Annotated in this window: 56 protein-coding genes, 2 tRNA genes, 1 pseudogene and 1 riboswitch (1 of these 60 running past the window's edge); of the genes and pseudogenes, 17 read left to right on the top strand and 42 right to left on the bottom strand. The window is 65.9% G+C overall.

Annotated features, from left to right (window positions below; genetic code table 11):
* Positions 1-939: the start of a M9 family metallopeptidase gene (locus tag VL52_RS10885; RefSeq protein ID WP_046157056.1), read on the bottom strand. Its footprint begins 1311 nt before the window's first position; only the first 939 of its 2250 coding nucleotides appear in the window; the start codon lies at positions 937-939; its stop codon lies beyond the left edge, outside the window.
* 661 nt (positions 940-1600) lie between these two features.
* Positions 1601-1825 (bottom strand): hypothetical protein, encoded by a 225-nt coding sequence (locus VL52_RS25005; protein ID WP_160298936.1) that lies wholly within the window; start codon positions 1823-1825, stop codon positions 1601-1603.
* On the opposite strand from VL52_RS25005, the gene VL52_RS10880 reads away from it, so the two are divergent.
* A complete protein-coding gene (locus VL52_RS10880; RefSeq protein ID WP_052717275.1) occupies positions 1824-2447 on the top strand; it encodes a hypothetical protein in 624 nt (207 codons plus the stop codon). The two genes, VL52_RS25005 and VL52_RS10880, sit on opposite strands and share 2 nt — an antisense overlap.
* 21 nt (positions 2448-2468) lie before the next feature.
* Positions 2469-3863 carry an alkaline phosphatase family protein gene (locus VL52_RS10875; RefSeq protein ID WP_052717276.1) on the top strand — a complete coding sequence of 465 codons (1395 nt, stop codon included), beginning with the start codon at positions 2469-2471 and terminating at the stop codon, positions 3861-3863.
* 7 nt (positions 3864-3870) lie between these two features.
* On the opposite strand, the gene VL52_RS10870 is transcribed toward VL52_RS10875, so the two are convergent.
* Complete coding sequence (locus VL52_RS10870) at positions 3871-5592, bottom strand: diguanylate cyclase (RefSeq protein ID WP_046157055.1); 1722 nt, start codon at positions 5590-5592, stop codon at positions 3871-3873.
* Positions 5593-5705: 113 nt separating this feature from the next.
* Positions 5706-6353, bottom strand: a complete 648-nt coding sequence (locus tag VL52_RS10865; RefSeq protein WP_046157054.1) for a helix-turn-helix transcriptional regulator — start codon at positions 6351-6353, stop codon at positions 5706-5708.
* A 288-nt stretch (positions 6354-6641) separates the two neighbouring features.
* Here VL52_RS10865 and VL52_RS10860 point away from each other — a divergent pair, with 288 nt between their 5' ends.
* Together VL52_RS10860 and VL52_RS10855 are read left to right on the top strand one after the other, a co-directional pair.
* Positions 6642-7607 carry a threonine/serine dehydratase gene (locus VL52_RS10860; protein ID WP_046157053.1) on the top strand — a complete coding sequence of 322 codons (966 nt, stop codon included), beginning with the start codon at positions 6642-6644 and terminating at the stop codon, positions 7605-7607.
* Positions 7594-8529 carry an ornithine cyclodeaminase family protein gene (locus tag VL52_RS10855; protein WP_046157052.1) on the top strand — a complete coding sequence of 312 codons (936 nt, stop codon included), beginning with the start codon at positions 7594-7596 and terminating at the stop codon, positions 8527-8529. The genes VL52_RS10860 and VL52_RS10855 overlap by 14 nt, the downstream gene beginning before the upstream one ends.
* Positions 8530-8590: 61 nt before the next feature.
* Here the strand turns inward: VL52_RS10855 and VL52_RS10850 are convergent, their stop codons facing one another.
* Positions 8591-9616 carry a magnesium transporter gene (locus VL52_RS10850; protein ID WP_046157051.1) on the bottom strand — a complete coding sequence of 342 codons (1026 nt, stop codon included), beginning with the start codon at positions 9614-9616 and terminating at the stop codon, positions 8591-8593.
* A 77-nt stretch (positions 9617-9693) separates the two neighbouring features.
* A riboswitch (M-box (ykoK) riboswitch) is annotated at positions 9694-9858 on the bottom strand.
* A gap of 322 nt (positions 9859-10180) precedes the next feature.
* Between VL52_RS10850 and VL52_RS10845 the strand changes: the two genes are divergently transcribed.
* A complete protein-coding gene (locus VL52_RS10845) occupies positions 10181-10960 on the top strand; it encodes an HAD-IIA family hydrolase (protein ID WP_021476393.1) in 780 nt (259 codons plus the stop codon).
* A gap of 122 nt (positions 10961-11082) precedes the next feature.
* On the opposite strand, the gene VL52_RS10840 is transcribed toward VL52_RS10845, so the two are convergent.
* The 3 genes from VL52_RS10840 to VL52_RS10830 all read right to left on the bottom strand — a co-directional run bounded on the left by VL52_RS10840 (position 11083) and on the right by VL52_RS10830 (position 14194).
* Entirely contained in the window at positions 11083-12489 is a 1407-nt protein-coding gene (locus VL52_RS10840; protein ID WP_052729257.1) for an MFS transporter, read from the bottom strand.
* A gap of 81 nt (positions 12490-12570) precedes the next feature.
* Positions 12571-13170, bottom strand: coding sequence for a hypothetical protein (locus VL52_RS10835; protein ID WP_046157050.1), 600 nt, complete (start codon positions 13168-13170; stop codon positions 12571-12573).
* A 97-nt stretch (positions 13171-13267) separates the two neighbouring features.
* Positions 13268-14194, bottom strand: coding sequence for a LysR family transcriptional regulator (locus VL52_RS10830; RefSeq protein ID WP_046157049.1), 927 nt, complete (start codon positions 14192-14194; stop codon positions 13268-13270).
* Positions 14195-14396: 202 nt separating this feature from the next.
* Between VL52_RS10830 and VL52_RS10825 the strand changes: the two genes are divergently transcribed.
* Positions 14397-15332, top strand: a complete 936-nt coding sequence (locus VL52_RS10825) for an alpha/beta hydrolase (protein ID WP_046157048.1) — start codon at positions 14397-14399, stop codon at positions 15330-15332.
* 9 nt (positions 15333-15341) lie between these two features.
* Here the strand turns inward: VL52_RS10825 and VL52_RS10820 are convergent, their stop codons facing one another.
* The 17 genes and pseudogenes from VL52_RS10820 to VL52_RS10745 all read right to left on the bottom strand — a co-directional run bounded on the left by VL52_RS10820 (position 15342) and on the right by VL52_RS10745 (position 28849).
* Positions 15342-15797, bottom strand: coding sequence for an aminoacyl-tRNA deacylase (locus VL52_RS10820; protein ID WP_046157047.1), 456 nt, complete (start codon positions 15795-15797; stop codon positions 15342-15344).
* Positions 15798-15811: 14 nt separating this feature from the next.
* Positions 15812-16435, bottom strand: a complete 624-nt coding sequence (locus VL52_RS10815) for a LysE family translocator (RefSeq protein WP_046157046.1) — start codon at positions 16433-16435, stop codon at positions 15812-15814.
* A gap of 82 nt (positions 16436-16517) precedes the next feature.
* Positions 16518-17450 carry a LysR family transcriptional regulator gene (locus VL52_RS10810; protein WP_046157045.1) on the bottom strand — a complete coding sequence of 311 codons (933 nt, stop codon included), beginning with the start codon at positions 17448-17450 and terminating at the stop codon, positions 16518-16520.
* A gap of 253 nt (positions 17451-17703) precedes the next feature.
* A complete protein-coding gene (locus VL52_RS10805; protein WP_052729256.1) occupies positions 17704-18195 on the bottom strand; it encodes a BON domain-containing protein in 492 nt (163 codons plus the stop codon).
* Between the two features lie 235 nt (positions 18196-18430).
* On the bottom strand, positions 18431-20047 hold the full coding sequence (gene groL, locus VL52_RS10800) for a chaperonin GroEL (RefSeq protein WP_046157044.1): 1617 nt from the start codon (positions 20045-20047) through the stop codon (positions 18431-18433).
* Positions 20048-20076: 29 nt separating this feature from the next.
* The gene (locus VL52_RS10795) at positions 20077-20394 is read right to left on the bottom strand and encodes a co-chaperone GroES (protein ID WP_046157043.1); all 318 of its coding nucleotides are present in this window, start codon (positions 20392-20394) and stop codon (positions 20077-20079) included.
* Between the two features lie 168 nt (positions 20395-20562).
* Positions 20563-21189, bottom strand: coding sequence for a hypothetical protein (locus VL52_RS10790; protein WP_046157042.1), 627 nt, complete (start codon positions 21187-21189; stop codon positions 20563-20565).
* Positions 21190-21401: 212 nt separating this feature from the next.
* Complete coding sequence (locus VL52_RS10785) at positions 21402-21629, bottom strand: TIGR02450 family Trp-rich protein (protein WP_046157041.1); 228 nt, start codon at positions 21627-21629, stop codon at positions 21402-21404.
* On the bottom strand, positions 21616-22152 hold the full coding sequence (locus VL52_RS10780; RefSeq protein ID WP_046157040.1) for a lipocalin family protein: 537 nt from the start codon (positions 22150-22152) through the stop codon (positions 21616-21618). Before VL52_RS10780 ends, VL52_RS10785 begins: the two co-directional genes overlap by 14 nt.
* Positions 22153-22160: 8 nt before the next feature.
* Positions 22161-23690: pseudogene (locus VL52_RS10775) on the bottom strand (cryptochrome/photolyase family protein).
* Positions 23687-23848 (bottom strand): DUF2256 domain-containing protein, encoded by a 162-nt coding sequence (locus tag VL52_RS23960; RefSeq protein ID WP_080770358.1) that lies wholly within the window; start codon positions 23846-23848, stop codon positions 23687-23689. The pseudogene VL52_RS10775 and the gene VL52_RS23960 overlap by 4 nt, the downstream one beginning before the upstream one ends.
* Positions 23848-24282, bottom strand: a complete 435-nt coding sequence (locus tag VL52_RS10770; RefSeq protein WP_046157039.1) for a nuclear transport factor 2 family protein — start codon at positions 24280-24282, stop codon at positions 23848-23850. Before VL52_RS10770 ends, VL52_RS23960 begins: the two co-directional genes overlap by 1 nt.
* Entirely contained in the window at positions 24279-25058 is a 780-nt protein-coding gene (locus VL52_RS10765) for an SDR family NAD(P)-dependent oxidoreductase (RefSeq protein ID WP_046157038.1), read from the bottom strand. Before VL52_RS10765 ends, VL52_RS10770 begins: the two co-directional genes overlap by 4 nt.
* A complete protein-coding gene (locus VL52_RS10760) occupies positions 25055-25588 on the bottom strand; it encodes a DUF3833 domain-containing protein (RefSeq protein ID WP_046157037.1) in 534 nt (177 codons plus the stop codon). Before VL52_RS10760 ends, VL52_RS10765 begins: the two co-directional genes overlap by 4 nt.
* Complete coding sequence (locus VL52_RS10755) at positions 25588-26793, bottom strand: SAM-dependent methyltransferase (protein WP_046157036.1); 1206 nt, start codon at positions 26791-26793, stop codon at positions 25588-25590. The genes VL52_RS10760 and VL52_RS10755 overlap by 1 nt, the downstream gene beginning before the upstream one ends.
* The gene (locus VL52_RS10750; RefSeq protein ID WP_046157035.1) at positions 26790-27566 is read right to left on the bottom strand and encodes a DUF1365 domain-containing protein; all 777 of its coding nucleotides are present in this window, start codon (positions 27564-27566) and stop codon (positions 26790-26792) included. The genes VL52_RS10755 and VL52_RS10750 overlap by 4 nt, the downstream gene beginning before the upstream one ends.
* Positions 27563-28849, bottom strand: a complete 1287-nt coding sequence (locus VL52_RS10745; RefSeq protein ID WP_046157034.1) for an NAD(P)/FAD-dependent oxidoreductase — start codon at positions 28847-28849, stop codon at positions 27563-27565. The genes VL52_RS10750 and VL52_RS10745 overlap by 4 nt, the downstream gene beginning before the upstream one ends.
* Positions 28850-28964: 115 nt before the next feature.
* Between VL52_RS10745 and VL52_RS10740 the strand changes: the two genes are divergently transcribed.
* Positions 28965-29600 carry a TetR/AcrR family transcriptional regulator gene (locus tag VL52_RS10740; protein ID WP_046157033.1) on the top strand — a complete coding sequence of 212 codons (636 nt, stop codon included), beginning with the start codon at positions 28965-28967 and terminating at the stop codon, positions 29598-29600.
* 9 nt (positions 29601-29609) lie between these two features.
* Here VL52_RS10740 and VL52_RS10735 read toward each other — a convergent pair whose 3' ends face one another.
* Entirely contained in the window at positions 29610-30512 is a 903-nt protein-coding gene (locus tag VL52_RS10735) for a LysR family transcriptional regulator (protein ID WP_046157032.1), read from the bottom strand.
* Between the two features lie 95 nt (positions 30513-30607).
* Here VL52_RS10735 and VL52_RS10730 point away from each other — a divergent pair, with 95 nt between their 5' ends.
* Positions 30608-32107 carry an NADH-quinone oxidoreductase subunit L gene (locus VL52_RS10730; protein WP_052729255.1) on the top strand — a complete coding sequence of 500 codons (1500 nt, stop codon included), beginning with the start codon at positions 30608-30610 and terminating at the stop codon, positions 32105-32107.
* Complete coding sequence (locus VL52_RS10725; protein WP_046157031.1) at positions 32100-34397, top strand: YbcC family protein; 2298 nt, start codon at positions 32100-32102, stop codon at positions 34395-34397. Before VL52_RS10730 ends, VL52_RS10725 begins: the two co-directional genes overlap by 8 nt.
* Positions 34398-34940: 543 nt before the next feature.
* On the opposite strand, the gene msrB is transcribed toward VL52_RS10725, so the two are convergent.
* From msrB to VL52_RS10705, 4 genes are all read right to left on the bottom strand, one after another.
* Positions 34941-35330: a peptide-methionine (R)-S-oxide reductase MsrB gene (gene msrB / locus VL52_RS10720; protein WP_046157030.1), complete on the bottom strand. Its 390-nt coding sequence runs from the start codon at positions 35328-35330 to the stop codon at positions 34941-34943.
* A 161-nt stretch (positions 35331-35491) separates the two neighbouring features.
* A complete protein-coding gene (locus tag VL52_RS10715; protein ID WP_046157029.1) occupies positions 35492-36133 on the bottom strand; it encodes a histidine phosphatase family protein in 642 nt (213 codons plus the stop codon).
* Between the two features lie 20 nt (positions 36134-36153).
* Complete coding sequence (locus VL52_RS10710; RefSeq protein ID WP_046157075.1) at positions 36154-37503, bottom strand: deoxyguanosinetriphosphate triphosphohydrolase; 1350 nt, start codon at positions 37501-37503, stop codon at positions 36154-36156.
* A 109-nt stretch (positions 37504-37612) separates the two neighbouring features.
* Complete coding sequence (locus VL52_RS10705) at positions 37613-37834, bottom strand: YMGG-like glycine zipper-containing protein (protein ID WP_021475247.1); 222 nt, start codon at positions 37832-37834, stop codon at positions 37613-37615.
* Between the two features lie 247 nt (positions 37835-38081).
* Between VL52_RS10705 and VL52_RS10700 the strand changes: the two genes are divergently transcribed.
* Positions 38082-38651: a lysophospholipid acyltransferase family protein gene (locus VL52_RS10700; protein ID WP_046157028.1), complete on the top strand. Its 570-nt coding sequence runs from the start codon at positions 38082-38084 to the stop codon at positions 38649-38651.
* Positions 38652-38711: 60 nt separating this feature from the next.
* On the opposite strand, the gene VL52_RS10695 is transcribed toward VL52_RS10700, so the two are convergent.
* Together VL52_RS10695 and VL52_RS10690 are read right to left on the bottom strand one after the other, a co-directional pair.
* Positions 38712-39269, bottom strand: coding sequence for a DUF1415 domain-containing protein (locus tag VL52_RS10695; RefSeq protein WP_046157027.1), 558 nt, complete (start codon positions 39267-39269; stop codon positions 38712-38714).
* 104 nt (positions 39270-39373) lie between these two features.
* Complete coding sequence (locus tag VL52_RS10690; RefSeq protein ID WP_021475250.1) at positions 39374-39577, bottom strand: cold-shock protein; 204 nt, start codon at positions 39575-39577, stop codon at positions 39374-39376.
* A 302-nt stretch (positions 39578-39879) separates the two neighbouring features.
* Here VL52_RS10690 and VL52_RS10685 point away from each other — a divergent pair, with 302 nt between their 5' ends.
* Positions 39880-40986, top strand: a complete 1107-nt coding sequence (locus VL52_RS10685; RefSeq protein WP_046157026.1) for an HD domain-containing phosphohydrolase — start codon at positions 39880-39882, stop codon at positions 40984-40986.
* A 9-nt stretch (positions 40987-40995) separates the two neighbouring features.
* On the opposite strand, the gene VL52_RS10680 is transcribed toward VL52_RS10685, so the two are convergent.
* Positions 40996-41841, bottom strand: coding sequence for a dienelactone hydrolase family protein (locus VL52_RS10680; protein WP_046157025.1), 846 nt, complete (start codon positions 41839-41841; stop codon positions 40996-40998).
* A gap of 190 nt (positions 41842-42031) precedes the next feature.
* Between VL52_RS10680 and VL52_RS10675 the strand changes: the two genes are divergently transcribed.
* Positions 42032-43192 carry an HD-GYP domain-containing protein gene (locus VL52_RS10675; protein WP_046157024.1) on the top strand — a complete coding sequence of 387 codons (1161 nt, stop codon included), beginning with the start codon at positions 42032-42034 and terminating at the stop codon, positions 43190-43192.
* Between the two features lie 6 nt (positions 43193-43198).
* Here VL52_RS10675 and VL52_RS10670 read toward each other — a convergent pair whose 3' ends face one another.
* Genes VL52_RS10670 through yjgA form a run of 5 tightly spaced genes read right to left on the bottom strand, consistent with a single transcriptional unit; the run spans position 43199 to position 46318 of the window.
* Positions 43199-43771 (bottom strand): hypothetical protein, encoded by a 573-nt coding sequence (locus VL52_RS10670; RefSeq protein ID WP_046157023.1) that lies wholly within the window; start codon positions 43769-43771, stop codon positions 43199-43201.
* 60 nt (positions 43772-43831) lie between these two features.
* Positions 43832-44224 carry a hypothetical protein gene (locus VL52_RS10665; RefSeq protein ID WP_046157022.1) on the bottom strand — a complete coding sequence of 131 codons (393 nt, stop codon included), beginning with the start codon at positions 44222-44224 and terminating at the stop codon, positions 43832-43834.
* 20 nt (positions 44225-44244) lie between these two features.
* The gene (locus VL52_RS10660; protein WP_046157021.1) at positions 44245-45195 is read right to left on the bottom strand and encodes a YheT family hydrolase; all 951 of its coding nucleotides are present in this window, start codon (positions 45193-45195) and stop codon (positions 44245-44247) included.
* On the bottom strand, positions 45192-45770 hold the full coding sequence (gene mog, locus VL52_RS10655; protein WP_186009504.1) for a molybdopterin adenylyltransferase: 579 nt from the start codon (positions 45768-45770) through the stop codon (positions 45192-45194). The genes VL52_RS10660 and mog overlap by 4 nt, the downstream gene beginning before the upstream one ends.
* On the bottom strand, positions 45770-46318 hold the full coding sequence (gene yjgA, locus VL52_RS10650; RefSeq protein WP_046157019.1) for a ribosome biogenesis factor YjgA: 549 nt from the start codon (positions 46316-46318) through the stop codon (positions 45770-45772). The genes mog and yjgA overlap by 1 nt, the downstream gene beginning before the upstream one ends.
* A gap of 82 nt (positions 46319-46400) precedes the next feature.
* Between yjgA and pmbA the strand changes: the two genes are divergently transcribed.
* From pmbA to VL52_RS10625, 5 genes are all read left to right on the top strand, one after another.
* Positions 46401-47744, top strand: coding sequence for a metalloprotease PmbA (gene pmbA / locus VL52_RS10645; protein WP_046157074.1), 1344 nt, complete (start codon positions 46401-46403; stop codon positions 47742-47744).
* Positions 47741-48388 carry a DNA oxidative demethylase AlkB gene (gene alkB / locus VL52_RS10640; RefSeq protein WP_046157018.1) on the top strand — a complete coding sequence of 216 codons (648 nt, stop codon included), beginning with the start codon at positions 47741-47743 and terminating at the stop codon, positions 48386-48388. Before pmbA ends, alkB begins: the two co-directional genes overlap by 4 nt.
* A 3-nt stretch (positions 48389-48391) precedes the next feature.
* Entirely contained in the window at positions 48392-49285 is an 894-nt protein-coding gene (locus VL52_RS10635) for a DNA-3-methyladenine glycosylase 2 (protein WP_046157017.1), read from the top strand.
* Positions 49286-49461: 176 nt separating this feature from the next.
* Positions 49462-50601 carry a patatin-like phospholipase family protein gene (locus tag VL52_RS10630; RefSeq protein ID WP_046157016.1) on the top strand — a complete coding sequence of 380 codons (1140 nt, stop codon included), beginning with the start codon at positions 49462-49464 and terminating at the stop codon, positions 50599-50601.
* Between the two features lie 89 nt (positions 50602-50690).
* Positions 50691-51188: a disulfide bond formation protein B gene (locus VL52_RS10625; RefSeq protein WP_046157015.1), complete on the top strand. Its 498-nt coding sequence runs from the start codon at positions 50691-50693 to the stop codon at positions 51186-51188.
* Positions 51189-51203: 15 nt separating this feature from the next.
* Here the strand turns inward: VL52_RS10625 and VL52_RS10620 are convergent, their stop codons facing one another.
* The 4 genes from VL52_RS10620 to VL52_RS10605 form a co-directional block, all read right to left on the bottom strand.
* The gene (locus VL52_RS10620; RefSeq protein ID WP_046157014.1) at positions 51204-52877 is read right to left on the bottom strand and encodes a CHASE2 domain-containing protein; all 1674 of its coding nucleotides are present in this window, start codon (positions 52875-52877) and stop codon (positions 51204-51206) included.
* Positions 52878-52886: 9 nt separating this feature from the next.
* Positions 52887-54419: a FecR family protein gene (locus VL52_RS10615; RefSeq protein ID WP_046157013.1), complete on the bottom strand. Its 1533-nt coding sequence runs from the start codon at positions 54417-54419 to the stop codon at positions 52887-52889.
* 162 nt (positions 54420-54581) lie between these two features.
* Positions 54582-54658: transfer RNA gene (locus tag VL52_RS10610), tRNA-Asp, on the bottom strand.
* Between the two features lie 6 nt (positions 54659-54664).
* Positions 54665-54741: transfer RNA gene (locus VL52_RS10605), tRNA-Val, on the bottom strand.
* Positions 54742-54767 lie beyond the last annotated feature (26 nt).

Genomic DNA, 54767 nt, shown 5'->3' with positions numbered 1-54767 from the left:
TTCGCGGGTGGCGTCGCCCAGCTGGAACGCGGTTTCAGTGCCCAGCAGGCTGGCCTTGTCGGCCTGGACGAACTGGGTCAGCGCGGCGGAGTAGCTGCCGTCGTTCTGCAGCAGCGGTGCGGCGTTGGCGCGGCCGTGGGCGTAGAAGAACACGGTCAGCGCGCCGGTGAAGCCCTGGCTGGCGGTGGTTTCGCGCAAGGCCTGCGCGGCGTTGGGATTGGCCGCGGTGTTGGTGTAGCGCTGGACGATGGCGCGGATGGACGGCAGGTAATAGGCCTCGTCCGCCATATTGGTGATCAGCGTCATCACCTCGTTGGCGGTGGTGGGCGCCTGGCTGTTGGCGGCGAACAGCGCAGCGCCGTCGGCCAGTTGCTTGATGCCGGGCCGCAGCACGGCCTGCAGATTGGCGTCCAGCGCCGGCAGCGTGCCGGTGCTGGCCAGGTAGTAGCCGGCGCGCAGGTAGAGCGCGAGGTTGACCAGCGTCATCGACGACGCGTTGTAAGCCGCGGCCTCCTGGGCGAAGCGGCCGGCCACGGCGTTGAGGTTGGCCGCGCTGTAAATGGTGGCGGCCAGGTTTTTGTCCAGCGCGAACAGGCCATAGGCGCAGGTGTAGTCGGGCAGGGTGGCCAGGTAGTTGGCGAGATCGGCGCCGCCGTGGCCGGCCATCGCGTTCATGTCCTGGCATTGCGGCGTGGCCGCGTGGCGGGCCAGCTTTTTCAGCGGCCGGCCGATCACGGTGCGGTTGTCCTGCAAATGGTAGCGGGACTGGAAATCGGTCGGCGGGAGCTGCCGCCACAATCTGGGCGGAGCCGGCTGCCTGGGTTTGGCCTGGGCCTTGGCCTGGTGCGGCATTTTGTAGGTTTTGGGCGCGGCGTGGGCCGGCGCCGACAACGCCGCGGCCAGGGCCAGGCACAGCGCGGCGAGGGGAAGGCTTCGCATATTCTGTCTCCGGAAAGTCAGGGCGTTTCCCTGACCGGAAGATCATGCCAAGTGTCCATGCGCATTTCTTGGCGAGTCTTTTCGCCGCCGCGCGCAGATTTGCCAAATGCGCTCAGGCCGCTGGGTTCGCTATCGCCGCCGGCCGGCCGCAAGGTGGCCTGGGTGGCATTGAGCGCGGTTGCGCTGGGCGTGGCGGGCGAGGAGCCGCCGCTGGCGGCCGGCGAGCTGGCGGCAGGCTTATTACTCGGTGCATACCCGTCCGGAGGTATTGGAGACCGGCGAGGCGGAAATTGTCCGCATCGGGGATACGCTGCGCAAGCTCGGCCGCTTGTAGGCGATGGCGGAGGCGGCTGATGGCGTGGTCGTCTTCGCCTGGGCATTTAGATGAAAGGATTGCTGTATTGGCGGACGGGAGCGTCCTTGCCCAACGCCTGCATCATAGGTATTCGTACTAGCTTGCATTGATTGGCCTGGCCGTCAAAAGTGGTGATAGGTCATGCGTTCGACAACATTCATCGCCATTTCAGTGCATGCGAACCTATCCACCCGCATCGCAAGCCGACCCGATTCATCGCCCGCTCATGAGCGGCACTTTCCCGTCGCCTGATTTCGGATCGCCAATGATTGATCATCCGGTAAAGCTCGCGATTGCTTAACCTTTCTATTCAAATTGCCGGGGCCGTCCCTCAGCGTCGGCCGGCAGCAGGCCGATCCGCTCCGTGCGTCTTGCGACCGGCATAGCCTGGCCGTTGTCGGAAAAAATCGCGAGCAGGTTCGGCGCGCCGGCTTGGGCGCGTTTTGTGTCGCGGTAAACGAGGCTGGCGGTATGACCAGCGCCATGAGCAGGCCGCCGGCGCCAGATTGGACAGACCAAGGAGTTCTCCATGTTCGGATCCATGCAAGCCGACGCGCGGATTGGCCACGGTGTAAGAGCCGTCTGTCTGGCGGGGCTGATTTTCTGGGCGGGGTCGGTAACAGCGGCGCGGGCGGACGAGTCCGCATCGGCTCCCGTGTCGACACCAGTGGCGGCAAGCGGTTCGCGGTCAGCTGGTATGCCGTCTGGCGACAGCGCTCCTGGCCCGCGTGAGGTCGCGGGAGCTGCCGGCAAGGAAAAGCTCCCAGGGCTTCCCAGTGGGCTGACGATCGCGTTGCTGGCCGGCGTGACGCTGTTTTGGCTGACAGCCCTGATCGGCTTGATCAGGAGTTTGCGCGAGGGGGGATGGAAACTGACCCAAGCGCTGATGGAGGAGGCAGCCTTGCCTGAAGGCACGCCGCCCCCGGCAGCAGGAGCGGTGCCCCCGATGGTGCCGAGCGTATCCCGACTGATCGCCATGGTGGGAACCATCGTGCTGGGCAGTTTTTTCCTCGCTATCGGCTACTACGTTCTCTGGCAGCTGTGCAATGGCCAATCGATTGAGGCGGCGCAGGGCGCTTGGTCGTATTTTGCCGGTGGCGCGACACTGTTTCTGCCCTATGGCGTGAACAAGCTGTCATCGGTTTTCAAATAGCGTGCTCAGGGAGGTGGCGCGATGTCCATCAATCCGTCCATCAAGAAGCTCTTTGTCCTGATGCTGGAAAACCGGTCCTACGATAACCTGTTCGGTTGGTCCGATTTGCGAGGTTGGACGCCGGGGGGCGTGCCGGCGCATGCCGATGGCTTGCTTGGCAAGCCCGTCTATAGCAATCTCGATGCGTCGAATCGGCCGCATGATGTCGCTTCCGGCGCGCCTTACCGGCTTGATTTCGATCCCGGACACGAATTCTCGGATGTGCTGGTCCAGCTTTGCGGCAGAAACATGCAGGCGGGAAATTGGTCGGTACGGAATGACGGAGTATCCCTGGGGCAGGACGGCGCGTATCCGAAGATGGCGGAGTCCCCCGGCGACTTGGGTTTTGCTTATTGCCTGGAGGCGCATGGTTTCGACATCGCGAGCGCCATGCGCTGCTTTTCTCCAGAGCAGTTGCCGGTGCTGAATTTTCTCGCGCACCAGTTTGCGGTGTGCGATCGCTGGTTCTCCAGCATGCCGGGACCCACCTGGCCCAACCGTTTCTTCGCGTTGGCGGGCACTTCGTGGGGATTGGACTACTCTCCGTCCGATCTGCGGACTGTCGGGTCGGATTTTTTCGACGGGGAAAAGTTCGGCAATGGCAGCGACTCCCTGCTGACTAGGCTGGCGCCGGAAGAATGGCTGGTCGCGCATGGCGATACGCCGCAGTCGTGGTCGATAAAAGGCGTAGACGCCAATGGCCGCAAGGACTGCTTCATCTCGCATGATGCGTTGCTGAGCCGGCTGGCCGCCGGCAGATTGGGCGAGCAGGTCAAGTTCGTATTCATCGAGCCACGCTACGATCCTCTCGGCGGATTCCGCGAGGGCGAGTCCATGCACCCTACCGGGGATGTTCGCGCAGGGGAGGCACTGGTCAGGAAGGTGTATGAGGCCATCAAGGCGTCGCCATATTGGGATGAGTCGATCTTGCTGGTCGTTTTTGATGAGCATGGCGGTTTTTTCGATCATGCGATTCCTCCGTTGCCTGGCACCTTGGGCGCGCCCCCGCTCGCCGCATCCCATCCGACCGGACTGACCCGCCACAACTTCCGCTTCGACCGCTATGGGGTTAGGGTGCCGGCCATCGTCATCTCCCCCTACGTGCGGCAGGCGACGATAGAACATACGTTTTACGATCATCTGTCCATAGGCAAAACGTTGGAAGAGATCGTGCGCAGAGGGGGCAGAGCCCCTTTGCTGGCCACTTCGCGTTTCGAGGACGCGGCGAGTTTTGGCAAGACGTTGGTACTGTCGAAACCGCGCGGGCGCGACGACATTCCCGAATGCCCCGTTCCGCTGCCATTGCCGGCAAGATCGGATGGCGTTTTGGGTACGCCTGCCGCACGAGCGTTCGCCGGCCTGGGGTGGCCGCCTTGATCCGGCGTCAGTGCTCGGCCATCACCACCCGGTTCCGCCCCTGCCGCTTGGCCGCGTACAGCGCGCGGTCGGCGGCTTGCAGCAGCGACTCCAGCGTGGCCGACGCTTCGCCCAGAGTGGCGACGCCGAAGCTGGCTGTGACCGCCAGTTGCTGGCCTGATGGCAGCGAGCATGGCGATTCTGCTATGCCCGCGCGCAGCCGCTCGGCCAGCGTTTCGCCGGATGAGGCGTTGCTGTGGCTGGCCAGCACCACGAACTCTTCGCCGCCGTAACGGCCGGCCAGGTCGTCTTCCCGGCAGATGCGCTCGATGATGGCGGCGACATGGACCAGCACCGCGTCGCCGCTGTCGTGGCCGTGCAGATCATTGACCTGCTTGAAGTGATCGATGTCGAACAGGATCAGCGTCGCCGATTCTCCCGTCCGGCGGGCGCGCGCGATTTCGGCGTCGGCGGTCTGGGTGAACGCGCGCCGGTTGGCGATGCCGGTGAGGAAGTCGATCCTCGACATCTCGGTCAGTTCGTCTATCAGCCGCTGCCGTTCCTGCTCCAGCACGCGTTTTTCCTGGTTGTTGCGCCGCAGGATGGCGATGGCGCGCAGCACGTCGCCGATTTCGTCCTTCCGCAGGGAGGCGGGGAGCTCGGCGTCCAGACTGCCGTGGGCGATGTCGGACAGCAGTTTGGACGCGGCCAGCAGCGGTTTGGCGATCCGCCAGCGGATGTAGGCGAACAGCGCCAGCTGCGCGATCAGCGCGATCACGCCCAAGGCGATGGCGCCGAGCAGATGCCGGAAGGCGGCCAGCCGCTGGGCGGCGGCCTCGTCGGCCGCGGTAGACAACATGGTGTCGCGCAGTTCGACGATGCTGTGCAGGGTGGGTACGTAGCCGGCGGTGAATTCGGCCAGGCTGACCCGGTAAGGCCGGCCGAGCCGGCTGTCGAGCAGGATGTCGTCCACCTGGGCCAGCCCCTGCTGGAAATAGAGGCTTTCCATGTCTCCCATGGCCTGCCGCGGGCCCGGCTGCGAGGAGGGGATGTTGAGGCGCAGGCGGATGGTGCCGCGCAGTTGCTCGATGCGGCCGAGCAAGATGTGGATGTCACGGGCTTCGCTTTCCGTCAGCGGCCGTTTTTCCGCCAGCGCGGGCGTCAGTGTCGAGCCCAGCCGGCCGGCGTACTCCCGCAGTTCGGTCGCCAGGCGGGCGCCGCTGAGAGGATTGGACAACTGGGGATAGACGTTCGATGCTTGGGACGAGAGGGCGGTCACCGCTTCAAGGACTGCCGGCACCACATCGAACATCCGCCGGATCGGCGCCATGATTTCGTTCGAGGTGGGCGCCGGCGCGGCGATGGCGCGGTCCATGCCCAGGCGCGCTTCGCTCAGCTGCCGTCTGGCGGTCCGGACGGCGGCCAGCGCCTGCCGGTGGTAGGCGGAGTTCGAGGGCGACAGGGCCGTGACCAGATCCTGCAGCGCGCGGTCACTGGTTTGCCGGGCCGAGCGCAGCCGCTCGCGGGCAGTTGGGTCGGCTGGCGAGCCGATCAGGACGTTGGCCGGTCCCCGCTCGAAGGAAATCTTTTCCACCGCGACCATGGCGAGATGGGCGATCTGTATCGAGCCCAGCCCCTCGTTGGCTGAGTGGTACGCCGCCCATTCGCCGTTGATGATCCAGGCCAGCGGCAGGCAGGCGAGGATGAACAGAACGAAGGTGACGATGGTGAATATCTTGGACAGGCGCATCGGTCGTTCAGTGCAAGAGATGCTGCGATCAGCGCAGACGCTGTGCAAGATTGAGTATATGCGCGGCGGCGGCGCGGCTGGAGAAATTCGCCGCGCCCGGCCTCTGCGGCGCGCTATCCGTCCGCGCCCTCGCGCAGCTCCTTGAGCCGTTTGTAGATGGTGGCGCGCCCCATGCCCAGTACATTGGCCACGTAGTTGACCGCGCTCTTGCCGCCGAACGCGCCTTCCGCGTGCAGGGCGTCCACCAGTTCCCGTTTTTGCGTCCGGCCCAGCGTGTTGAGGCTGGCGCCGCGCTCGCGCAGCCAGCCGTGCAGGAAGAGGTTGATCCGTTCCTGCCAGTCGTCGCGGAACAGCTCGGCCGGCTGCGGCCGCACGCCGGCGCCCTGGAGCAGGATGTCCAGCGCTCCGCGCATCTCATCGAACACGGCGATATTGAAATTGATGCACATCATGCCGGCGGGCCTGGCCTGGTCGTCGAACAGCACCGCGCTGACGCTGCGCATCCGGCGGCCGTCCCAGTTCAGCTTTTCATAAGGGCCGACCATCCGCTCGCGCGCCGTTCCCGGAATTTCCTCCAACGCGGAGTCATCGCCCGGCTCGCGGCGGGACAGATTGTTGGCGATGTGGAGCACGGTCTGGTCGTACAGGTCGTGGATCACCACTTCGACATAGGGGTGGAACAGGGTGGCGACGCCGTCGGCGATGTGGGCGTAGCGATTGAGCAGCAGGTCTTTCACCGGGGAGGGCGTGGTTCGGCGCATGGCGGTGGATGGATGGGAATGATGGTTGCGATTATAGACAGTTTGTCTCGATTCTGGACAGCGTCGTCTGTATGCCGCATCCGGCGAATCTGGTTGGATAACCTTATTGATTCACTGTCATTCGATCATTTTCTTATCCGGATCGGCGAAAGCCATGGCGCTTTCTATCGGCTAATTTTGTATTAATTGTCTATTTTGTAATTTTTGTCTATATTTGAGGCGAGACGAACATCAAACCTCCTGCGGCGGGCCATGCCTGCCGCCGGGTAATTTATAGGACGCGACATCATGAACAATTTGTACCAGCGCATAGCGGACGCCCATCAAGCCTTGCGGCCGCAGGTAGCCGTCACGCCGTTGCAGCACAGCCCGGGGTTGTCGGCGCTGACCGGCTGCGAGGTGTATCTGAAGTGCGAGCATTTGCAGCGCACCGGCTCTTTCAAGTTCCGCGGCGCCAGCAACAAGATGCGGCTGCTGGACGCGGCGTCCCGCCGGCTGGGCGTGGCCACGGTGTCCAGCGGCAATCACGGCCTGGGCGTGGCGCTGGCCGGCAAGCTGGCGGGCGTGCCGGTGACGGTGTACTCGTCGGCGGCGGCTTCGGCGATGAAGCTGGACGCGATCCGGGCCCACGGCGCGAAGGTGGTCGCCATCGACGCGCCGATGCTGGAAGTGGAGCTGGAGGCGGCGCGGCGCGCCGAGCGGGACGGCCTGCCCTTCGTTCCGCCGTACAACGACATCGACGTCATCGCCGGCCAGGGCACGATAGGGATGGAGCTGGCCGAGCAGCATCCGGGCCTGGCGGCGGTGTTCGCGTCGGTGGGCGGCGGCGGCATGATTTCCGGCATCGGCGCCGCGCTGGAGGCGGTCAGCTCTGAGACCGAAATCGTCGGCTGCTGGCCGAGAGGCTCCCAGGCGCTGTACCGGAGCATGCTGGCGGGGGAGGTTGTCGAATGGGAGGAACTGGACACCATTTCCGACGGCACCGCCGGCGGCGTGGAGCCGGGTGCCGTCACGCTGCCCATCGCGCGGCGGGTGATAGGCCGGACCGCGCTGGTGGACGAGGCCGAGATCAAGGCGGCGATGCGCAAGGTGGCCGAGACCGAGCGCTGGATCGTCGAGGGCGCGGCCGGCGTCGCGGCGGCGGGGCTGATCCAGTTGGCCGAGCATTACCAGGGCCAGCCGGTGGCGGTGGTGCTGTGCGGCCGCAACATCAAGCTGGAGACATTCCTGGAGGCTTGCCATGCTGCTGCTTGACCGCGAGGCCATCGCCGCCCGCTTCGACTCCGACCGGGCGCTGGCCGCGGTGGAGGCGGGTTTCATCGCCTATTCGCGCGGCGGGGTCCAGTCGGCGCCGGTGCAGAATTTCCGCTTCGCCGACTCCAACGGCGACTGCTGCGTCAAGTCCGCGCACATCGCCGGCGAGGAGGCGCTGGTGGTCAAGGTGTCCACCGGCTTCTACGATAATCCGTCGCGCGGGTTGCCCAGCAACGACGGCCTGATGCTGGTCTTGTCGGCTCGGGATGGCCGGGTGCTGGCGCTGCTGCAGGACCAGGGCTGGCTGACCACGATGCGCACCGCGCTGGCGGGGCGGCTGGCCGCCAGGCTGCTGGCGCCGTCGCGGGTCGCGCGCATCGGGATGCTGGGCGCGGGCGAGCAGGCGCGCGCCCAGCTGGAGCAGTTGCGGGCGGTGACCGATTGCCGCGACTTGAGCGTGTGGAGCCGGCAGCCGGCCCAGGCCGCGGCGTTTTGCGATTACGCCGCGACCCTGGGTTTCCAAGCGAGGCCGGCGGCCGATCCGCGCGAGGCGGCGGCGGAGGCGAATCTGATCATCGCCGCCACGCCGTCGCGCGAGCCTTTGCTGCGGCGAGGCTGGATACGTCCGGGCACCCACATCACCGCGCTGGGGGCGGACGGCCCCGGCAAGCAGGAGCTGGATCCATCCATCGCGGCCGAGGCCGACGTGGTGCTCGCCGATTCGCGGGCGCAGTGCGCGGCCTTTGGCGAGCTGTCGCATGCGGTGAAGGCCGGTTTGCTGGACCCGGCCCGCATCGTCGAGCTGGGCGACGCGCTGGCGCGGGGCGCACGCCTGCGGCGCAGCGACGACGACATCACGCTGGCGGATCTGACCGGCGTCGCCGCGCAGGACGCGGCCATCGCCGCCAGCGTGCTGGGCTGACGCCGGCGGCGGGTCAATGAGAAACGGCCCCGGAAATCGGGGCCGCGCGGAAGGGCTGGGATCAGGCCAGGTCGGTGATGACCAGCTTGGCGATGTTGAAGTAGATCACAAGGCCGGTGCCGTCGATGAAGGTGGCGATGAAGGGCGCGGACACCACGGCCGGGTCGATGCGCATCTTCTTCAGCACCATCGGAATGATGGACGACACGATGGCGCTCCATACCGTGATGGCGAACAACGTCAAGCACACCACCAGCGCCACTTCATGGCCGACGCCCAGCATCCAGGCTCGGAGCAAGCCCACCATGCCTATCGCCAGCGCGATCATGAACGAGGTGGTGACCTCCTTGCGCAGCACCGCGCCCAGGTTGCGCAGCCCCACCTCGCCCACCGCCATCGCCCGCACCAGGGTGGAGGTGATCTGGGTGCCGCTGTTGCCGCCGGTGCCGATCAGGAGCGGGATGAAGAAGGCCAGCGCGATCACCGCCTCCAGCTGTTCCTCGAATACCTGCAGGATGGTGCTGGTGTAGGCCTCGGCGGCGAACAGCAGCAGCAGCCAGGGCAGGCGCTTCTTCCACAGCGCCCAGGGGCTGCTTTCCAGGTAGGGCGTATCCAGCGGCAGGCTGGCGCCCTGGCGCTGGGCGTCGTCGGTTTCCTCGTCGCGGATCAGCACGGCGATCTCGCGCTCGTACAGCGCGCCGGCCAGCTTGCCGCCGCTGACCACCGGCACGGTGTCAGGCGACTTTTCCTGCAGTTCCGGCGCCACGTCGCGACGCAGCTGGCCGGGTTCGACCGAGTAATCGATGGACTGCATCAGCGCTGACACCGGGCGGGCGTCGTCCTTCTCGGTCAGCAGGGTTTTCAGCGACAGCCGGCCGTGCAGAAAGCCGCTGTCGTCGGTGACGAAGATCTGGGCCGGCACGTCGTCGTCGCGCAGCTGGCCCAGCATGTGGGCGCGGGCGTCGCCGGCCTTCATGTCGCGCCTGAGCGTGATCAGGGACACGCTCATATAGGAGGCGACGGTTTCCTTCAGTTTGATTTCCGCCGCGTTGCCGGCGGCGAGGGTGTGGCTTGCTACGTAAGTCATGGTGAGAAACTCCCCGTTTAGCTGTTTAAACCGCAAACAGTTCTCAATGGGGGCGACAACCAGGAGGAGAGTGCAGAAAGCGATCTCCGCGTCTAGGTTTTGGCACTATGCAACGTATCCGGGGGAAGTCACTTTGGGCTAAACCTTAATCCGATAAAGCCTGTCCTAACCTTGGGCGTCTCTCGACGTCGTCAGATCAGTGACCTGTGTTTGCATAGGAGCCTCGCCGAACGAGACACTGCATCTTTATTTGAAGCGATGAACAAACGCCGGCGCGCATGGCGGACGCCGGTTCCGATCCTGTCTGAAACCGAGTCGCCGTTGCGTGACGAACAGACGGTCTGAATGTGAAAAGTTTTGTTTGTTCCATGGTTTTTTCGTTTTTAGCGAATAAATATCGTTTGCATGTTTGTTTTCGCGCAATATCCTTGCGGGATGGCGATTGCGGGTTCGCTGGCGCAATCTGGCCGTCTTGCCCCCGTGCTATGCTGTTCCGGTCGCGGCGGCATGCCGCGGCCCGCGATCGTGCCCGCGCAACCGGCACTCGTGTTCTGGATACACCGTATGAGCAAAAGCATCATTTCCGACATGGATGGCGTGATCTACCGCGGCAAGCAGCTGATTCCCGGCGCGCGCGAATTCATCCAGCTTCTGATCGACACCAAAACGCCTTTCCTGTTTCTGACCAACAACGCCGAGCAGACGCCGCTGGACCTGCGGCTGAAACTGGAAAGCCTGGGCATAGGCGGGCTGACCGAGGACAACTTCATCACCAGCGCGATGGCGACGGCGATGTTTCTGAAAAGCCAGACCCGCAAGGCGATGCCCACCGCCTACGTGGTGGGCGGGGCCGGCCTGATCAACGAGCTGTACAACGTCGGCTTCTCCATTTCCGAATCCCACCCGGACTACGTGGTGGTGGCCAAATCGCAGACTTTCAGCTTCGAGCAGATCAAGAAGGCGGTGCGCTTCATCGACCAGGGCGCCAAGTTCATCGGCACCAATCCGGACATGATCGACCCGATCGAGGGCGGCGGCTACGAGCCGGCGGCCGGCACGCTCTTGGCGGCGATAGAGGCCGCCACCGGCAAGAAGCCCTACATCGTCGGCAAGCCCAATTCATTGATGATGATGCTGGCCACCCGCAAGCTGGGCGTGCATCCGGAAGAGGCGGTGATGATAGGCGACCGCATGGACACCGACATCGTCGGCGGCCTGGAGGCCGGCATGTGCACCGCGTTGGTGTTGTCCGGCGTGTCCAGCCGCGAATCGATGGAGCAATTCCCCTACCAGCCGGATTACGTGTTCGGCAGCGTCGCCGACATTGACCCGCAGGCGCTGTGAGGCGGAGCGGGCGCTTTCGGCGCCCGTTTTTTTTGGCGAACGGCCGGGCTAGAGCCGCTGACAATACCTCGCAGAGAGCCTGAGCCAAGGCGCGCCGACGCAGGATCAGGGTTTTGTTCGCGCTAATGCTGATGCTGGACCGGCAAGTCCGCGCCGTCGGCTTGTCCGGCCGCGCCGCGCGGGAACGCCCGCGGGCTGACCCAGGCGCCGACCAGAGCCAGCAACGCCGACATCGCCAGGATGGGCAGCGCGTCCGGCGGCGCGGCCGGCCGGGCCAGCGCGTGGATCAGCATGCCGGCCAGCGCCAGCGCGATGCTGGAGGACAGCGCGTCGCTCAGCTGCAGCGCGGAAGCGTTGCTGCCTTGCTCGTCCGGCCGGGACAGCTGCATCGTCAGCACCGACAACATCGGGAAGCTCAAGCCTATGCCCAGGCCGGTCACCGCCCAGCCGGCCACCACCCACCCCGCATGCAGCGACAGGGCCGCCGCGGCCAGCGCGGCGGACAGGCCTGCGGCCATCGCCGCAAAGCCTAGGGTCAGCCCGCGGCGGCGGGCAGCCTCGCGGTGTAGCCGCGCTTGGGTGGCGCTGCCCAGGCTCCACATCAGCGCGCTGGCCGTGAGCGCCAGGCCGGCCGAACCCAGGCTCCAGTGGTAGCGGGTGGTCAAGATCAAGGGAATGAAGGCTTCGCTGGCGAAGAAGGCGGCGGCGATCAGGCCGCGCATCGCCACCACCGAGGGCAGGCCTTCGGCGGCGCGCAGGCTGCCGGCGGGCAACAGGCGGCGCGCCGCGAAAAAGGCGAAGGCGAAGCCAACCGCGAGCGCCGGCAGCATGTACTGCGTTTGCGGCAGATGGCTGCTGCCGTGCAGGGCCAGCGCGCCGCAGGCGGCCAGCAGGCTCCAGCCCAGCCGCGGCCAGCGCATCGGTTTGGCGGCGCCGGCCGGCGCCTCCTGGCGGCTTAACGCGGGCAGCAGCAGCGCGCCGGCGATCGGCGTCAGCGCAGCCACCGCCAGGAAGACCGCGCGCCAGCCGAAGATGTGGACCAGGCCGGCGGCGATGCCGGGGCCGATCAGCGCGGGCACCACCCAGGCGCCGGCGAACATCGCGAACAGTTTGGGATGCAGCGCGGGCGGCACCGCGCGCGACATGCCCACGTAGATGGCCACGCCCAGCAGGCCGGAGCCCAGGCCCTGCATCAGCCGGCCCAGCACCAGCATGTATATGTCGGAGGCCGCGCCCGCCGCCAGCAGGCCGGCGATGAAGGCGGCCAGGCCCAGCCAGGCGGAGCGGGCGGCGCCGTAGCGGTCGCAGATCTCTCCGCCCAGCGTCATGCCCACCACCGAGGTGGCCAGCGTGCCGCCGAAGGCGATCGCGTAGAAATCCAGGCCGCCCAGAGCGGTGGCGACGGCGGGCATGGCCGCGGCGACGGCGATGGATTCGAAGGCCAGCAGCGAGATCAGCGCGATGCCGCCGATGCAGGCCGCGGTTCTGCCTTGGCTGAAGAGACTTTCATTCTTGACGGAGTGCTGCATGGGGACGCTCTTGTTGCGGTAAGAACCGTCATGATGAAAGTTGAAGTTAACTTTAAGTCAAGGGCGATGGTTTTCGGCGTCTCACGCGCCGGGGCAGGCGTCGGGCAGATCGTTCAGGCCCTGGTTGTCGCGGCGGAAGCGGGCGGCGGGCTTGTCCTTGCCGTAATCGATGTCGATCACGTACAGGCTGTCGAAATCGTCCTTGCCCCAGACCGGCACGTGGGCTGCGCCGTCCTTGCCGCCGTAGCGGCGCATGATGTCGGCGGCCAGCGCCTGCAGTTGCTTGTGTTCCCAGGCGATGTAGACCGTCTTGCCGTGGCTCAGCGGATTGACCAGCTGTTGTCGCAGGCCGTCTATCGCCAGCATGTCGAACGCGGTGTTGACCGGCAGGCCCTGGGCGATGGCGGTGGGCTCTATCGTCGCCAGCGGGCGGATGTAGTTGAAGGTGCCGGCCGGGTCGCGCTTCTGGCTGGCGGTGGACGGCGCGTAGATCTGGTCTGCTTTGCCGTATTTGGCCGGCAGGGTCTTGATCAGCGCCAGCGAGCGGTTCAGCCCCTTGCAGCTGAGTTGGCCGTAGCCGCCGTCCGGCTTTTCGCCATGGCGCAGCATGACCAGGGTCTGGGTGTCGGCGAAGGCGGGCGCGGCGGCGAGCAGGGAGAGACAGAGGAGGGCGGTTTTCATCGGCGGAGTCCATGAGGGGCGAGACGCCCATTTCGCGCCAGCGCCGCGCAGGATGCAAGCGGAATCGCGCATCCGCGCGGGCGGCGGGCTCTCCGGCTCAGGCAATCCGGGCCGGCTGGGTATCCCGTTTTTCGATCAGGAAGTCCATCAGCGCCCGCACCCGCGGCGGCATTTGCGCGCGCGACGGCACGTAGAGGTAGAAGCCGGGAAACGGCGGGCACCATGGCCGCAGCACGCGGACCAGCCTGCCGTCTTCCAGATAGGGCCGCAGCGCCAGATCCAGATGCTGGATCAGGCCGCCGCCCTGCAATGCCGCTCGGATCATGCTTTCGTCGTCGTTGGTGGTGTAATTGCCAAGGGGCTCCACGGTGAAGTCCCGGCCGGCCTCGCCCGGCGCGGAGAATTCCCAGTGGAAGATGGCGCCGCTGGTGGTGTGGCGGAAGCGCACGCAGTTGTGCCGCGCCAGATCTTCCGGCGAGGCCGGTTCGCCGTGGCGGGCGAAGTAGTCTGGCGAGGCCGCCACCGCCATTTCCAGCCGCGGCGAAATCGGCACCGCGGTCACATGCTCCGCCAGGCTCTGTCCCAGGCGGATGCCGGCGTCGCAGCCGTCGGCGATGATGTTGGCCAGGCCGTCGTCCATGATCAGCTCCAGCCGAAGCTTGGGATGGCGCGCCAGGAACTCGGCCAGATGCGGCTCCACCAGCAGCTTGGCCGCGCTTCTGGACGTGTTGACCCGCAGCAGGCCGGCCGGCTCGTCCCGGCTTTCGCCGATGCCGCGCACGGCGGCCTTGATAGACAACAGCGCCGGAAACAACGTGTCATACAGCCGCTGGCCTTCCTCGGTCAGCGACATGTCGCGGGTGGTGCGGTAGAGCAGCTTGACGTTCAGCCTCTGCTCCAGCGCCTTCAGGTTTTGCGACAGCGCTGCGCGCGACACGCCCATTTCCGCGGCGGCGCGGGTGAAGCTGCGGTGATGGGCGACGTGGGCGAACCAGGCCAGAGAGGGAAGCAGCGTAGGGTCCATGGCGGCTTGATTGTAAATTTCATCTTATCACTGTAGTGCGGATTGTGGTCTTGTTCAATATCAATGCTCTCCCTACCATGCATTCACAGACGCCGGACCTGCTGTCCGGCTTGGGAAAACACCATGGATAGGCGCTTGCCCGTCCATCTTCAAACGCAAGAGGCCTGCAAGCGCGACAAGCGCCGGCGGCCGGGAGAGCATCATGGCGGACAGCCGCATCAAGAAAGTCAGTTATCGCAACCTGGGCTGGAGCTCGGCGGCGGATCTATACCTGCCGCCGGACTTCGACGAAGGCCGGCGCTATCCGGCCATCGTCAGCACCCATCCGATAGGCAGCTGCAAGGAACAGACCGCCGGCAATGTCTACGCCGCTGCGCTGGCCCGCGAGGGCTTCGTCGTCATCGCCTTCGACGCCAGCTTCCAGGGCGAGAGCGGCGGCGAGCCGCGCTTCATCGAAGACCCGTCGATCCGGGTGTCCGACATCCGCTTCGCCATCGACTACCTGGTGACGCTGCCCTATGTCGACGCTGCGCGCATCGGCGCCATCGGCGTCTGCGGCGGCGGCGGCTACACCATCAACGCCGCGATGAGCGACCGCCGCATCCGGGCGCTGGCCTCGATCACCGGGGTGAACTTCGGCCGGCTGAGCCGCGAGGCCTTCAGCAACTTCGATCCCATCGGCGCGCTGCAGGCGATGGCCGAACAGCGCACCGCCGAGGCCCGCGGCGAAGCGCGGCATGTCATCAACTATTTGCCGCCGTCGCTTGAGGCCGCGATGAGCGCCGGCGTCGCCGACATCGACGTGCTGGAGGCCACCGACTACTACAAGTCGCCGCGTGGCATGCAGCCCAACGGCGCCACCAGCGGGCTGTTTTCGTTCAACAGCGCGGCGATAGCCTGGGACGCCTTCGCCCACGCCGAGTTGCTGCTGACCCAGCCGCTGCTGGTGGTGACGGGAGACAAGCCGGGTGGCTTCGGCGCCTACCGCGACAGCTGTGAAATCCACGGCCGGGCGGCGTCCAAGGTCAAGCAGTTGCTGGTGGCCGAGGGCTGGTCCCATTACGATCTGTACGACCGTCCCGAAGCGGTGGCGGTGGCGCTGGAAAAGTTGATCCCCTTTTTCCGGGAACACCTGTAAACCGCCGCGTCATTCGTACCAGATCGACACGCGGTTCAGTTCCGCCAGGACGCGGGGAGAGATCTTCAGCGTCCGGAGCGGATCGCCGGCGCCGCCGTAGACGAAGTCGTGGGCCAGCAGCAGGCGGTCCATCGCGCAGGGCAGATCCAGGCCCAGCAGCGGCACCGCGCCGGCGTCGCAGCCGGTGATCTCCCGCACGCGGCGGCGGTCCGCCAGGCGGGCGTGGCCGCGTCCGAGCAGTCGCGCCAGCTTGGCCCAGTCCACGCCGTCCCGTCCGCCGGACAGGATGCAGGCGAAGATGTCGCCGTCCGCCTCCACGATCAGCGTGGGGGCGGTCTGCGTCATCGCGATGCCGAAGTGCGCCGCGCCTTCTCGGGCCGAGCGCAGCGGCTTGCCGTGTTCCAGCACCTCTCCGCCGTGGCGATATGCCAGCGCGGCCAAGGTTTCCGGATCCCATTTCGTCATTCTGTCCCGCATCGTCACACCATCAGGATGCGCAGGCCCAGCAGCAGCATCAGCGCGCCGCCGCAGCCGTCTATCCACCGGCTCTTGCGGTGCAGGCCGCTCAGGATGGATGGGTGCGAGATCAGCAACGCCAGCAACGCGTACCAGCCGAAATCCAGTCCCATCGCGGTGACGATCAGCAGCACCTGGCTGCCGACAGGCATGTCGGCGGTGACGAACTGGCTGAGCAGGGCGACGAACATCACCGCCAGGTGCGGATTGGACAGCGACACCGCCAGGCCGGTGCGCGCGGCGCGCCAGGCGGAGGTCGGCGCGGCGGCGGAGATGTCGTTGCTTGCAGCCCGCGCCGGGCGTGACGCCGCGCGCAAGCCCTGCACGCCCAGCCAGATCAGATAGGCCGCGCCGAGGCAGGAGATGATCTTGAACAGCAGCGGATGCGTCGCCATCACCATCGCCAGTCCCTGGGCGGCGGCCAGCGCGTACAGGCCCACGCCCAGCGCGTGTCCGATCGCGGCGGCCAGGCCGCCGCCGCGCCCGCCGCGGGCGGTCTGCTGCAATACCATCGCCAGGCTGGGGCCGGGCGACATCGCGCCCAGCATGCACACGGCGGCGAATTGCAGCCAAGTGGTCCAGGTCATAGCTTTCTCCTTGTTTGATGACAGTCCGGACAAAGTCTATGAGCTGGGCGCGGCGGACAGAACCGCCATCGGCGGATAGCCGCTATGCGTTCTCCGAATACTTGCTGACGCCGTGGATGGAGTGGTGCAGCACGTCGAACACGTGGCCGCGGAACCAGCGGTGCGCCGGGTCCTTGTCCGCCCGGCCGTGCCACAGCAGCCAGTAGCGGTAGGTGTAATCGATGAAGGGCATGGCCTTGGCATGCACCGGAAACTGGCGCTGGAAGCGGATGGCCAGGTGTTCTGGCAGCGTCAGCAGCAGCTGGCTGCGCGAGACGATGCTCAGCGCCGACACGAAATAGGGCGTGGCGATGCGGACTTGGCGGGATTGGCCTTGTTGCGCCAGCTGGATGTCGACGAAGCCGTCCTTGTCGCTGGCGGAGCTGACGCGCGCGTGCGGCCAGGCCAGGTAGTCGTCCCGCTCCAGCGCGGGCTTGTTCCGCAATGGATGGTCGTCGGCCATCACGCACATCGGCTGGTCCTGGCCCAGCGACTTGCCGTAGATATTGTCCGGCACCTCGTCGGCGATGGTGGAAACCAAGTCCGCGCTCCCATCCACCAGCATGTCGAAGCGGCCGGCCTGCCAGGGGAGGAACTTCAGGCGCATGTCCGGCGCTTGCGGCAGCACCCGGTCCAGAATGTCCGGCAGCATGTACTCGGCCAGGTAGTCGGAGCCGGCGAAGGAAAACTCCCGTGCGCAGACGGATGGATCGAACTGCGGCGGCTGGTACAGCCGCTCCACCTGCTCCAGCACCGTCTTCAGTCCCAGCCGCAGCTCTTCCGCCCGCTCGGTCAGCACGAAGCGCTGTCCCTCGCGCAGCAGCAGCGGGTCCTGGAACTGCGCGCGCAGCTGCACCAGGTGGCGGCTCATCGCCGACTGGGTCAGCCCCAGCTTGTCGGCGGCGCGGGTGAGATTGCGCGTTTCCAGCAGCGCCTCCAGCGAGCGCAGCAGGTTCAGGTTGAGCGGGAGAGGCATCGGGTATCCGTCATTGTCGGGCGATCATTGGCCCGGTTCGTTTTGCGTGATCTCTGGATTGTGGGCTGGACGGAGGTTTTAGGGAAGCTGTTGGCGCGAGCGAGTGATGGGGTGAGGCAGCTGTCATGATCTGGCGGCAATGACTGACGATGGCGGCCGCTTGTCGCCGACAATTGCCCACTGGCCGCCGAGCCGGCTCGTTTACTCGTTTAAGAGCATGCAAGGCGGAGACGCGCCAGATGCGCGGGGGCCGCTATCTCTCTGGCATGACGGCGTAATTTGGCTTGCCGGAGCCAGCGGCAATGTTTGCAATCACCAGTTGCACGTCTGGAGTCCGCTTGATGAAGGCTTCGATGCCGGCGGCGGCATTCCGGCTGCGGACGCAGCCTTCCACGTAAACGAAGCGGCGCTGCACGGTAAGCCACAAGCTGGCGTCGGCGAAGCGGCGGCTTTTGGCGAAGCGTCGCCGCAGATCGGCGGCGATATCCGCGTCGTACATGTAGGCGTTGGGCTTCGCGCATTGCTTGGCCAGCCAGCAGCTGGTGCCGCGCTCGATGCGCGAATGCGCCTGCTGTTTCATCTCCGCCTCGGTGGCGAATGGGCCCAGAGGAACCGGGCAGGCCGCTATCCGGTTGCGCACCTGGATGAACGGGTCGTTGAACCAGTTTTTGACCGCGGGAGCGGCGAGTGCCGCCCCGCATGCCAGTATCAGGCAATACCCCAGACTCCAGGCGCGGGCGGGCATGAGCTTTAAAGTGACAACTTCCATTCTTGCCAAGTCAGGCTTTTCCCGCTTTTGAGTGCATCAATGAAGGGAGGCGCTGCGCATACTTAGTGAAAAATACTGAACTTTCAGCAATGTTAGTAAAAATCCTGTGGCATGAGCGACGCATTTTGTTTTAGACGTCGAATAGAGATATTCGCGCAAAAAAAGCCCGCGCCTGAGCGCGGGCCAATGACGAAAGGGGGCAATCGGCGGATCAGTAATCCAGCTCCGCCGGAGCCTTGGCCTTGCTGTCCTGCGCCGCCTCGGCCACGGTGGCGTCGGTAGTCAGGATCAGGCTGGCGATGGAAGCCGCGTTTTGCAGCGCGGTGCGCGTCACCTTGGTCGGGTCGATCACGCCCATTTCCACCAGGTCGCCGAACTGGCCGCTGGCAGCGTTGTAGCCGTGGCTGCCCTTGCCTTCCAGCACCTTGTTGACGATGACCGACGGCTCGTCGCCGGCGTTGGCGGCGATGGCGCGCAGCGGCGCCTCCAGCGCTCGCAGCACGATCTGGATGCCGGCGTCCTGGTCGGCGTTGTCGCCTTTCAGCTCGCCCAAATGGGAGCGGGCGCGCAGCAGAGCGACGCCGCCGCCGGCCACGATGCCTTCTTCCACCGCGGCGCGGGTGGCGTGCAGCGCGTCGTCGACGCGGTCTTTCTTTTCTTTCATTTCGACTTCGGTGGCCGCGCCGATGCGGATCACCGCCACGCCGCCGGACAGCTTGGCCACGCGTTCCTGCAGCTTCTCGCGGTCATAGTCGCTGGTGGCGGCGTCGATCTGCGCCCGGATGGCTTGCACGCGGGCGTCGATCTTGGCCTTGTCGCCGGCACCGTCGATGACGGTGGTGTTTTCCTTGCCGATTTCCACACGCTTGGCGCTGCCCAGCTCGGCCAGGCCGGCTTTTTCCAGCGTCAGGCCGGTTTCCTCGGAAATGACGGCGCCGCCTGTCAGGATGGCGATGTCTTCCAGCATGGCCTTGCGGCGGTCGCCGAAGCCGGGCGCTTTCACGGCGGCCACCTTCAGGATGCCGCGCATGCTGTTCACCACCAGGGTGGCCAGCGCTTCGCCTTCCACGTCTTCGGCGACGATCAGCAGCGGCTTGCCGGCCTTGGCCACTTGCTCCAGCACCGGCAAGAGGTCGCGGATATTGCTGATCTTCTTGTCGTAGAGCAGCACCAGCGGGTCTTCCAGCACGGCGGTCTGTTTTTCCGGATCGGTGATGAAGTAGGGCGACAGGTAGCCGCGGTCGAACTGCATCCCTTCGACAACAGCCAATTCGTTGTCCAAGGATTTGCCGTCCTCGACGGTGATCACGCCTTCCTTGCCCACCTTGTCCATGGCGTCGGCGATGATCTTGCCGATGGCCTCGTCGGAATTGGCCGACAGCGCCGCCACCTGGGCGGTTTCCTTGCTGTTGGTCACCGGCTTGGACAGGGTTTGCAGCTCCTTGATGACGGCATGGACCGCCTTGTCGATGCCGCGCTTCAGGTCCATCGGGTTCATGCCGGAGGCGACGTACTTCATGCCTTCCTGCACGATGGCCTGAGCCAGCACGGTGGCGGTGGTGGTGCCGTCGCCCGCCACGTCGGCGGTCTTGGACGCCACTTCCTTCACCATCTGCGCGCCCATGTTCTCGAATGGGTCTTTCAGTTCGATTTCCTTGGCGACCGACACGCCGTCCTTGGTGATGTGCGGCGCGCCGAAACTGCGGGCCAGCAGCACGTTGCGGCCTTTCGGCCCCAGAGTGACTTTCACCGCGTTGGCCAGCACGTTGACGCCGTTGACGATGCGCTCACGGGCGTTGTCGTGGAAGCGGACTTCTTTCGCAGCCATGGTTTAACTCCTGTGATGAATGGGGAAAATCAAGCAGCCTTGCGGCCGGATGCGGATGTCTCTTCGACCACGCCGAAGACATCCTCTTCGCGCAGCACCAGGTATTCCTGGTCGTCCAGCTTGACGGTCTGGCCGCCGTATTTGCCGAACAAGACCAAGTCGCCGACCTGCACTTGCATCGGCAGCAAGGCGCCGTCAGGCAAGCGTTTGCCGGGACCGACCGCGAGTACTTCGCCTTGCTCGGGCTTTTCCGCGGCGCTATCGGGAATGACGATGCCGGATGCTGTCTGGCGGACCTTTTCGACCCGCTTGACGATAATCCGGTCGTGCAGAGGACGGATTTGCATATCAATCTCCTGTGCGATTCAGATCATTGGAAACGGTAGGTAAGACCGGCTTGCAGCAGGCGCGAAGATGCCCGCGCTTGCCGGCCAAACTCAGCCCGGAGGCTGACGAATGACGAAGTAAGGGCGGGCCAAAAGCTTTTCAAGAGGTTTTTTTCAGAAAAAATGCGACTAAAAAATGACGCGCTCGATGCGGCCGAAACGGTATTCGGTCCGGGCCGCCTTGCCGCCGCGGCAGGCGCGCGGCGCGAGCGGACAAGGGGGCTGGCGCAGCCCGGCTTCGCCCAGCGTGTCGTCTTCGGCCAGCTCGCGCCACAGCCCGCCATGCACCGGCCGAAACTGCCAGCAAACATAGCCGCGGCGAGCCGCCAGCCGCACCAGCTCGGGGCTGTCGGGCGCTTCGGCCACGACGCTTTCCTGGCCGTCGATCGCCGGCAAATCGCCAAAAGCCTGGCGGCAGGCCAGCTCCTCGCCGGCGGCGGCGCCTATGGTGTTGCAACCGCGCCGCTCGTCGCGCAGCAGGCTCCAGGCGCCCAGCTGCCAGGCTGCGTCCAGAATCTCTTCCTCCAGCAGCGACAGCGCGCTCCATCTGCGCGTCAGCTGCAAGGCCGACGCCGGCACTTGCCGCAGCGAGGTTTGGCCCGTCGGCGCGCGGCCGGCGGCGGCTTTGCGGAACCCATGCCAATGAAGCATCAACAGCAGGGGGGTATCGGGGAAGGGAACCGCGCTGAGGCTGACCGCGAACAGAGGCAGACGCATGTGGCGGATCTGGGCGGACAAGGTATCGAACAATTCCATGGCGACACTCCATGACGATGGATGCGAAGACCTGCTTAGAGTGGCTGACAAAACCTCGCAAAGCACCTGAGCCAAGGCGCGCCGACGTAGACAGTACAGGCAGTACGGCAAGGAGGCGCAACGCAGGATCAGGGGTTTTGACCGCGACTCTTAAACGATAAAAACATTGCCGGCGCGAGGCAAGGGCATGCCTCGCTGTCATGGCCAGGCTTTCATTTCCACCCTTGCAGCCATTGGCCCGTGTCGCGCAGCGCTTGCCACGCCATGGTTTGCCGGCGCCGGGTATGGACCGCCTCCAGCGTCACCGTCTCCACCGCGGCGTCGGGCATAGGGAGGCCCAGCGCCACCACCAGAAAGTGTTTTTCCTTGTCGCGCGGGGCGGCGGCGGTCCATTTGCTGAGCAGCAATTTTTCAGGATTGAGCCGTCTAGTTGTCGCCACGGTCCTGCCTCACCCAGATCAGCTTGTCCGCCGGCACCCCCAGCCCGGCCGCCACCGCCAGCAGGGCGGGCTTGGCGGCGGGCGCGGCTTGTTTATCGCGCGACAGCAGCCACAGATAATCCTTGTCCGGCCCCACCACCACCGCCCAGCGGTAGTCGGGGTCCAGCGCCGCCACATGGTAGCCGCCGTAGAACGGTCCGAAGAACGACACTTTCAGCGAGGCGATGTCGGCAGGGCCGTTGAACCAGGCCTTGCCCACGGCTTGGCGCCAGCTGGCGGCGGCGGCGTCATAGCCGCGGTTGACCACGCGGACGCTGCCGTCGGCGTTGCGGCTGTAGTCGGCGCTGACCGCCTGCAGGCCGCGTTCGAAGCGGTGGTCCAGGCGGGCGATTTCATACCAGCGGCCCTGGTAGCGTTCCAATTGGAAACCCTGCACCGGCGCGATGCCGGGCGGGGGCGCGGTATCGCAGCCTGTCAATGGCAGCACAGCGAGGGCGAACAGCGCGAGCGGGTTTTTCAGCATGGTGGATCTCACAGTGCGTCTAGATCGGATTGCAGCGCGGCGGCGCGCGCAGCGATGGCGGCGCGTTCGGCTTCCGGCAGCTTGTCCAGCTGGCGGTAGACCAGAGCCAGCCGCGGATTGGCGGCCAGCCGCGCGCGGTGGCGCTGGAAAAAGCCCCAGTACAAGGCATTGAACGGGCAGGCATCGGCGCCGACGCGCTGCTTGGGCCGGTAACGGCAGCCGGCGCAGTAATCGCCCATGCGGCCGATATAGGCGGCGCTGCCGGCGTAAGGCTTGCTGCCCAGCAGCCCGCCGTCGGCGAACTGGCTCATGCCCAGCGTGTTGGGCAGCTCCACCCATTCGAAGGCGTCGATGTAGACGCCCAGATACCATTCATGCAGCGCCTGCGGCGACAGGCCGGCGATCAAACCGAAATTGCCTATCACCATCAGCCGCTGGATGTGGTGGGCGTAGGCGTCTGCCAGCGATTGGCCGATGGCGTGCGCGAGGCAGCGCATGCCGGTATCGCCGTCCCAGAACCAGCGCGGCAGCGGCAGGCTGTGCGCCAGCGCGTTGCTGTCGCGGTAGCCGGGCATTTTGGCCCAATACACGCCGCGCACGTATTCGCGCCAGCCCAGTATCTGCCGCGCGAGGCCTTCTACCGCGGCCAGCGGCGCGCGGCCCTCCCGCCACGCGGCGACGGCGGCGTCCACCGTCTCGCGCGGCCCCAGCATTTTCACATTGAGCGCGAAAGACAGCAGCGAATGGAACAGCCGCCGCGCGCGCGGGCTCATCGCGTCCTGATAGGCGCCGAAATGCGGCAGCGCCTGTTCGACGAAGGCATGCAGCTGCGCCAGCGCCTCGGCGCGGTTGAGCGGCCAGCGCAGCGCGTCCGCCTGCGGCTGGCCGAAGCTGGCCACCCCGGCGCCGACAATGGTTTGCCACAGCCGGCTGTGGTCATGCTCGGGACGCGCATCGTCTGGTTCGGGCGGATCGCCGGGCCAGCGCTGGCGGTTGTCGGCGTCGAAATTCCAGCGTCCGCCGGCGGGCTCGGCGTTTTCGTCCATCAAAATGCCGTGCTGGCGCCGCAGGTGGCGATATAGGGTTTCCTGCCGCCATTGCCGCCGCGCGCCGAACAACGCCGCCGCCTCGCCGCGCGCGGTGTAGAAGTGCTCGCTGTCCGCCATGCGGCAGGGCATGGGCAGGCCGGCCGCCTACTCCGCCAGCTGGCGGTCCAGCCGCCACTCGTCCGGGGCCTGGTACTCCACCGCCGCCGCGCGGTAATGGAAGATCAGCGCGTCCAGATTGCCGGTCAGCGACTGGCGGTTGCTGGCGTCGTTGATCGCTACATAGCGCACGCGGTGGCCTTGTGATTTCAACTGGGCGGCGAAGTCGCGCATCGCGGCGAAGATGGCCAGGATTTTTTGCGAGTGGTGGCGCACGTAATCGGTTTCCTGGCGGATTTCCATCATCACATGCACCACGTTGGCGTCGGGCTCGGCGAACCAGCTGTGGCGGGGATTGAGCTGGTCGCCCAGGAGCAGCCGCAAGGTGGTCATGCGGCTTTACCTTTCTGGCGGCGGCAGCGCTCCGAGCAATACTGCACGGCATCCCAGCTGGCGCGCCATTTCTTGCGCCAGCTCATGGCCCGGCCGCAGCCGGCGCAGGGCTTGGACGGCAGCGCCGCCTTGTTGCCCTTGAAGGTCCGCGCCGCCATCACACCACCTTGAGTTTCTTGCGCAGCCAGGCCACCGGCAGGCCCAGCACCGGTATTTTCTCGAACAGTTCTTCCGCCGCGTCCCAGTAGTCGCGGTGCAGCGCGATCTTGCCGCCGGCGTCGAACTGCAGATGGCTGCCGCCGTGGATATTGACCTTGCGTCCAGCGTAGACAAAGTCGAAATCCCAGGTGAGGAAAGCCTGGTCGCCGTCGCGCAGCGCGTGGATGACGGTGAAGCGCGGTTGCTCCAGCGTCTTGAACATGTGGCGGAACACCGCCTGGATGTCGGCGACGCCGCGCGCGTCGTTGAACGGGTCCTTGAAGCGGGCGTCTTCAGCGTAGAAGTGGCCGATATCGGGCAAGGTGTCCGGCGTCAATGTCTGGTACCAGTCAAGCAAAGCCTGCCAGTCGGCTTGGGAGGGGATGCGTTTCATGGTCGAGCCAGCCTCGCGAGCAAGGGCAGCCGCAGCCGGTAGGGCAGCAGCCGCAACAGTTTGAGCCATACGGTGAAGCGCAGCGGGAAGTGGATTTCAAACGCGCCGCGCGAAAGACCGCGCATGATGCTTTGCGCCGCCTGGCGCGGCGTCAGCAGCGCCGGCATGGAAAAATCGTTCTTGGCGGTGAGCGGGGTGGCGACGAAGCCGGGATTGATCAGATAAACCGCCACCCCGCGCGGCTTGAGCTCGGTGTAGAGGATTTCCGCCAGATTGATCAGCGCCGCCTTGCCGGGGCCGTACACCGCCGCGCCCGGCAAGCCGGCGTAACCGGCCACGCTGGCGACCAGCGCCACGCCGCCGCGTCCCTGCCGCGCCAGCGCCGGCAGCACCACCTCCAGGCCGTGGTAGACGCCCAGCAGATTGGTGTCGAGCAGGCGGCGGGTCTCCTCGGCATGCAGATCCAGACAGGTCTGCGGGCGGTAATCGGCCGCGCAGAACACTACCAGGTTGGGCCGCGCGCCCGCGGCTTCCAGATGCGACCAGGCGGCCCGCCAGGCCGCCGGATCAGTCACGTCCAGCGTCTCCACCCGCGCGCCGGCGCGGCCGGCGGCCAGCGCCTGCATCGGTTCGCCGCGCCGCGCCGACAGGATGACTTCGGCGCCGGCGTCCAGCAGTTCGGTGGCCAGCGCGGCGCCTATGCCGCTGGACGCGCCTATCACCCAGACGCGGCGCGCGCGCCAGTCTGGTATGGCCGGATTGAGGCGCAAGCTCACGGCCGCGGCTCCGGCTTGCGGAAAAACAGCGTGACTTCGCCCAGGCGGAAGCCGAACTTGCTCATCTCGGCGCGGTTGAGCAGGCTGCGCTCGTCTTGCAGGAACATCCAGTCATCAAACTGCACCTGGTATTCCTTGCCGTCCACCGGCAGCTTCAGCGTGTAGCGCCAGCGCAGCGCGTTGCCGGCCGTCTCGCCGACGGCCTCGCCCACCACATCGTCGGCCACGCCGCGCCAGCGGTCGTCGCCTATGGGCTTGAGCCGCCATACCCGCTGCTGGCGGCTGCCGTCGCTGTAATGGAAGCGCTCGGTCAGCACCAGCTCGTCTCCCTGGCGCTCGCCGTCCATGTCTACGGTAAAGCGCTTCAGCAATCGGCCCTGCCTATCCTGGAACATGCCCCAGGCCTCGGTTTTGCCGAGGAAAAACCGGCCGGGGTCGAGCAGCGGTCGATTGGCGGCGTAATCGGCTACCGACGGTCCGGCGCAACCCGTCAGCAAGGCCAGCAAGGAGGCGAGGGCGGCGCGCGGCATCACGCATTCCTTTCCAGCAGAAATTGCGAAACGCCGATGCGGCCTTCGTCGAAACCGGCTTCGCAGTAGCACAGATACAGCCGCCACAGCCGGATGAAGGCCTCATCGAAGCCTTGGGCGCGGATGGCGACGAGGTTGGCCTCGAAAGCATCGCGCCAGCGGCGCAGGGTTTCCGCGTAGTCGGCGCCGAAATCCAGCCGGCCGCGGCATGCCAGGCCGCTTTGCTGCGCGGCCCGCTGGAAGCGCTCGCGGCTGGGAAGCATGCCGCCGGGGAAGATGAAGGTCTGGATGAAGTCGGCGCCGGCGCGGTACGCCTCGAAGCGGGACTCCTCTATGGTGATGCTTTGCGCCAGCGCCAGGCCGCCCGGCTTCAGGCAGCGGCGCAGGGTGTCGAAATAGCCGCGCCAGTAGTGCTCGCCCACCGCCTCGAACATTTCGATCGACACGATGGCGTCGTATTGGCCGGAGAGGTCGCGGTAGTCGCGGTGCTCCAGCCTGACCAGCGGTTCGTTGGCCAGGCGGCGGCGGGCGAAGTCCAGCTGCGCGTCCGAGATGGTGATGCCATGCACCGCCACGCCGAGGCGGGCGGCATGCTCGGCGAAGCCGCCCCAGCCGCAGCCGATTTCCAGCACCCGCATGCCGGGGCGCAGCCGCAGTTGCTCGCAGATGCGCTGGTACTTGCGCGCTTGCGCGTCGGCCAAGGGCAGGCTGTGGTCGCCGTCGAACCAGGCGCTGGAATAGGTCCAGCTCGGGTCCAGCCACAGCTGGTAAAAATCGTTGCCGATATCGTAATGGGCGTGGATGTTGCGCCGGCTGCCGCGGCGGCTGTTGGCGCGCAAGAGGTGGCGCAGCTTGTGCCAGCAGCGCGCGGCCCAGCGGCCTAGCTTGCCCAGCTGCAAGGCGTCTTCGTTGCGCAACGCCAGCCGCAGCAGCGCCGTCAGGTCCGGGCTATCCAGCCAGCCGTCGCGGCAGGCCTCGGCAAAGCCGATATCGCCGCCGGCCATGATGCGGCCGCAGGCGCGCCAGTCGCGCAGCTGCAGCTCGGCGTCGGTTTCCGCATGGAGAGCGCCGAACCACAGGGTCTCGCCATCCGGGGTGATGAGTTTGAGGCTGCCGTGGCGCAGTTTCGACAATAGGGCCAGCAGCGCCCGCCCGGCGGCGGGAATATCGGGACGGGACAAGGCGATGGGTTGGCTTGCGCTCATGGCTTCAGCTCCTGGCCGCGGCTGAGCGCGGCGGCGGGGGGATGAGGTTTGCGGAAAAAGGGCACTCGTTTGAGCCACAGCCGCAGCGCCTGCCAATGGATGCGGGCGATGACGCCCAGAGTCAGCAGCGGCTGGCGCAGCAGGGCGCGCGCGGCGGCGCCCGGCGTAAGCGGCGCCAGGCGGCCAGAGATGGCGGTGTGCAGCAGCGGGCCGGCGTCGTTGTGGTAGTCGATGCGGACCAGCGCATGGTCTCCGCTGTGATGAAAGCGGAAACGGTAGTGGCCTTCGACGCGGCAAAACGGCGAGACATGCAGCAGTTTGCGGCATGAGAGCTGACTGGCGGCGGAGATGGGGCCGCCGCCGGTCTGGCTCAACAGATAGCCATGCCTTTCGCCAAAGGTGTTGTTCACTTCGGCCAGCACCGCGATCAGCTGGCCGGAGGCGTCGTGGCAATGCCAGAAACTGACCGGGTTGAACACATAGCCGAACACGCGCGGAAAGGTTTGCAGCCAGACCTCGCCGTCGGCGGGCAGGCCGGCCTCGGCCAGCCGCGCGCGTATCCACGGCAAGAGCGGCGAGCCGTCGCGCGGGCCGTAGTCGCGCGTGCGCAGGGACAGCGGCCGCCAGCGGTCGACGCCAAACCAGAAGCCGCGCAGGCTTTCTAGCTTGGCCAGATTCAGCCGCAGGCAGAAAACCGGATAGACGAAGCGATTGGGCGCCGGCCGCAAGCGGCGGTGCATCACCTGCCCGGTCAACAGATAGGCGCCGCTCATTTTTCCAACCTCGCCCAGGCCGGGGCCAGCCCAAAATCCCGCGCCACGCGCAACGCGGAGTTCAGCCCATCCTCGTGGAAGCCGTAGCCGGTCCAGGCGCCGGCGAACCAGCAGGCACGTCGACCCTGAATGCCGGGCAAAGCCTTTTGCGCGGCGATGGCGAAGGTGTCAAGCAGCGGATGCTCGTAATGATAGCGGCCCAGCACCTTGGCCGGATCGGGTGGGCGCGGCGGGTTCAAGGTGACCGCCACCGGCGTGGAGACAGGCAGGGGCTGCAGTTGGTTGAGCAGATAGCTGACGCCTACCGCGCGGCTGTCGTCATCGTCGTCAGACAGGAAATTCCAGGCTGACCAGGCCGCTTCGCGGCGGGGCAGCAAAGAGGCGTCGGTATGCAGCACCGCCTCATTGGCCTGATAACGGACGGCGGACAGCATCTTGCGCTCCAAATCATCGGCATCCGCCAGCATGGCCAGCGATTGCGGCGCATGGGTGGCGAAAACGACGCTGTCGAAGGTTTCTTCGCTGGAGGCGGTCAGCAGGCGCGCGCGGCCATCCACCCGGGTGACGCGCAGCACCGGCGTAGACAGCCGGACATCCGCCAGGCCGGCGGCGATTTTCTCGACATATTGCCGTGCGCCGCCCGGCACCGTGCGCCATTGCGGCCGGTCGCGCAATTGCAGCAGGCCATGGTTCAGGCAGAAGCGCAGGAAAGTCTCGGCCGGGAAGGACAGGATGTCGCGGCAGGGGCTGGACCAGATCGCCGCCGCCATCGGCAGCAGGTAGTGGCGGCGAAAGCGCGCGCCGTATCCGTCCGCGTCCAGCAAGCGCCCCAGGCTTTGCGGGGCCTCGATCGCGCGGCGCAGATTGCGCTCCGCCTCGCGGTTGAAGCGCAGGATGTCGGACAGCATGCCCCAGAAGCCGGGCGACAGCAGATTGCGGCGCTGGACGAACACGCTGTTCAGATCGCGGCCCGCCCACTCCAGCCGGCCCTGGCCCAAGGAGACGCTGAACGACATGTCGCTGGGATGGCTGGGAATGCCCAGTTCCTGGAACAAGGCGATGAGGTTGGGATAGGTGCGATCGTTGAATACCAGAAAGCCGGTATCGACGGCGAAGTCGCGGCCGTCGACCGTGACGTCGACGGTGTGGGTATGGCCGCCCAGGTAGTCGGCGGCTTCGAACAGCGTCACCGCGTGCCGTCGGCAGAGAAAGTAAGCCGTGGCAAGGCCGGCGATGCCGCCGCCTATCACGGCGATGCGTTGTGGCGATGTGGCGTTCACCATGTCGTCCTGTCGCGAGGTAGGAAATCCGCCGGCTTGGCAGTGCGCCGGCGCTGCTTTATATTCAGGATAAAACCGATTTGAAAAAAATTCTACTGATCAGTAAAAGGTGTTACCGATGGGTATATTAGGCAGGCTCAGCTTCAAGGACCAGGCCTTCAAGCTGCGCGAGCAGGCCGTGCTCGACGCCACGACGCGGATGCTGGCGAGCAAGGGTTTCGACCTGATGACCATGGACGATGTGGCCGGCGAAGCGGGGATTTCCAAGCCCAGCCTGTACAAGCATTTCAAATCCAAGGATGAGCTGGCGACCGAGGTGATGATCCGCTTGCTGGACGACGCCCAGGATTTTCTGGCGCGGCAGGCGCCGGAGTTGAGCCCGCTTGCCCGCCTGCGCGATCTCTTGGCCTGGGCGCTGCGGGTGCGCCTCGAGGGCGGGTTGCCGTTCCTGCCCTCGACCAGTCCGCAGGTGCGCGCCATGCTGACGCGCAGCCTGCGTTACGTCAGCCGGGCGATCAAGCTGCACAAAATGCTGCAGGGCATCGTCGAACAGGCCAAGCGGCAGGGGGAGTTGCAGGCGGACATGCCGACGGACGTGATCCTGTACAGTTATTACTCGCGAACCTGCGATCCGGCGGTGGAGTATTTGCGGGTGTATGGAAAATACCCTGACGAAGACATCGTCAGGCATATGCTTCAGGTCTGTTTCGACGGCATGTCGGCCGGCCGTCGCCGGGCTGACGGGGAATCGTGACGCCGCGGGTCAGGGCGCGGCCAGGCTCCGCGCCTGATCGTCTGCCGCCATGCGCAGCAGATCTTGCAGCAGCGGCGGCAGATACTGGCGCTGCACGGTGATGGCGTAGAAGGTCTCCTCGACGCGCGGCACCACGCAGTATTGTTGCAGCAAGCCCTTGCCGAGCTCGTCGCGCACGACGATGGCCGGCAGCAGCGCCACGCAGCCGGCGTCGCGGGCCAGCAGGCGCAGCATGGCCATATCGTCCACTTCGGCGCGGATGGCCGGCTGCAGCGCCAGTTCCTCGCACAGCAGGTCGAAACGCAGGCGAATCTCGCTCTTGCGGCTGGGCACCAGCAGCGGCAGCGCCGGCAGGTCGCGTTCGAACTGGAAGGTTTGCCCGTCCGGCCGTGGCGGCCCTACCAGCACCACCGGCTGCCGCGCCAGCGTGCGGCAACGCCAGGATTGCTTGTCGTCGCCAAGGGCAGGGCGATTGGACAGCACCACGTCCAGTTCGTGCGCCTGGAGCCGCTGCAGCAGCTCCTCCAGGCTGCCGGATTCCAGCACCAGCCGTACATCGGCTTCTTTCAGCACCGGCTGCAAAAACCACTCCTGGAAATTGCGCGACAGCGTGGCCACGCTGCCTATGCGCAAGGTGCCGCGTCCTTGGCCGGAGGCGGCGGCGGCCAACAGCTCGTTGCCCAGCGCGAAAATCTCTTCGGCATAGCGCATCACCACCGCGCCAAGCTCGGTCAGCTGCAGCTTGCGGCCTTCGCGCAGGAACAACGGCTGGCCCAGTTGCTGCTCCAGCTGGCGGATTTGCGCCGACAGCGCCGATTGCGAGACATGCAGCCTTTCGGCCGCGCGGGTCAGGTGGCCCTCGCTGGCGACAGCCCAGAAATAATGCAGATGGTGGTAGTTGAGCCGGCTCATCGTTCTTAAATTAAGAATGAAAACTAATATTTAATCTATTTTACTGAACATATTGGCTCAGGCAAAGTTCGGGCAGGAAAACAACGGAGCCTTCCATGCCCCAAACCCTGCTTGCCGCGTTGCCATGCGCCATCGCGCTGGCCTGGTTGCTGCCCGCCCTGTGGCCGGGCCGCGCGCTGCCGCGCCACTGGCGGGCAGCCGAAATCGCCGCCCTGGCCGGCGGCCTGCTGCTGCTTCCCCTGATCTTCCTGCCCACGCCTGCGCCGTGGTTCGCCGCCGCGTGGCTGATGCAGGCGCTGATCCAGCTGCTGGGCTGGATGGTGCTGCGCTACTCGCGCCGCTACATGCAAGGCGAGCCGGGCCAGGCGCGCTTCTTGCGTGCCATCGGCTGCCTGCTGGCGGCTGTGACGCTGGTAGTGCAAGCCAGCCACCTGTTGCTGATGGCGCTGGCCTGGATCGCTTGCAGCCTGGCCTTGCAGGCGCTGCTTACCTTTTACCCCGGCCGGCCGGCGGCGCAACTGGCCGCCCGCCGCGAATGGCGCGCCAGCCGGCTGGCCGAGCTCTTGTTGCTGGGCGCGCTGCTGCTGTGGGCGCTGTCAGGCGGCAGCCTCAGCCTGCTGCCCGGCTCGCCGCAGGCGTTGGCCGATGGCGCGCAGGGCTACGCCGCGGCGGCCGGCCTGCTGCTGGCGGCGGCGGTGGCGATCAAGACCGCCCAGCTGCCCTTCCATGGTTGGCTGACCCAGGTGATGGAAGCGCCGACGCCGATTTCCGCGCTGCTGCACGCCGGGGTGGTGAATCTGGGCGGCATGGTGCTGATCAAGGCGGCGCCGCTGCTGCAAGCCACGCCGCCGGCCAGCATCCTGCTGATGCTGTGGGGCGGCGCCAGCGCGCTGTTGTGCTGCGTGGTGATGCTGACGCGCATCAGCATCAAGCTGCGCCTGGCCTGGTCCACCTGCGCGCAGATGGGCTTCATGCTGCTGGAAATCGGCATGGGCTGGTATGCGCTGGCCTTGCTGCATCTGCTGGCCCACTCGTTCTACAAGGCCCACGCCTTCCTGCTGGCCGGCGAAACGGCGCGCGACAGCGCGGCGCGGCGCATGTTGGGCGGGGAAGAGGCCGATGGCGTTCTCCTTCATCTGGCGCGCGGTCTGATCGCGGCCGCGCTGCTGGCGGCTTCGCAATGGCTGTGGCAGCGCTGGACTCCAGCTGCCGCCTTGCCGCCGCTGTTCTGGCTGGCGATGGGCCTGGGCATGGGCGCGCTGCTGCGCGGCTGGTCCGGCTGGCTGGCCGCGCTGGCCTTGAGCCAGTCGTATCTGCTGCTGCACGCGCTGGCGGCGCGGATCCTGCCGCTGCATGGCCCGTTGCCGCCGGAGTGGGCGCAAGCCTTGCTGGCCGCGCTGTTCCTGCTCGCCTTCCTGCTGCAAGGCTGGCTGCTGCGCCATCCGCAAGGCGCGCTGGCGCGCCGGATCTACCCGCATGCCTTCGCCGGCTTCCATCTGGACGAATGGTGGTGCATGCTGGGCCGCCGCCTTCCGCGCCCAGCCGCTCCCTTCGCCCTGAAATGGCCTCAACTGCGGGAGAGCAGCCGTGATTGACAGCAAGGCCATAGACCAGGCCCTGGCCGCCATCGCGCCGGCCTGGCCGCTGGACAGCCTGGTGGCCAGCTCGCCGTACTGGGGCCTGCGCGAGCAGCGCTTCAGCCATGCCGCCGACACGCTGCGCCTGGTGGCGGATAGCCCGCTGCACTTGCCGCGCGGCGAATATCAGGACGCCTGGCGGCGCGGCGAAATCAGCGCCGCGGCGTTGGAGGCCGCGCTGTCGGAGGCGGGCTGGAGCGGCGGCGCGCAAGCCTGGCTGGACGCCGAGCCGCGCGATGCCGATCCTGCCCCGCCGCCGCGGCTGCTGGCCGCCTGCCATCGCGAGGCGGCGGGCCCGCTCGGCGCGCAAAGCTGGACCGATGTCGCCATCCAGCAGATTAGCCAGTATTGCGCGGCCTGGTTCGATCGCGATCAGGCCAACTGGCACCTGGACCATGAGCGCGGCTTTTACGCCGCCTGGCGGGAACAGATGCGCCATCCTTACGGCCTGAGCGCCTTGCCGGAGCGGCGCGAGCAGCTGCGCCTGCGCGCCGAACGTCTGCCCGGCGACGCGGAGGCCATGCTGGCAGCCGGACTCGCGCAGTTGCAAGCAGAGCCGAGGTGGCTGACAGCCTGGCTGCAGGCTCTGCTGATGCGCAATAACGGCTGGGCGGCCTGGTGCTCCTATCTTGGCTGGCAGGCCGGGCTGAAAGGCGAAGCCGATGGCCACCTGCGCCAGCTGCTGGCGATCCAGATGGCTTGGGAATGCCTGCTGGACGACGGCGCGCGCGGGCCTGACAGCGCCTGGGCGGCCTGGCGCCGCGATTGGGAGCCGCGCCGGCATGGCCGCGCCGACGCGCGCGCGCTGATCTGGCAGCGCGCGCATGAACTGTCCTTGCATGCGCCGCTGGCCCAGGCGCTGTGCCGCGAATCCGCCGCCGAAGACGCCACTCGTCCGGCGATGCAAGCCGTGTTCTGCATCGACGTGCGTTCCGAGCCGCTGCGCCGCGCGCTGGAGGAAACCGTTCCCGACAGCCGCACCTACGGCTTCGCCGGCTTTTTCGGCCTGCCGCTGGCCTACCGCGTGCCGGGCAGCGATGTCGCCCAGCCGCGCCTGCCGGCGCTGCTGGCGCCGGGCTGGGAAGCGAGTGCGGCGCCCGCATCCAAGCCATCTGCCGCGCGGCGCGGCTGGCGGGCCTTCCAGCGCTCGCCGCTGTCTGGGTTCGCCCTGGTGGAAAGCGCCGGCCTCGGCAAGCTGGCGGCGCTGGCCGGGCGCAGCAAGGCGCGCGGCCGTCAAGCCGCGCTGCCGCAGCTCGATCCCTGGCTGACGCCGCGCAGCGCCAGGCCAGTGCCCCGGGACGGGCTTGGCCTGGATAAACGCGCGGAAATCGTCTCCAGCCTGCTGCCGGCCATGGGTCTGGCCGGCGCGCTCGCCCCCTGGGTGCTGCTGGTCGGCCATGCCAGCCACGTCAGCAACAATCCGCAGGCGGCGGCGCTGCAATGCGGCGCCTGCGGCGGGCATGGCGGCCATCAGCATGTGCGGCTCTTGGCCCACTGGCTCAATGATCCGGCGCTGCGCGAGTGGCTGGCGGCGCTGGGCCGGCCCATTCCCGCCGACACGGTATTCCTGCCCGCGCTGCACCTGACGCACAGCGACGAAATCCTGTTGCTGGACGCGGACACCCTGGGCGCGGACGCGCGCGCGCCGCTGGTCGGCCTCGCGCCGGAAGCGGACGACGCCATCCTGTTGCAAAAAATGCGGCAGAAGGGCGACGACTGGGCGGAGACGCGGCCCGAATGGGGGCTGGCCGGCAATGCGCTGTTCATCGCCGCGCCGCGGGGCAAGACGCGCAAGCTCGACTTGGGTGGCCGCGCCTTCCTGCATGAATACGACTGGCGCGCCGACCCGGCCGGCAAAGGGCTGCAGGCCATCCTCGCCGCGCCCATGGTGGTGGCGCACTGGATCAACATGCAGTACTTCGCCTCCACGGTGGACCCGCGCCGCTTCGGCAGCGGCAACAAGCTGCTGCACAATGTGGTGGGCGGCCGCATCGGCGTGTTCGAAGGCAATAGCGGCGACTTGCGCATCGGCCTGGCCTGGCAGTCGGTGCACGACGGCCAGCGCCTGCGCCACGCTCCGCTGCGGCTGGCCGCCTGCATAGACGCGCCGCCGGACAGGCTGGCGCAAGCGCTGGCGGCGCAGCCCATCCCGCGCCAGCTGGCGGAAAACGGCTGGCTGCACCTGTATTGCGTGCACGGCGACAGGCCGCTGCGCTGGCATGCCGATGGCGGGTGGAGAGATGATTGAGCGCCGCCCTGGCATCTGACCGATGGCCCGCTGCATCTGGAGTGCGATATGCGCGCCAATCAACCCAACGTGAAGCGCCCCGGGTTTTGCGGATGCTATTTCATGTGAGTCTGAACTACCACGGCTCCTGTAGGCAACCCTGTCCTATCCTGGACTGTCCACGGGGGCCGGGGCAGACCTGTAGGGAGGCAAAGTAAGTGAAAAGTTTCGCCTTTGCCAAGTAAGGCTTTTCCCATTTTTGAGTGCATCCATGAAGGGAGACGCTGCGCATACTTAATGAAAAATATGGAACTTTCAGTAATGTAGTGAAAAATCCTGCACTGCGTCTAGAACCCGTAGGCACTCGTTTGAGGCAGGTGAACAAACTCTCAACGAGATTATTCGGGGTTTGGATGAGCGGGGGGACGTCTATATTTCAAAAAAACGTGTAATGGATGGGTAAATAAACTCGGGGCGTAACCATTAATGGTTACGCCCCGAGTTGGTGCATTTTTCAACTATGTGCACAGAGTTTGCAGTAACTTTGAAAACCTACAACACAACTCATTCCGCCTTGAAATCCAAGCATACTGAGTTGATGCAGTACCGCTCGCCGCTTGGCTCCGGGCCGTCTTCGAATACGTGGCCAAGGTGGGCGTCGCAATGCGAGCAGCGCACTTCCACGCGCACCATGCCGTGGCTGGTATCCGTGATGCGCTGGATGTTGGCGCCGGCGGCTTCGGCCCAGAAACTGGGCCAGCCGCAGCCGGCGTCGAACTTGGTGTCGCTATGGAACAGCAGGGCGCCGCAGCAGACGCAGAAGTAGTCGCCCTTCTTGTTGTGGAAGTAGTGTTCGCCGCTGAACGGGCGCTCGGTGCCGGATTGGCGGGCGACGCGGTACTGCTCCGGCGTCAGTTGCGCGCGCCATTCGGCGTCAGTTTTCTCTATGGTCATGGCGGGTGTCCTTGTGTCGTCCGGCCCAGCTGGCTAGGGCGCTTGATGGTTGGTCGCCGCGCGGGCGGCTTTCTTACCGGAGACTAGCAAATTCCCGCCGCCGCGTGGAGCGTGCTATCCGGGACGGCGCATGCGGTCCCGGACATTCTGCCGCCGCTGGGTTACTGGATTTCGTCGAGCGCGCCGCTGAGGTGGGATTCGTCGGCCCAGCGGCGCAGCGTCCAGCCGCCGTCCTGATAGTCCAGCCAGTTCAGCGCGGCGTTGGGGATGGGGAAGTCGCGCTTGTCTTCCAATGGTTTTGACGTGGCGGCGCGGTAGATGATGTCCAGCACGCCGCCGTGGGTGACGATCAGCACGTTCTCGCCTGGATGCAGGGCGGCGATGCTGGCGAGGCCGTCCAGAATGCGGGCGCGGAAACGGCGCAGGCTTTCGCCGCCTTCCAGGTCGAAGTCGGGATCGCGCGCCTGGTGCTGGCGGTAGAGGTCGGGAATTTGCTCGGCCGCTTCCGCATAGGTAAGGCCCTGCAGCGCGCCCATATGGCGCTCGCGCAACTGCGGCGTGTAATGGGCGTTGAGTTGCAGCCGGGTTTGCAGCGGAGCGGAAGTTTGCCGGGTGCGGATCAAGTCGCTGACGTACAGCGCCTGGAAGGCGTGGTCGGGCCGGAAGGCCTGGGCCAGCTGGCTGGCCTGTTCCAGGCCGGCGTGGTTGAGGGGGATGTCGGTATGGCCTTGCAGCCGGTATTCGCGATTCCAGTCGGTTTCGCCGTGGCGAACCAGGCAGAAGCGGGTAACGGGCTGAGTCATTGTCGCCTTTCTTCGAGTATCTACAGAATGCCGACGCCGGACAGTTCGCGCGCCAGGTTGGCGGCGTAGTTGTCGGTCATGGCACCGACGAAGTCCAGAACCTTCATATAGGCCTGGTACAGGCTGTCGCCTGTTTGAATATGGCCTTCCAGCAGGCCCATCGCCAGGTGCTCGCGCGGGGTGAGTTCCTTGTCGTCCTTGGTGACGAAAGCGTGCACCGCCGGCACCAGCACGTTGAGGATGGTGGCGATGCAGGGGTAGGAGGCCAGCTCGGTCACCAGCTTGGTGCGATGGCGGTACACCTTGTGGCTGGCCAGCTCCTTGGCTTGCAGCAGCGCATCCTGCACTGCCGGATCGCACAGATTGATCAGGTCTTTGGCCGGGAATTCGCCGCGCAGCAGCGAGGGGTGGTGCATCATGAATTTTTCCGCCACTTCGGTCACGCAGCGGCCGATGGCCACCCCGCGCAGCGTTCCGCATTTCTGGCGGACATCGTGCATGCCCCATACGCGCTCGTGTTCGGAGAAGCCGGAGAACAGCGTTTCGAATTCCTTGAAATCCAGAATGCCGATTTCCACCGCGTCTTCCAGATCCAGAATCGCGTAGCAGATGTCGTCGGCGGCCTCCATCAGATAGGACAGCGGGTGGCGGCTCCATTGCAGCGGACCGTGGCGCAGCAGGCCCAGTTCCTCGGCTACGCGTTCGAAATACGGCAGCTCGGTGCGGTAGATGTTGAACTTGTCGCGCTCGTAAGCCGACGGCGCGTCGGCGGTCCACGGATACTTGATCAGCGTGCCCAGCGCGGCGGAGGTGAGGCGCATGCCGCCCTCGCCGCTGTACATTTCCAGCGTGGCCAGCATGCGCAGGCCGTGGGCGTTGCCTTCGTAGGTTTGCACGTCGCGGATTTCCGCCGCCGACAAGCCGCTCAGCCAATGCGCGTTGCGCTCGTCGCGGAACCAGTCGCGCAGCGCGTACTCGCCTGTATGGCCAAATGGCGGGTTGCCGATGTCGTGCGCCAGGCAGGCCACCTGCACCACGGCGCCGATGTCGTGCGGCGTGTAGCCGGCCGGCAGCAGGCCGTCGTGCTCCAGCATCACGCCCACGCGGTTGCCCAGGCTGCGGCCGACGCTGGCCACCTCCACGCTGTGGGTGAGGCGGTTATGGGTGTGGTCGTGGCGGGCCAGCGGGTGCACCTGGGTCTTGCGGCCCAGCCGGCGGAAGGCGCTGGAGAACACCACCCGGTCGTGGTCGATGTGGAAGTCGGTGCGCAGGCCGGAGCCGCCTTCCTGGGTGGCCGGGGTCCGGGTTTCCCTCACTTCGTCCTGGATGATCTTGAAACGGCGGGTGGAGAGCAGGCTCTCCCAGTTCATGGTTTGGCTCATGGCTTGGCCCGGTGTGGATTCCATCAGGATGATAGGGGCGCGGGCCTTAAAACAAAAGAGCCAGCGGGTTGTGCTGGCTCTCGATGCGCGCCTGGGCTTAGTGACGGCCTGTCTGATGGCCGATCACGCCGCCGACGGCGGCGCCGCCGATGGTGCCGAGCGCGTCGCCGCCGGTAAGCACGGAGCCGAGCACCGCGCCGCCGACGGCGCCGATGGCGGTATTCTGTTGGCGATGCGACATATTGGCGCAGCCGGAGAGCGCGGCGATGGCGATTAATCCGGCGGCGGCGAGTTTCAGGCTGGTCTTGGCAGTGTTCATTATCAAGGTCCTACTAGGGGTGAGATATAGGTTTTGGGCAGCTGTCGGCGGCGACAGTTCCATTAGGTATGTTACTGATTGTTATAGGTTGATGCGGGCGGCGGCGGGAGGTTTGCGCTATGTTCTTTACTGTTAGTGTTTGATTTAGTACATTCAGCGCCTTCCACGTGTTTGGCGCTGTCCCGACGCAGGGCTGCGCCATATGCCGCCCTTGCGCGCGGAACCGCGCCGTTGCAACAGGGCAGCCATGCATTTCACCATTTTCGATACCCCAATCGTCCGCGATCTGTTTCGCTGGCTGTCCATCGTCATGCTCAAGCTGTGCGGCTGGAAGCTGAAGGGGGAGTTTCCCGCGCTGGACAAGTACGTGATGATAGGCGCGCCGCATACCAGCAATTGGGATTTTCCGATCACGCTGGGCCTGTGCTTCGCCGCCCGCGCCAAGATCTACTGGATGGGAAAGCACACGCTGTTCAAGGGCCCGATGGGGCCGGTGATGCGCTGGCTGGGCGGCGTGCCGGTGATGCGGCATCAGAACAATTCGCTGGTGCAGCAGATGGTGGACGTGTTTCAGCGCAGCGACAGGCTGGTGCTGGCGATTCCGCCGGAAGGCACGCGCAAGGCGGTGAAGGAGTGGAAAACCGGTTTTTATCACATCGCCTGCGGCGCGGGCGTGCCGATCGCGCTGGCTTATCTGGACTATGGGCGCAAGGAGGGCGGCTTCGGGCCGTTGTTTCAGCCTGGCGGCGATATCGCCGCGGACATGCCCAAAATCCAGGCCTTCTACGCGGACAAGCGAGGCCGTCATCCGCGTTGAGGCCGGGTTATAAACGACAAAGCGCAGCCACGGGCTGCGCTTTTTGTTTTGCGGAGCGTCTTACTCGGACGGCTTGGGCGCGAACATCGCTTTCCAGCCGGCCAGGCCCAGCGCTTGCAGCGTTTCGATATTGCGCTCGTAGATGGCTTCGGCTTCCGGAAACGCTTCCACCGCGCGGTCTATGCTGGCTTCGCGGATCAGGTGCAGCGTTGGATAGGGCGAGCGGTTGGTGTAGTTGTCGATATCGTTGACGCCGGTGCCGTCGAACTGGAACTTGGGGTGGAAGCTCGCCACCTGGATCACGCCATCCAGGCCCAGGTCTTCGACGATGGCGTCGGCGATATCCAGGAATTCATTGAAATCCAGGAAGCGGGCCAGCGTATTCGGGTGCACCAGCAGCGTGGTGTCTATTTCCTGCGGGTCGGTGTCGGCCAGCAGCTTCAGCTCGGCGGCCAGCTCTTCGGCCAGCTGCTGCGGATTGGCGGCCTCGCTGACCTGGATGCGCACCTGGTTTTTCACGTACACGGACTTGGCGAACGGGCACAGGTTGAGGCCGATCACGGCTTTCTCCACCCATTCGCGGGTGGCGGCGATCACGGTTTCGTGGTTGTCGGACATGCGGGCTCCGATGGCGGTGGCGCGGATTTGCTCGGTCAGAATGCAAAAAACCCGGACGAATCCGGGTTTTCTCATCACGACCAAATGATCTCTCTAGAGAGAGATTAGATGGGCTGGATGTTGGAGGCTTGCTTGCCCTTCGGACCTTCGACGATGTCGAAGCTCACGCGCTGTTGCTCGGACAGGGAGCGGAAGCCCTTGGCGTTGATCTGGGAGAAGTGAGCGAATACGTCGTCGCCGCCTTCGTCCGGGGTGATGAAGCCAAAGCCTTTGGAGTCGTTAAACCACTTAACAATGCCGGTTGCCATTTTGTTAAATTCCTCAAAACGAGCAGTTGAATAAAAGGCACGAAGATCAAGGGAAATGGCGACTGAGGTACGGCTATTGCCACTACGACAACTACACATCACACAACTTGAGCATCCTGCGGGGGGAATATTGCCTCTAGTTGCACGCCATGGCAAGCGTTTTCTGCAGGCGTGATCTGTTTTTACGAATATTTCAATACGTTTGGACAGGATGTTTACATTGAAGGGCGTTGCGCGTGTCGGGATGCGTAGCGGCCATGCTTGCATATACTGGATACAACGCCAATCCGAAGGGGTTCCATATGGCCACGCAGCAACTGATGCCGGATATCATCGATCCTATTGCGTTCCAGGACTTTCGCGACGCATTGTCCGATTACGCGCCGCAACTCGAGCAGCTGGTTTGCCAGTTGGAGGACGGCAGCGGCAATGGGGAGAAAATCGCGCAGTTGTTCCGCATCCTGCACAGCATCAAGGGCGACGCCAGCTTGTGCCAGGTGCACTTCGTCGAGCCTTATGTGCACGTGCTGGAGCATTTGTTGGACCGGGTCCGGCGCAAGGAGCTGCCATACCTGGACGTGCTGGGCGATGTGCTGCTGCTGGTGATGGACCGGCTGGTGCTGATGCTGGACGCGGTCGCGGACGATGCCCCCTTGGACGATCTGCGGATGGACGCCTTGCGGATGCGGCTGGATCCTTTGCTGGACAAGGGCGCCGACGAGCTGCCCCAGGCCTGCGCCTGGCTGGTGGCCAGCATGATGGGGCATCCGCCGGTTGTCGCGCAGGCGGCCGCCGAACAAACCGGGGCGCATGGCGGCCATCGATTTGCCGACCTGCAGTTTTTCCGGTCTCTGGCGGTACAGCTGGAACATCGTCTGCCGGCCTATGCCGGCCGCACCGAGCGCAACCTGGCGCTTGCGCTGGAAACCAATCGCTTGGCCAAGCAGCCGCTGCCGATGGAGCAATTGGCAGCCGCCATCTATATGCACGATATCGGCATGATGCTGTTGCCGGAGTCAATGTGGCTGAAAGCCGGTCAGCTGAGCGATGAGGAACGGCGTGATCTGTCCGCGCATCCGGGTTGGGCGGCGGGGCTGCTGGAGCGCATGCCGGGTTGGGAGGAGGCGGCGGCGATGGTGGCCCAGCACCATGAGCGTCCGGACGGCAGCGGCTATCCGGACGGGCTGCGTGACGACGCCATCTGTTCTGGCGCTTGCGTGCTGGCGCTGGTGGACGCGTTCGAGTCGGTGATGCTCAAGCACGCCCAGCAGGGCCAGCGCCGCTCGATGCTGCGGGCGGTGGCCGAGCTGAACGCGTCGGAGCGGCAGTTCGATCCCTATTGGCTGCAATTGTTCAACCAGGTGGTCCGCACCAGGCTGGAGCTGGGCAATGTGGTCGGCGGCGGATAGCCGGCCGGCTCAGCGGACGCTATGGCGGGCGAACCAGTCCAGCATCCTGCGCCAGGCGTCCTGGGCATCCCGGGCGTGGTAGCTGGGGCGGTAGTCGGCGTTGAAGCCGTGGCCGGCATCGGGGTAGACGACGATCTCGCTGTCCTTGCCGGCGGCGCTCAGCGCGGCTTTCATTTTCTCCACGCCGGCGAGCGGGATGCTTTGGTCCTGTCCGCCGTACAGTCCCAGAACCGGCGCCTTCAACTCGCCGACGATGTCCAGCGGCTGGCGCGGCGCATTGGCGCTTGCCGGTCCCTCCAGCTTGCCGTACCAGGCCGCGGCTGCCTTCAATTGCGGGTTGTGCGCGGCGTAGAGCCAGGTTTGGCGCCCGCCCCAGCAAAAACCGGTGACGGCCGCGCGCTTGAGGTCGGCGCCGTGCGCGCCGGCCCAGCGCCAGGTGGCGTCCAGATCGTTCAGCACCTCGCTGTCCGGCACCTTGGAGACGATGTCGCGCAACAGGCTGTCGATGTCCGGCGCTTGCGCCGGATTGCCGTGGCGGAAATACAGTTCCGGCGCCACGGCCAGGTAGCCCTGCTTGGCCAGCCGGCGGCACAAATCCTGGATATGCTCGTGCACGCCGAAGATTTCCTGGATCACGATCACCAGCGGCCAGGGGCCGTTGCCTTCGGCCGGACGGGCGTAGTAGCCGGACATCGTTCCCTTGCCGGTGTCGATGTCCGGATGGCCGGTCTGCAGTTGCCGGCTGTCGGTGAGGATGGTGCTGGCGGCGATGGGTTGCACGGCCAGGGCGAAACCCAGGCTGCCCGCGCCGGCGAGAAAGCTGCGGCGGGGAAGGGATGCGCTGTTGTCGCTCATGTCGAGGTGACTCCTTTATCGGGGCGGGGACTGGTGTCCGCGCCGATTTTCGATAAAATTTGAATAAACACTAGTAGCTGCTCAAACTAGAACTAACAAAATCGGCAATGCGTCCAAGCATCAGGACACCCTTGGGCGATTTTTGAAGCGATGGCCGGCGAGGCGTCGGCGCAACTGATGCAAGTGGAATATGACGGATTCGTCTGCAAAGGTAAAACTGCCGCGCAATTTTCTCCGCGCCGGCCAACAAGCTCCGGTCGATGTGTACGCCAAGAACGGCGTGCTATTGCTGAAGCGGGGGCTGTATGTGCTGACCGAGGAGCAGCGCGATCGCCTGGCGCAGCTGGGGCATGGCGAAAGCGATGAAGTGGCGGCCAAGCTCGAGCGGGAGCGGCTGGAACGCGCCGCCCAGCGCGAGAAAGAGGCGGAGCAGCAGCGAAACAGCGCCAATCCTCTGCAGGAAATGGCCTTCTTGCTGCGGCGGGCCGAGGGCGTGCTGCAGCACGGGCTGGCGGTGCGGGACCTGGCCGGCAGTCTGCTGGGCATGGCCGAAGGGTTGCTGGCGCTCAGCCGCCGCCACCCTGACGGGGTGCTGGCCAGCGTGTTTCTGCTGCCATTCCAATGCATAGGCAGCGCGCAGAGCGTGCATGTGGCCGCGGTGCTGGCGGTATTGGGGCGGAGGCTGGGGCTGTCCGACGCCGAGCTGCGGCCGATGCTGGGCGCGGCCCTGAGCATGAACCTCGCTGTCACCGGTTTGCTCAATCAGCTTGCGGCGCAGAGCGCGCCGATGGACCTGGCGCAGCAGGAGGCGATGTTCGCTCACCCGGCGCTGAGCTCGGCCATGCTGCGGGAGGCGGGCGTAGACGACGAATATTGGCATCTGCTGGTGCAGCAGCAACATGAGCAGCAGGACGGCAGCGGCTATCCGCAGGGTCTGGCCGGAGACGAGATCGAAACCGACGCTTTGTTGTTGCAGATGGTGGATCTGGTGTGCGGCTGCGTGCATAACCCGCAACCTCAGTTGCCGGCGCTGGTGCTGGGCAGCCTGTTCCGCGGCGAGCTGGGCGGTTTCCCGCCGCAGCATGTGTCCTTGTTGGTGAAGGAGATGGGCATTTACCCGCCCGGCAGCTTCGTGCGGCTGGCCAGCAACGAGGTGGCGGTGGTGACTCATCGCGGCGACAAGGCCAACACGCCCAAGGTGGCGGCGCTGCGCAAGCTGGACGGCCCGCCCTACGCCGATCCCCTGCTGCGCGACAGCCGCCAGCCGGCCTACCATGTGATGGAGCCGGTCAGCGCGGCGGTTGCGGCGGTCAAGCCCGCCTATCTGTACAAGCTGTGGTACAAGCCCTGAGTCGCTTTATGGCCGGGCCGCCGCCGGCATCGCCAGCGGGCGGATCTTCACCTGGCTCAGGTCCTTGATCTTCCATACCCGCCGCATGTGGCCGAAGTCGCGCCGCCGCTCGTCGGACAGCTTCACCTCGGGCAGGAAGGACATTTCCACCTGCACCTGCCCCAGATAGACCGTTTCGCCCTCATCCAGATGGAAGGGAGCGTTCAGCCGGAACTGCCTCATCTGCAGATTGGACCCGAAAACGCCGTCGTCCACCCAGTGGCCCCACGCGCCGGAGACGCGGTAGTCGCCCGGGGGCAGCGCCATCAGCAACAGCTTGCCCTCCGCCGGCGACATGCCTTCCTCGCCGAATACCGTGTCGGTGATCAGGCTGGCGACGTCCTGAGCCGCCGCGCGGCCGCCGGCGTCGCTGACGGTCAGGCCTATGGTGGCGCGGTCGGGGTCGAATGCCTTGCCGGTCAGCGAGACGATGGCGTAGGCCCGGCCCGGCGGCGGGGTCAGCGAGCCCTGGAGCTTGTCGGCCATGGTGGCGCAGCCGGTGAGGTAGATTAGGCAAAGACAGAGCAATAGCGAGCGCATATCTGATCCTTGTTGTCGTGTTGCGTCCAAGTGCTGCAGTGCCAGTCGAGTCGATGCGACTTAATCGGTGAGCATGCTCTTTGCGCGCAAGGAGGCATACAATTTTGGCAGGAAGTCTGCCATTTGGTGCATGTAGGGCGTTAACGCTCCGCGCTCGATGCAGATTTGATCGCCCAGAAAATGCCAATTTCCGAAGTAGATGCCTGAGAGGCGGTTAATTTCATTGCAGAGACTTTCTCCATGCTTGTATGTAGCGTGGAGTCCTGCGCTATGGGCGATGCAGTTGCGCACGTAAACCAGCGCCTCATAGTTTTGCAGCATATGCTCCGCATCGATCCCCGCCTCGCGCGTGAAGTGACGTAGAAGGAGGTCCAGAACGTCGCCGATCATGACACTAAAGTCGAAGGCTTCAATGGGGGTATTCAATAGCTTCTCGGCATCGAAATCTTCCATTTCGCCTCCCTCGAGGGTGACTATTTCTTTAGATGCGGCGCGATGAATTCCAGCAGCCGTTGCGGCAGCCAGTCTATGCGGCCCGGGAAGGGGCCGGTGGCGAAGCCGACGTGGCCGCCGTCCTCGGGGAAATCCAGCGTCACCGAAGGCGATACCTGGCTGGCGTCCGGCAGCGCGCTTTCCGGCAGGAAGGGGTCGTTGCGGGCGTTGAGCACCAGGGTGGGGCGGACGATCTGGCCGAGCCGCGGCTTGCTGCTGGCCTGGGTCCAGTAGTTGAGCGCGGTGCCGAAACCGTGGATGGGCGCGGTGACCAGGTCGTCGAACTCGATGAAGGTGCGCGCGCGGCTCAGCCTGGCGCCGTCGAACAGGCCCGGATGGCGTTGCAGCGACGCCATCGCCTTGGGCTTGAGCGTGTCCATGAACATCCGGGTGTAGAGCAGCTTGCCCAGGCCGCGGTCCAGCCGGGTGCTGGCGGCCACCAGGTCCAGCGGCGCGGACACCGCGGCGGCGGCCTGAGGCAATGCGGCTTCGCCGTCGTCGGCCAGGTAATTGAGCAGCATGCTGCCGCCCAGCGACACGCCGACGGCGGCGATGGCGGCGAAGCGGCCGGACAGCCGCTGCAAGATCCAGCGCACCTCGGCGGCGTCGCCGGCGTGGTAGGCGCGCGGCAGCGGGTTGTCCACGCCGCCGCAGCCGCGGAAGTGCGATACCGCGCCGTGCCAGCCGCGCGCGGCCACCGCTTGCATCAGCGCCTTGGCGTAGTGGCTGGCGCTGCTGCCTTCCAGGCCGTGGAAAAGCACCACCAGCGGCGCGCCGGGCTGGCCGTCGACGAAGTCCAGCGCGATGCGCGCGCCGTCCGGCGTGTCCCACAGCTCGCGGCGGTAAGACGGGGCGTCCTGCTTGACGGCCAGCGCCGGCCAGATGGTCTGGGCGTGGCCGCCTCGCAGCCAGCGCGGGGCGCGGTAGCTCATGGCGCCGGTTTGATGGCGGACTTGGGCCGGAAGGCCTTCACCACCGCTTCATCGGTTTCGATGTAGGGCGCGCCTATTAGGTCCAGGCAGTAGGGCACGGCGGCGAAGATGCCGGGCACTTCCACCTTGCCGTCCGCGCCGCGCAGGCCTTCCAGCGTTTCCTGGATGGCCTTGGGCTGGCCGGGCAGGTTCAGGATCAGGCTTTGCTTGCGGATCACGCCGGTCTGGCGCGACAGGATGGCGGTGGGGACGAAGCGCAGGCTGATCTGGCGCATCTGCTCGCCGAAGCCGGGCATCACGCGGTCGGCCACCGCCAGCGTGGCGTCCGGCGTCACGTCGCGTGGTGCCGGGCCGGTGCCGCCGGTGGTCAGCACCAGCTGGCAGCCTTCGTCGTCGACCAGCGCTTTCAGCGCGGCCTCGATGCCGGGCTGCTCGTCAGGGATCAGCCGGCTCACCGTCTCGAACGGCGTGGCGATGGCGCGGGACAGCCAGTCCCGCAGCGCGGGCAGGCCCTTGTCCTCGTAGACGCCCTGGCTCGCGCGGTCGGAAATGGAAACCAGGCCTATCTTCAGCATCACTCGTCGTCCTCTTCCTCATCCTTTTGCCAGATGCGCGGCTTGCCCGGCTCGGGGATTTGCTCCTTGATCAGCTGGTACAGCTGGCGGAAGGCCTTGGGCGGCTTGTTGTCCTGCTTTTCCTTGCGCGACTGGCGCACCAGCGAATGCAGCTGCTTGGGATCGGTTTCGGGGAAGCTCTGCAGGAACAGCGGCTGGTTGGCGTCGTCGGCCATCAGCTTGTCGCGCCAGCGCTCCAGCAGCTTCTGCCAGGCGATGTGCTCGGACGATTCGCCCTTGAGGATCTGCAGGTATTGCTGGATCGGCTCGGGATCGACATTGCGCATCAGTTTGCCGATGTACTGCAGTTGGCGGCGGATGGCGCCGTGCGCGGTCAGGCGCTTGTGTTCCAGCAGCGCGGAGAGCAAATCCTCCGGCAGCGCCATTTTCTTCAGCGTATCCTTGGACAGCTCGACCAGTTCGCTACCCAGATCCTGCAGCGCGTCCATGTCGCGCTTGCGCTGGGACTTGCTGACGAAGCCATCGTCGTCGTTCTGGTGGTCGGTCATTGTTGCTAGGTCTCACTCGGTTTTCAAGGCTGGTATGATACCGGAAAAGGCCGCCGGCCGTTTCCACGTTCCGAAAGATACTATGGCAGATAAGACATTCAGTTTCAGTCCCGATACCTTGAGCGGGATCGCCGGCCGCGTGCTCGAGCTGGCGCGCCAGCAAGGCGCCAGCGCGGCCGAGGCCGATGTTTCCGAGGGCGTCGGCCAGACGGTGAGCGTGCGCCTGTCCGAAGTGGAAACCATAGAATACAACCAGGACAAGGGCGTCAGCGTCACGGTCTACCTGGGCAAGAAAAAAGGCCACGCCAGCACGTCCGACTTCTCCGACGAGGCGCTGTCCGACACCGTGCGCGCCGCGCTGGACATCGCCCGCTACACGGCCGAGGACGATTGCGCCGGCCTGGCCGACCCGCAGCTCTTGGCCGATGATTTGCCGGACCTGGACCTGTTCCACCCCTGGCAGCTGCCGGTGGAAGAGGCGATAGCGCTGGCGCGCCGCTGCGAGGACGCCGCGCGCGCGGTGGACCCCCGCATCCGCAATTCCGAGGGCGCCAGCGTATCGGTGCAGGCCAACCAGTTCGCCTACGCCAACAGCAACGGCTTCAGCGGCGGCTTCGCCGGCAGCCGCCACAGCCTGTCGGCCGCGGTGGTGGCCGAGCAGGACGGGGTGATGCAGCGCGACTACTGGTACTCCGCCGCCCGCCATCAGAACGATCTGGCGCCGGTGGAGGAGATCGGCCGCATCGCCGGCGAGCGCGCGGTGCGCCGCCTGGGCGGCCGGCGGGTCAAGACAGGCCAGTACCCGGTGCTGTTCGAGGCGCCGGTGGCGATGTCGCTGCTGGGCCACCTGGCCGCGGCGATCAGCGGCGGCAATCTGTACCGCAAGTCGTCCTTCCTGCTGGACGCGCTGGGCAAGCCGGTGATGGCGTCCCGGGTGACGATAGACGAAGATCCGTTCTTGCTGCGCGGGTTGGCCAGCAGCGCCTTCGACAGCGAGGGCGTGGCGACGCAGTCGCGCCGCTTGGTGGACGGCGGCGTGCTGCAGGGGTATTTCCTGAGCAGCTATTCCGCGCGCAAGCTGGGCATGCAGACCACCGGCAACTCCGGCGGCGCGCACAATCTGGTGGTCCACTCCACCGGCGAAAGCCTCGCCGAGCTGCTCGGCCAGATGGGCAATGGCCTGTTGGTGACCGAGCTGCTGGGCCAGGGCGTCAACACCGTGACCGGCGACTACTCGCGCGGCGCGGCCGGCTTCTGGGTGGAAAACGGCGTGATCGCCTACCCGGTGGAGGAAATCACCATCGCCGGCAACCTGCGCGACATGTTCCTCAATATCGAAGCGATCGCCGACGACGTGCTGGATCGCGGCGGCCGCCGCATCGGCTCGGTGCTGATCGGCGGCATGATGGTGGCCGGCGAGGAGTGAGCGGCAGCCTGTTCGCGCCGGACGAAGGGCCGTGGCTTGAGCGGCTGTCGGCCGGGACCGCGCTGCTGCACGGCTGGGCCCGCGCCGGCGACGCGCGGCTGCTTGAGGCTGTGGAGGCGGTGCTGGGGCAGTCGCCGCCGCGCGGCATGGTTACGCCGGGCGGGCAGGCGATGTCGGTGGCCACCTCCAGCTGCGGCGATTGGGGCTGGGTGTCCGACCGCCGCGGCTACCGCTACTCCGCCGTCGATCCCGACGGCGGCCAACCCTGGCCGGCGATGCCTGATCCGCTGCGCGAGCTGGCGCGCGGCGCGGCCGCCGAGGCGGGCTTCGCCGGCTTCGATCCCGATGCCTGCCTGATCAACTGCTACCTGCCCGGCGCCCGGATGGGCCTGCACCAGGACAAGGACGAGCGCGATTTCTCCGCGCCCATCGTCTCGGTGTCGCTGGGCCTGCCCGCGGTATTCCTGCTGGGCGGCCTGCGCCGCGCCGACAAGGCCGCCCGCATCCTGCTGCGGCATGGCGACGTGCTGGTATGGGGCGGGCCGGACCGGATGCGCTTCCATGGCGTGCAGCCGGTTCAGTCTGGCATCCACCCGCTGCTGGGCGGACGCCGCATCAATCTCACTTTTCGCAAGGCCCGCTGATCCATGTCCGTCATTCATTGCGATATCGCGCTGCCCGCCGGTTTCCGGCCGCAGGACATCCTGGCTTTCCACCGCCGCGACGGCGAGCGGCTGGCCGAGCAGGTGGACGACGACGGTTTGAAGAAAGGCTTGCTGTGGCAAGGCCTGCCGGCCTGCCTCGATCTGCGTTTCCGTGCCGACCGGGCGATTCTGGGCTTGGATGTGGACGGCGAATCGGGGGATGCCGGCGAGCTGGAGCGCATGGGCCGGCGCATGCTGGGCCTGAACCAGCCGGTGGAGGCGTTCGAGCGCCAATACCGCGGCCATCCGCAATTGGGCGGCCTGATCGCCGCGCGCGCGGGCTTGAGGGTGCCGCAAACGGCGACGCCGTTCGAGGCGCTGGCCTGGGCGATCACCGGCCAGCAGATCAGCGTGGCTGCGGCGGTGACGATACGCCGGCGCATGCTGCTGCTGTGCGATTGCCGCCATTCATCCGGCCTGCTGTGCCATCCGGACGCCGGCCGGCTGGCAGTGTTGACCGCGGAGCAATTGGGCGAGGCGGGCTTCTCGCGGGCCAAGAGCCGCGCCATCCTGGCTTTGAGCCAGGCCGCGGCGAGCGGCGAGCTGCCGTTGGATGCCTGGCTGGACGGCGCGGCGGCGGAAAAAATATCCGAACGGTTGCTGGCGGTGCCCGGCATCGGGCCGTGGACGGTCAGCTACGCCTTGCTGCGCGGCTATGGCTGGCTGGATGGCTCGCTGCATGGCGATGTCGCCGTGCGCAAGGCGTTGGGCATGGTGCTGGGCGCCGCCGACAAGCCCGACCAGCGGCAGACGCAGGCCTGGCTGGAGGCATTCTCGCCATGGCGCGCGCTGGTGGCCGCGCATTTGTGGGCCTTGCTGCAGGCGGGAGGTTTCTGAGCGCCTGCTCGAGCGCCGCGCCGCTTGGGAGTCATCTTCTGCAGGCTCTTTCGCCGCTCGCAAGCCCCCCGCGTTTCCGGCTGTTTTGCCCCCTGTCTCGTTCTGGCGCTTGCGGTCGCTTCGTCTTGTTGACTATGTCTAAATAGAACTGACAAGCCGTTAAGAAAGAGACGAGCATGGGCGGACCGAGCAGAATCGGTTTGGTGCTGTCGGGCGGGGGCGCCCGCGCGGCCTACCAGGTGGGGGTGTTGCTGGGCATTGCCCGCTTGCTGCCGGACCCCAGGCGCAATCCCTTTCCCATCATTTGCGGCACCTCGGCCGGCGCGATCAACGCGGTGGCGCTGGCGGCCGGCGCCGGCAATTTCCAGCTGGCGGTGAATACGCTGGCCAAGGTGTGGAAGCATCTGCACATCGCCGATGTCTACGATGTCAGCGCCGGCTACTTCATCAAGACCTTCCTGCATTTCGGCGTGTCCCTGATGAGCGCGGGCCACGCCTGGAACAATCCGCAGAGCTTTCTCGACAACGCGCCGCTGCGCGACACGCTGGGGCGCTGGATGCCATTCGAGGGCATCGCGCCTTCGATAGATTCCGGCGCGCTGCAGGCGCTGGCGCTGACCGCGTCCTGCTACACCACCGGCATGTCGGTCACTTTCTTCCAGGGGCAGGAGCACTTGGGCGAATGGATGCGCTATCAGCGCTTGGGCGTGCGCGAGCGGATAGGGCTGGACCACCTGATGGCGACGGCTGCGATTCCGCTGATCTTCCCCTCGGTGCGGATCGGGGAGAAGTTTTATTGCGACGGCGCGGTGCGCCAGCTGTCGCCGCTGTCGCCGGCGCTGCATCTGGGCGCGGAGAAGCTGTTCGTGGTGGGTCTGGCCAGCAAGCGGCCCGACACGATAGAGCGGCGCAATGCCGGCTCTTATCCGATGCCGGCCCAGATATTCGGCCACCTGCTCAACAGCGTGTTCATCGACAGCATGGCGGTGGACATGGAGCGCCTGACCCGCATCAACCATACGGTGTCGCTGTTGCAGAGCAGCGAAGAGCTGGCCCACCAGACCCAGCTCAAGAAGGTGGATATTTTCCAGCTCAATCCCAGCAAATCGCTGGAGGGCATCGTCTACCGCCACACCCATTTGTTCCCGGCCATGCTGCGTTTCATCATGCGCGGCACCGGCGCCACCCGGCAGCGCGGCACCGCGCTGGCCACCTATCTGTTGTTCGAGCCGGCCTATTGCCGCGAGCTGATCGCGCTGGGCTACCGCGACACCTTGCAGCAAAAGGACGCGATCCGGGAATTTTTGGAGCTGTGACGCCCGGAACTTTGCCTCGCCGCCCCAATCTCAGCTTTTCCGTTTACACTGCGTTCACTCACTGGACATAACAGGAAAGGTTAAGGGGGATGGGTTTGAATATCACGAACCGTCAGGGGTTCTTGCTGGTGGCGGCCGCCTGCGCCGGCGCGATGGGGTTTGCGCTGTTCGCGCAATACCAGCTTGGCCAGGAGCCGTGCCCGCTGTGCATTCTGCAGCGCATCGGCGTGATGGCGGTGGGCGCGCTGGCGCTGCTGGCGGCGTTGCACAACCCCGGTCGTGCCGGCGCGCGGGTGTGGGGCGGCCTGGTGACGCTGGCCGGCCTGGCGGGCGCGGGCGTGTCGCTGCGCCAACTGTGGCTGCAGAGCCTGCCGGCCGACCAGGTGCCGCAATGCGGCCCGGGCCTGGAATTCCTGATGGAATCCTTTCCCTTGTGGGATGTGTTGTCCAAGGTCTTGAAGGGCAGCGGCGAGTGCGCGGAAATCCATGGCCGCTTCCTCGGCATGACCATGCCGTTCTGGGTGGCGGTGTTCTTCGCGGGCGTTATCGTCTGGACGCTGTGGCTGGTTGCCCGCCGCCGCCGTTGAGCGCTTTCCGGATTATCAATCCAGTCGCGCGGACGCATCGTCCGCGCTTTTTTTTGCGTCGGCGTCGGATGAAAAGTAAAGGCTGGCGCGGTTGCGGCCGCCGCGTTTGGCTTCGTACAGCGCCTGGTCGGCTTGTTCGAACAGGGTGCGGGTGCTGTCGCCGGGGCCGGGGACGCAGGCGCGCACGCCTATGCTGCAGCTGATCTTGCCGAGCGGGCTGGCGGAGTGGGGCAGCTCCATCGCCGCCAAATGGCCGAGGAAGCGCTCGGCGGCGGACAGGGCTTGCGGCCCGTCGCCGGGCGTCAGCAGCACGCCGAACTCCTCTCCGCCCAGCCGGGTGGCCAATTGCCCCTTCTGGCGGAAGCAGTCCTTGAGCGCCCGCGCCACTTTCTGCAGCGCTTCGTCGCCGGCGTAATGGCCGTAGTGGTCGTTGTATTTCTTGAAGTGGTCGATGTCGAGAATGAGCAGCGCCAGCGGCTTGCGCTTTTGCCGGCTTTGCTCGACGGCATGGCCGAAGACTTCATCGAAGTGGCGGCGATTGTAGAGCCGGGTCAGGCCATCGGTGAAGGCCAGCGAGAACAATTGGGCCTGGCCGCTGACGTAGCGCAGCGTTCCGCTGAGCAGCAGCAGGATGGCCACCACGCTGCCGCCGGCCCAAATCGAGGCGAAGTAGAGCAGCGCGGCCGACGACAGCAGCACGGCGCCCGAGGCCAGCGCGTAGCCGGCCAGCAGGCTGCGCGCGCGTACCCGGCGCGACAGCAGCCAGTCGCCCAGTCCCAGCAGCAGCGCGCCCAGCAGGCATTCCAATGGCAGCGGCATCGGCCGTATCTGCTGGTGGGTGAGCAGGCCGTGCACCATGTAGGCGTCTATTCCCACGCCTGACATGCCGGTATTGTTCGCCGAAACCGGCGTTGGCTGCTGGTTGCCCAGGCCATTGGCGGTTACGCCTATCAGCACGATGCTGTCTTCGAAGAACGACGGCGGCAGCCGGCTCAGCGCGTCGCTGTACGATACGGTGTGAAAGGGTTTGGGGCCGCTGCTGAACGGCACCATCACCAGGTCGCGCCGTTGCCAGGCCTGCCCGGGGCGGGGCGGCTGGGCTGGAGGGATGGCCTCTTTCTGTCCGTTGGCTACGGCGCAGACGGCGGCGGCGAAGCTGGGGTAGCGCGGCGCGCCCAGGCCGGCCCGCAGATAGACGCGGCGTATGGTGCCGTCTTCGTCGCGTTCGTAATCGGTGTGGCCGAGCGCGGCCATCGCCGATGCGATCGGCGGCAGCGGGCGGGTTTCCAGCAGCTGGCCGGCCTGTAATTCCGGAAACACCGGGCCGACCACCTTGCCGTTGCGGCGGATGGCTTCGGCAAGGTGCTTGTCGGCTTCCGGGGGGTCGCGCGAGGGTTCGGCGATGGCGATGTCGAAACCGACCGCGCTCGCGCCGCCCAGCTTGTCCAGCAGCTGGGCGTGGTAGGCGCGGGGCCATGGCCACCGGCCCAGCTCGGACAGGCTCTTTTCATCAATGGCGATGACGATGAGGTTCTGGTCCGGCGGGTGCAGCGGATTGGCCCGGGTCAGGCTGTCGTACAGCCAGAAATCCAGCCGGCCCAGCAGCTGGCTGGCGATGAGCAGCAGGCCGAGCAGGGCGAGCAGCAGGGGGATGCCCCTGCTGTAGCGGGATATCTGGGTGGAGCGCATCGCGTGATTTTACGGCAAAAGCAGCGCGGGATACCGTTCTTCGGCATGGTATCCGCCGTCGCCGTCCACCAGGATGGTGACAACGAAACGTCCGCTGGGCATGCGCAGCAGCGACCAGGCGGGCTCGTCTGCGCCCTGCTGCCAGATGATGCGGCCTGGCTCGTCCGGCCGGGCCAGTTGCAGCGTGTAGCGCGCTTTGGCCACCGGGTAGCGGCGGGATTGCAGCTTGCGGTCGCCGGGCAGGCCCATTTCATACCAGGCCTTGATTCTCAGTTCCTGAGTATTGCCATAGGGGCCGGGCTGGTTCTTGTCATTCAGCGAGGCCAGCCGCCAATACCATTTTCCCTTGTCGGGCAGGTTGAGCGCGAAGGTGTCTTGTTCCAGCCTGCCCTGGTGCCAGATGTCGGTGAAGGCGGGGTCGCGGGCCACTTGCAGCCAGGCGGGATGTTCCGGGCTGGCGCTGCTGCCGACCCACAGCGTCTGCGCGCGCTGGCTGGTCCGCTTGGCATCGCTGAAGATCAGCGGCGGCAATGGGCTGGCGGCCAGGGTGAAGCCGCGGCTGGCGTCGTAGCCTTCGATGCCTTGGGCGTTGCGCGCGCGAACGGTCAGCAAGTAGCGGCCATTTTGCGGGAGTTCGGGGTAGAAGCGCGCCGTTTCCGTGCTGCGGTTGTACAGCTGCTGCTGGGTCTGGGCGTCGGATAGCGCGAGCTGATAGCCGGCTTCGCCGTTCTGCTTGTGCCATTCCAGCAGCGGGGGATTGAAGGGGCTGACGGTGATCACGCCGTCTAGCGCGGGCGCCTTGGGCAGGGCCACCGATTGTTTGCCGCCGCTGCGGCCGCCGAACCCCGCGGGAATGTCCAGCTCTTCGCCGTCAGCCGCCAGATTGACCTTTCCGTGCAGCACTTCGGCCGCGGTGTCCTGGTCGTCCAGGCTGCGCACTCGGAACTCAGTGCCGCGCACCGTGGTCACCGCCGATGGGGTGTAGATCTGGTAACGGTTTGGCATCAGCTGCCTGGGCACTACGGCATTGCTGGCCGAGCCGTGATCCAGCCGATTTTGCGACTGGATGGCCCCGGTAGTGGGGTAGAACACCTGTTTGCCCAGCGTCAGCTTGCTGTTGGACCACAACTGCAGCATGGAGCCATCGGCCATGCGCAATTTCAGCATGGCGTCCTTGCCGGTTGAAATCCGGCTGCCGGCCTGAAGATGAAGGCCAGGCGCCGCCTTCAGCGGCTGTCCATCCGCATCCTGGACGTTGACGGCGCCGGACAGCGCTTCGATGGTGACCGACGATTCGTTTTGCCGAGTCCAGCTATAGGGAACGGCCAACTGGCTGCCGGGTGTCAGCCGGTAGGGATTGGCGATGCCGTTTTGCTGTTGCAGTTTCGGCACATAAGCGGGCGAAGTCAGGTGCTTGGCCGCGAACGACCACAGCGTATCGCCCGCTTGAACCGTGTATTGCCATGTGGCCTCTTCGCCGCCGCTGCCGGCCCAGGAGGCGTGGCTGCTCAGGCACAGCGCCAGCAGGGCAGTCTTGTTCATGTGAAATCTCTTGATATGAATTTTTAAAAGTCTGACAGTATTGCCAGCAATCCGGCATTTTGCAACCGCAACATGCGAATGGGGTGGAAAGGCTGCGGCAAGCGGCGCGTGTGTGACGGGGGAATGCAAAAAAAGCAGCCTGAGGCTGCTTTTTTGCAAGATTGGCGGAGTGGACGGGACTCGAACCCGCGACCCCCGGCGTGACAGGCCGGTATTCTAACCAACTGAACTACCACTCCGTTTTCTGGTGGGCGGTACTGGACTCGAACCAGCGACCCCTGCCGTGTGAAGGCAGTGCTCTACCAACTGAGACTAACCGCCCGAAACTGTGTGCTGCTGCGTGAAACC

This window comes from Chromobacterium vaccinii, from assembly GCF_000971335.1.
GTDB classification, from domain to species: Bacteria; Pseudomonadota; Gammaproteobacteria; order Burkholderiales; family Chromobacteriaceae; genus Chromobacterium; species Chromobacterium vaccinii.
This window is presented reverse-complemented; position numbering and strand designations above follow the sequence as displayed.

Coding starts and splice junctions, on each gene's coding strand:
- VL52_RS10825 (WP_046157048.1), top strand. CDS start 14,397: ATGGCGGACAGCCGCATCAAGAAAGTCAGTTATCGCAACCTGGGCTGG.
- VL52_RS10860 (WP_046157053.1), top strand. CDS start 6,642: ATGAACAATTTGTACCAGCGCATAGCGGACGCCCATCAAGCCTTGCGG.
- VL52_RS10620 (WP_046157014.1), bottom strand. CDS start 52,877: ATGCGCTCCACCCAGATATCCCGCTACAGCAGGGGCATCCCCCTGCTG.
- VL52_RS10760 (WP_046157037.1), bottom strand. CDS start 25,588: ATGCCGCGCGCCGCCCTCGCCTCCTTGCTGGCCTTGCTGACGGGTTGC.
- VL52_RS10795 (WP_046157043.1), bottom strand. CDS start 20,394: ATGCAAATCCGTCCTCTGCACGACCGGATTATCGTCAAGCGGGTCGAA.
- VL52_RS23960 (WP_080770358.1), bottom strand. CDS start 23,848: ATGGCGGCGCGGACCTTCAAGGGCAACAAGGCGGCGCTGCCGTCCAAG.
- VL52_RS10660 (WP_046157021.1), bottom strand. CDS start 45,195: ATGAGCTACCGCGCCCCGCGCTGGCTGCGAGGCGGCCACGCCCAGACC.
- msrB (WP_046157030.1), bottom strand. CDS start 35,330: ATGACCATAGAGAAAACTGACGCCGAATGGCGCGCGCAACTGACGCCG.
- VL52_RS10715 (WP_046157029.1), bottom strand. CDS start 36,133: ATGACTCAGCCCGTTACCCGCTTCTGCCTGGTTCGCCACGGCGAAACC.
- VL52_RS10615 (WP_046157013.1), bottom strand. CDS start 54,419: ATGAACAAGACTGCCCTGCTGGCGCTGTGCCTGAGCAGCCACGCCTCC.
- VL52_RS10740 (WP_046157033.1), top strand. CDS start 28,965: ATGGGTATATTAGGCAGGCTCAGCTTCAAGGACCAGGCCTTCAAGCTG.
- VL52_RS10680 (WP_046157025.1), bottom strand. CDS start 41,841: ATGAGCGACAACAGCGCATCCCTTCCCCGCCGCAGCTTTCTCGCCGGC.
- VL52_RS10695 (WP_046157027.1), bottom strand. CDS start 39,269: ATGTCCGACAACCACGAAACCGTGATCGCCGCCACCCGCGAATGGGTG.
- VL52_RS10820 (WP_046157047.1), bottom strand. CDS start 15,797: ATGACGAAATGGGATCCGGAAACCTTGGCCGCGCTGGCATATCGCCAC.
- VL52_RS10780 (WP_046157040.1), bottom strand. CDS start 22,152: ATGCTGAAAAACCCGCTCGCGCTGTTCGCCCTCGCTGTGCTGCCATTG.
- VL52_RS10700 (WP_046157028.1), top strand. CDS start 38,082: ATGCATTTCACCATTTTCGATACCCCAATCGTCCGCGATCTGTTTCGC.
- VL52_RS10745 (WP_046157034.1), bottom strand. CDS start 28,849: ATGGTGAACGCCACATCGCCACAACGCATCGCCGTGATAGGCGGCGGC.
- VL52_RS10730 (WP_052729255.1), top strand. CDS start 30,608: ATGCCCCAAACCCTGCTTGCCGCGTTGCCATGCGCCATCGCGCTGGCC.
- VL52_RS10755 (WP_046157036.1), bottom strand. CDS start 26,793: ATGAGCGCAAGCCAACCCATCGCCTTGTCCCGTCCCGATATTCCCGCC.
- VL52_RS10880 (WP_052717275.1), top strand. CDS start 1,824: ATGTTCGGATCCATGCAAGCCGACGCGCGGATTGGCCACGGTGTAAGA.
- VL52_RS10840 (WP_052729257.1), bottom strand. CDS start 12,489: ATGCAGCACTCCGTCAAGAATGAAAGTCTCTTCAGCCAAGGCAGAACC.
- VL52_RS10770 (WP_046157039.1), bottom strand. CDS start 24,282: ATGAAACGCATCCCCTCCCAAGCCGACTGGCAGGCTTTGCTTGACTGG.
- VL52_RS10735 (WP_046157032.1), bottom strand. CDS start 30,512: ATGAGCCGGCTCAACTACCACCATCTGCATTATTTCTGGGCTGTCGCC.
- VL52_RS10665 (WP_046157022.1), bottom strand. CDS start 44,224: ATGGAAGATTTCGATGCCGAGAAGCTATTGAATACCCCCATTGAAGCC.
- VL52_RS10835 (WP_046157050.1), bottom strand. CDS start 13,170: ATGAAAACCGCCCTCCTCTGTCTCTCCCTGCTCGCCGCCGCGCCCGCC.
- VL52_RS10845 (WP_021476393.1), top strand. CDS start 10,181: ATGAGCAAAAGCATCATTTCCGACATGGATGGCGTGATCTACCGCGGC.
- VL52_RS10670 (WP_046157023.1), bottom strand. CDS start 43,771: ATGCGCTCGCTATTGCTCTGTCTTTGCCTAATCTACCTCACCGGCTGC.
- VL52_RS10830 (WP_046157049.1), bottom strand. CDS start 14,194: ATGGACCCTACGCTGCTTCCCTCTCTGGCCTGGTTCGCCCACGTCGCC.
- VL52_RS10625 (WP_046157015.1), top strand. CDS start 50,691: ATGGGTTTGAATATCACGAACCGTCAGGGGTTCTTGCTGGTGGCGGCC.
- groL (WP_046157044.1), bottom strand. CDS start 20,047: ATGGCTGCGAAAGAAGTCCGCTTCCACGACAACGCCCGTGAGCGCATC.
- VL52_RS10850 (WP_046157051.1), bottom strand. CDS start 9,616: ATGACTTACGTAGCAAGCCACACCCTCGCCGCCGGCAACGCGGCGGAA.
- VL52_RS10685 (WP_046157026.1), top strand. CDS start 39,880: ATGGCCACGCAGCAACTGATGCCGGATATCATCGATCCTATTGCGTTC.
- VL52_RS10810 (WP_046157045.1), bottom strand. CDS start 17,450: ATGCCTCTCCCGCTCAACCTGAACCTGCTGCGCTCGCTGGAGGCGCTG.
- VL52_RS10705 (WP_021475247.1), bottom strand. CDS start 37,834: ATGAACACTGCCAAGACCAGCCTGAAACTCGCCGCCGCCGGATTAATC.
- VL52_RS10855 (WP_046157052.1), top strand. CDS start 7,594: ATGCTGCTGCTTGACCGCGAGGCCATCGCCGCCCGCTTCGACTCCGAC.
- yjgA (WP_046157019.1), bottom strand. CDS start 46,318: ATGACCGACCACCAGAACGACGACGATGGCTTCGTCAGCAAGTCCCAG.
- VL52_RS25005 (WP_160298936.1), bottom strand. CDS start 1,825: ATGGAGAACTCCTTGGTCTGTCCAATCTGGCGCCGGCGGCCTGCTCAT.
- VL52_RS10635 (WP_046157017.1), top strand. CDS start 48,392: ATGTCCGTCATTCATTGCGATATCGCGCTGCCCGCCGGTTTCCGGCCG.
- VL52_RS10815 (WP_046157046.1), bottom strand. CDS start 16,435: ATGACCTGGACCACTTGGCTGCAATTCGCCGCCGTGTGCATGCTGGGC.
- VL52_RS10750 (WP_046157035.1), bottom strand. CDS start 27,566: ATGAGCGGCGCCTATCTGTTGACCGGGCAGGTGATGCACCGCCGCTTG.
- VL52_RS10805 (WP_052729256.1), bottom strand. CDS start 18,195: ATGCCCGCCCGCGCCTGGAGTCTGGGGTATTGCCTGATACTGGCATGC.
- VL52_RS10710 (WP_046157075.1), bottom strand. CDS start 37,503: ATGAACTGGGAGAGCCTGCTCTCCACCCGCCGTTTCAAGATCATCCAG.
- VL52_RS10675 (WP_046157024.1), top strand. CDS start 42,032: ATGACGGATTCGTCTGCAAAGGTAAAACTGCCGCGCAATTTTCTCCGC.
- VL52_RS10865 (WP_046157054.1), bottom strand. CDS start 6,353: ATGCGCCGAACCACGCCCTCCCCGGTGAAAGACCTGCTGCTCAATCGC.
- VL52_RS10790 (WP_046157042.1), bottom strand. CDS start 21,189: ATGGAATTGTTCGATACCTTGTCCGCCCAGATCCGCCACATGCGTCTG.
- VL52_RS10870 (WP_046157055.1), bottom strand. CDS start 5,592: ATGCGCCTGTCCAAGATATTCACCATCGTCACCTTCGTTCTGTTCATC.
- VL52_RS10630 (WP_046157016.1), top strand. CDS start 49,462: ATGGGCGGACCGAGCAGAATCGGTTTGGTGCTGTCGGGCGGGGGCGCC.
- mog (WP_186009504.1), bottom strand. CDS start 45,770: ATGCTGAAGATAGGCCTGGTTTCCATTTCCGACCGCGCGAGCCAGGGC.
- VL52_RS10875 (WP_052717276.1), top strand. CDS start 2,469: ATGTCCATCAATCCGTCCATCAAGAAGCTCTTTGTCCTGATGCTGGAA.
- VL52_RS10690 (WP_021475250.1), bottom strand. CDS start 39,577: ATGGCAACCGGCATTGTTAAGTGGTTTAACGACTCCAAAGGCTTTGGC.
- pmbA (WP_046157074.1), top strand. CDS start 46,401: ATGGCAGATAAGACATTCAGTTTCAGTCCCGATACCTTGAGCGGGATC.